The organism is Paenibacillus oenotherae (assembly GCF_019443105.1).
Classification (GTDB): Bacteria; Bacillota; Bacilli; order Paenibacillales; family Paenibacillaceae; genus Paenibacillus_Z; species Paenibacillus_Z oenotherae.
This window is the reverse complement of sequence record NZ_JAHZIJ010000028.1, coordinates 1-48,552: the sequence shown is the minus strand read 5'-3', so window position 1 is coordinate 48,552 and position 48,552 is coordinate 1. Positions and strand designations below refer to the sequence as shown.

Annotated in this window: 45 protein-coding genes; 18 read left to right on the top strand and 27 right to left on the bottom strand. The window is 50.9% G+C overall.

Features of this window, described 5'->3' with window-relative positions:
- Both K0T92_RS23355 and K0T92_RS23350 read right to left on the bottom strand, forming a co-directional pair.
- Positions 1-610 (bottom strand): DUF6531 domain-containing protein (locus K0T92_RS23355; RefSeq protein ID WP_219875042.1); only part of this gene is annotated, 610 nt, incomplete at its 3' end.
- A gap of 46 nt (positions 611-656) precedes the next feature.
- Positions 657-2,594, bottom strand: a complete 1,938-nt coding sequence (locus K0T92_RS23350; protein WP_219875038.1) for a DNRLRE domain-containing protein — start codon at positions 2,592-2,594, stop codon at positions 657-659.
- A gap of 1,086 nt (positions 2,595-3,680) precedes the next feature.
- Between K0T92_RS23350 and K0T92_RS23345 the strand changes: the two genes are divergently transcribed.
- The 4 genes from K0T92_RS23345 to K0T92_RS23330 are packed head-to-tail and all read left to right on the top strand — an operon-like array spanning position 3,681 to position 5,356.
- Complete coding sequence (locus K0T92_RS23345; protein WP_219875037.1) at positions 3,681-4,322, top strand: hypothetical protein; 642 nt, start codon at positions 3,681-3,683, stop codon at positions 4,320-4,322.
- On the top strand, positions 4,303-4,824 hold the full coding sequence (locus K0T92_RS23340; RefSeq protein WP_219875035.1) for an accessory gene regulator B family protein: 522 nt from the start codon (positions 4,303-4,305) through the stop codon (positions 4,822-4,824). Before K0T92_RS23345 ends, K0T92_RS23340 begins: the two co-directional genes overlap by 20 nt.
- Positions 4,824-4,958 carry a cyclic lactone autoinducer peptide gene (locus K0T92_RS25715; RefSeq protein ID WP_219875033.1) on the top strand — a complete coding sequence of 45 codons (135 nt, stop codon included), beginning with the start codon at positions 4,824-4,826 and terminating at the stop codon, positions 4,956-4,958. Before K0T92_RS23340 ends, K0T92_RS25715 begins: the two co-directional genes overlap by 1 nt.
- A gap of 17 nt (positions 4,959-4,975) precedes the next feature.
- The gene (locus K0T92_RS23330; protein WP_219875031.1) at positions 4,976-5,356 is read left to right on the top strand and encodes a LytTR family transcriptional regulator DNA-binding domain-containing protein; all 381 of its coding nucleotides are present in this window, start codon (positions 4,976-4,978) and stop codon (positions 5,354-5,356) included.
- Positions 5,357-5,730: 374 nt separating this feature from the next.
- Here the strand turns inward: K0T92_RS23330 and gntK are convergent, their stop codons facing one another.
- The 5 genes from gntK to pdxR form a co-directional block, all read right to left on the bottom strand.
- Positions 5,731-7,269: a gluconokinase gene (gene gntK / locus K0T92_RS23325; RefSeq protein WP_246628384.1), complete on the bottom strand. Its 1,539-nt coding sequence runs from the start codon at positions 7,267-7,269 to the stop codon at positions 5,731-5,733.
- Positions 7,270-7,457: 188 nt separating this feature from the next.
- Positions 7,458-8,876: a sensor histidine kinase gene (locus K0T92_RS23320; protein WP_219875029.1), complete on the bottom strand. Its 1,419-nt coding sequence runs from the start codon at positions 8,874-8,876 to the stop codon at positions 7,458-7,460.
- A gap of 138 nt (positions 8,877-9,014) precedes the next feature.
- Positions 9,015-9,812 (bottom strand): FkbM family methyltransferase, encoded by a 798-nt coding sequence (locus K0T92_RS23315; RefSeq protein ID WP_219875027.1) that lies wholly within the window; start codon positions 9,810-9,812, stop codon positions 9,015-9,017.
- Between the two features lie 165 nt (positions 9,813-9,977).
- Positions 9,978-10,601, bottom strand: coding sequence for a phosphoribosylglycinamide formyltransferase (gene purN / locus K0T92_RS23310; RefSeq protein WP_246628383.1), 624 nt, complete (start codon positions 10,599-10,601; stop codon positions 9,978-9,980).
- A gap of 142 nt (positions 10,602-10,743) precedes the next feature.
- Positions 10,744-12,273 carry a MocR-like pyridoxine biosynthesis transcription factor PdxR gene (gene pdxR / locus K0T92_RS23305; RefSeq protein ID WP_219875025.1) on the bottom strand — a complete coding sequence of 510 codons (1,530 nt, stop codon included), beginning with the start codon at positions 12,271-12,273 and terminating at the stop codon, positions 10,744-10,746.
- 139 nt (positions 12,274-12,412) lie between these two features.
- Between pdxR and purM the strand changes: the two genes are divergently transcribed.
- Both purM and K0T92_RS23295 read left to right on the top strand, forming a co-directional pair.
- Complete coding sequence (purM, locus tag K0T92_RS23300; RefSeq protein ID WP_219875023.1) at positions 12,413-13,459, top strand: phosphoribosylformylglycinamidine cyclo-ligase; 1,047 nt, start codon at positions 12,413-12,415, stop codon at positions 13,457-13,459.
- A 60-nt stretch (positions 13,460-13,519) separates the two neighbouring features.
- The gene (locus K0T92_RS23295; protein ID WP_219875021.1) at positions 13,520-14,641 is read left to right on the top strand and encodes a PQQ-dependent sugar dehydrogenase; all 1,122 of its coding nucleotides are present in this window, start codon (positions 13,520-13,522) and stop codon (positions 14,639-14,641) included.
- 84 nt (positions 14,642-14,725) lie between these two features.
- Here the strand turns inward: K0T92_RS23295 and K0T92_RS23290 are convergent, their stop codons facing one another.
- Complete coding sequence (locus K0T92_RS23290) at positions 14,726-14,926, bottom strand: cold-shock protein (protein ID WP_072330115.1); 201 nt, start codon at positions 14,924-14,926, stop codon at positions 14,726-14,728.
- 312 nt (positions 14,927-15,238) lie between these two features.
- Here K0T92_RS23290 and K0T92_RS23285 point away from each other — a divergent pair, with 312 nt between their 5' ends.
- The gene (locus tag K0T92_RS23285) at positions 15,239-16,264 is read left to right on the top strand and encodes a MerR family transcriptional regulator (protein ID WP_219875019.1); all 1,026 of its coding nucleotides are present in this window, start codon (positions 15,239-15,241) and stop codon (positions 16,262-16,264) included.
- Positions 16,265-16,324: 60 nt separating this feature from the next.
- Entirely contained in the window at positions 16,325-17,020 is a 696-nt protein-coding gene (locus K0T92_RS23280; protein WP_219875017.1) for a class I SAM-dependent methyltransferase, read from the top strand.
- Positions 17,021-17,537: 517 nt separating this feature from the next.
- On the opposite strand, the gene K0T92_RS23275 is transcribed toward K0T92_RS23280, so the two are convergent.
- Both K0T92_RS23275 and K0T92_RS23270 read right to left on the bottom strand, forming a co-directional pair.
- Positions 17,538-17,825, bottom strand: coding sequence for a hypothetical protein (locus tag K0T92_RS23275; RefSeq protein ID WP_219875015.1), 288 nt, complete (start codon positions 17,823-17,825; stop codon positions 17,538-17,540).
- Between the two features lie 82 nt (positions 17,826-17,907).
- Positions 17,908-18,978 carry a phosphotransferase family protein gene (locus K0T92_RS23270; RefSeq protein WP_219875013.1) on the bottom strand — a complete coding sequence of 357 codons (1,071 nt, stop codon included), beginning with the start codon at positions 18,976-18,978 and terminating at the stop codon, positions 17,908-17,910.
- Between the two features lie 120 nt (positions 18,979-19,098).
- Here K0T92_RS23270 and K0T92_RS23265 point away from each other — a divergent pair, with 120 nt between their 5' ends.
- A complete protein-coding gene (locus K0T92_RS23265; RefSeq protein ID WP_219875011.1) occupies positions 19,099-19,884 on the top strand; it encodes a DUF6492 family protein in 786 nt (261 codons plus the stop codon).
- A 147-nt stretch (positions 19,885-20,031) separates the two neighbouring features.
- Here the strand turns inward: K0T92_RS23265 and K0T92_RS23260 are convergent, their stop codons facing one another.
- From K0T92_RS23260 to K0T92_RS23230, 7 genes are all read right to left on the bottom strand, one after another.
- Positions 20,032-20,985, bottom strand: a complete 954-nt coding sequence (locus K0T92_RS23260; RefSeq protein WP_219875009.1) for an ABC transporter permease — start codon at positions 20,983-20,985, stop codon at positions 20,032-20,034.
- Between the two features lie 2 nt (positions 20,986-20,987).
- A complete protein-coding gene (locus tag K0T92_RS23255; protein ID WP_219875007.1) occupies positions 20,988-22,064 on the bottom strand; it encodes an ABC transporter permease in 1,077 nt (358 codons plus the stop codon).
- Complete coding sequence (locus K0T92_RS23250; RefSeq protein ID WP_219875005.1) at positions 22,061-23,590, bottom strand: ABC transporter ATP-binding protein; 1,530 nt, start codon at positions 23,588-23,590, stop codon at positions 22,061-22,063. The genes K0T92_RS23255 and K0T92_RS23250 overlap by 4 nt, the downstream gene beginning before the upstream one ends.
- A 66-nt stretch (positions 23,591-23,656) precedes the next feature.
- On the bottom strand, positions 23,657-24,757 hold the full coding sequence (locus tag K0T92_RS23245) for a BMP family lipoprotein (protein WP_219875003.1): 1,101 nt from the start codon (positions 24,755-24,757) through the stop codon (positions 23,657-23,659).
- Between the two features lie 237 nt (positions 24,758-24,994).
- Complete coding sequence (locus tag K0T92_RS23240; RefSeq protein ID WP_219874996.1) at positions 24,995-25,942, bottom strand: alpha/beta hydrolase; 948 nt, start codon at positions 25,940-25,942, stop codon at positions 24,995-24,997.
- A gap of 13 nt (positions 25,943-25,955) precedes the next feature.
- Positions 25,956-27,179, bottom strand: coding sequence for an outer membrane protein assembly factor BamB family protein (locus K0T92_RS23235; protein WP_219874994.1), 1,224 nt, complete (start codon positions 27,177-27,179; stop codon positions 25,956-25,958).
- Positions 27,180-27,277: 98 nt separating this feature from the next.
- The gene (locus K0T92_RS23230; RefSeq protein ID WP_219874992.1) at positions 27,278-28,060 is read right to left on the bottom strand and encodes a YheC/YheD family protein; all 783 of its coding nucleotides are present in this window, start codon (positions 28,058-28,060) and stop codon (positions 27,278-27,280) included.
- 427 nt (positions 28,061-28,487) lie between these two features.
- Here K0T92_RS23230 and K0T92_RS23225 point away from each other — a divergent pair, with 427 nt between their 5' ends.
- On the top strand, positions 28,488-28,907 hold the full coding sequence (locus tag K0T92_RS23225) for a hypothetical protein (protein ID WP_219874990.1): 420 nt from the start codon (positions 28,488-28,490) through the stop codon (positions 28,905-28,907).
- Positions 28,908-28,921: 14 nt separating this feature from the next.
- The gene (locus K0T92_RS23220; protein ID WP_219874988.1) at positions 28,922-29,266 is read left to right on the top strand and encodes a hypothetical protein; all 345 of its coding nucleotides are present in this window, start codon (positions 28,922-28,924) and stop codon (positions 29,264-29,266) included.
- A gap of 117 nt (positions 29,267-29,383) precedes the next feature.
- Here the strand turns inward: K0T92_RS23220 and K0T92_RS23215 are convergent, their stop codons facing one another.
- On the bottom strand, positions 29,384-29,941 hold the full coding sequence (locus tag K0T92_RS23215; RefSeq protein ID WP_246628382.1) for a GyrI-like domain-containing protein: 558 nt from the start codon (positions 29,939-29,941) through the stop codon (positions 29,384-29,386).
- Positions 29,942-30,059: 118 nt separating this feature from the next.
- Between K0T92_RS23215 and K0T92_RS23210 the strand changes: the two genes are divergently transcribed.
- Positions 30,060-30,260 carry a hypothetical protein gene (locus tag K0T92_RS23210; RefSeq protein WP_219874986.1) on the top strand — a complete coding sequence of 67 codons (201 nt, stop codon included), beginning with the start codon at positions 30,060-30,062 and terminating at the stop codon, positions 30,258-30,260.
- 772 nt (positions 30,261-31,032) lie between these two features.
- On the opposite strand, the gene K0T92_RS23205 is transcribed toward K0T92_RS23210, so the two are convergent.
- Entirely contained in the window at positions 31,033-31,623 is a 591-nt protein-coding gene (locus tag K0T92_RS23205; RefSeq protein WP_219874984.1) for a GNAT family N-acetyltransferase, read from the bottom strand.
- A 97-nt stretch (positions 31,624-31,720) separates the two neighbouring features.
- The gene (locus K0T92_RS23200; protein ID WP_219874982.1) at positions 31,721-32,335 is read right to left on the bottom strand and encodes a TetR/AcrR family transcriptional regulator; all 615 of its coding nucleotides are present in this window, start codon (positions 32,333-32,335) and stop codon (positions 31,721-31,723) included.
- Between the two features lie 87 nt (positions 32,336-32,422).
- On the opposite strand from K0T92_RS23200, the gene K0T92_RS23195 reads away from it, so the two are divergent.
- Positions 32,423-32,971 carry a hypothetical protein gene (locus K0T92_RS23195; RefSeq protein WP_219874980.1) on the top strand — a complete coding sequence of 183 codons (549 nt, stop codon included), beginning with the start codon at positions 32,423-32,425 and terminating at the stop codon, positions 32,969-32,971.
- Positions 32,972-33,011: 40 nt separating this feature from the next.
- On the opposite strand, the gene K0T92_RS23190 is transcribed toward K0T92_RS23195, so the two are convergent.
- Together K0T92_RS23190 and K0T92_RS23185 are read right to left on the bottom strand one after the other, a co-directional pair.
- On the bottom strand, positions 33,012-33,446 hold the full coding sequence (locus K0T92_RS23190; RefSeq protein ID WP_219875044.1) for a hypothetical protein: 435 nt from the start codon (positions 33,444-33,446) through the stop codon (positions 33,012-33,014).
- A gap of 12 nt (positions 33,447-33,458) precedes the next feature.
- Positions 33,459-33,809: an ASCH domain-containing protein gene (locus K0T92_RS23185; protein ID WP_219874979.1), complete on the bottom strand. Its 351-nt coding sequence runs from the start codon at positions 33,807-33,809 to the stop codon at positions 33,459-33,461.
- Between the two features lie 259 nt (positions 33,810-34,068).
- Between K0T92_RS23185 and K0T92_RS23180 the strand changes: the two genes are divergently transcribed.
- Positions 34,069-35,001, top strand: a complete 933-nt coding sequence (locus tag K0T92_RS23180) for a DMT family transporter (RefSeq protein ID WP_219874977.1) — start codon at positions 34,069-34,071, stop codon at positions 34,999-35,001.
- Positions 35,002-35,046: 45 nt separating this feature from the next.
- Here K0T92_RS23180 and K0T92_RS23175 read toward each other — a convergent pair whose 3' ends face one another.
- The 5 genes from K0T92_RS23175 to K0T92_RS23155 form a co-directional block, all read right to left on the bottom strand.
- Positions 35,047-36,225 (bottom strand): response regulator, encoded by a 1,179-nt coding sequence (locus K0T92_RS23175; RefSeq protein ID WP_219874975.1) that lies wholly within the window; start codon positions 36,223-36,225, stop codon positions 35,047-35,049.
- 4 nt (positions 36,226-36,229) lie between these two features.
- The gene (locus K0T92_RS23170; RefSeq protein WP_219874973.1) at positions 36,230-38,173 is read right to left on the bottom strand and encodes a sensor histidine kinase; all 1,944 of its coding nucleotides are present in this window, start codon (positions 38,171-38,173) and stop codon (positions 36,230-36,232) included.
- Between the two features lie 77 nt (positions 38,174-38,250).
- Positions 38,251-39,138 (bottom strand): carbohydrate ABC transporter permease, encoded by an 888-nt coding sequence (locus K0T92_RS23165; protein ID WP_219874971.1) that lies wholly within the window; start codon positions 39,136-39,138, stop codon positions 38,251-38,253.
- Between the two features lie 21 nt (positions 39,139-39,159).
- The gene (locus tag K0T92_RS23160; protein WP_219874969.1) at positions 39,160-40,050 is read right to left on the bottom strand and encodes a carbohydrate ABC transporter permease; all 891 of its coding nucleotides are present in this window, start codon (positions 40,048-40,050) and stop codon (positions 39,160-39,162) included.
- A 118-nt stretch (positions 40,051-40,168) separates the two neighbouring features.
- On the bottom strand, positions 40,169-41,503 hold the full coding sequence (locus K0T92_RS23155) for an extracellular solute-binding protein (RefSeq protein ID WP_219875043.1): 1,335 nt from the start codon (positions 41,501-41,503) through the stop codon (positions 40,169-40,171).
- Between the two features lie 270 nt (positions 41,504-41,773).
- Here K0T92_RS23155 and K0T92_RS23150 point away from each other — a divergent pair, with 270 nt between their 5' ends.
- The 4 genes from K0T92_RS23150 to K0T92_RS23135 all read left to right on the top strand — a co-directional run.
- Positions 41,774-43,168, top strand: coding sequence for a sensor histidine kinase (locus tag K0T92_RS23150; RefSeq protein WP_219874967.1), 1,395 nt, complete (start codon positions 41,774-41,776; stop codon positions 43,166-43,168).
- Between the two features lie 11 nt (positions 43,169-43,179).
- Positions 43,180-43,767: a response regulator gene (locus K0T92_RS23145; RefSeq protein ID WP_219874965.1), complete on the top strand. Its 588-nt coding sequence runs from the start codon at positions 43,180-43,182 to the stop codon at positions 43,765-43,767.
- A gap of 211 nt (positions 43,768-43,978) precedes the next feature.
- Positions 43,979-44,719 (top strand): response regulator transcription factor, encoded by a 741-nt coding sequence (locus K0T92_RS23140; RefSeq protein ID WP_219874963.1) that lies wholly within the window; start codon positions 43,979-43,981, stop codon positions 44,717-44,719.
- Positions 44,720-44,920: 201 nt separating this feature from the next.
- Positions 44,921-48,552 (top strand): alpha-amylase (locus K0T92_RS23135; RefSeq protein ID WP_219874961.1); only part of this gene is annotated, 3,632 nt, incomplete at its 3' end.

Below are 48,552 nucleotides of genomic sequence, written 5' to 3'. Positions count from 1 at the left end.
CTGTATTGTCGTTATATCTCTCTGTATAGCTGATCGCATCGTATTCAATGATACAGGAGCAAAATAAGCCGAAAGATACCTCTTTGTCGTAGACATTCGAGGAGGAAGAATCGTAGTAACGGCTCAAAGTAAAGGATAAGCCATTGCGCCCAGGCAGGGACAGATCCGCTTCCTGCAGCGATAAGCTGCCGCTTACCGGCGAGATGCTCTCCGCCCCTTTGTTGATTTGGAAGGGGGATTTCATGTTTTTGAGATTCAGATTGTTGATGGCAGATAGAATGCTCGGTGAAGGAGTTGGGTCGGACATAGCCGCCGTCATCATGCGAGCGCTTTTGCCATAGACGGAATCTGTTACCGTGCTTCGATATACCGCGTCCACAACCTGCGGAAGCTCGTTCAGCACAATACCATCCCCGCTTTTTGGCGGAAGTTGCTGATCGATTAGGATACGCTCATCTATCTCTTGCAGCGGCTCATTTTCAAAGGGGACGACTGGATAGGCCTTTGTCTTCTCTACGCCCGGCTGCACGGGATTCGATCGCGCACTGGCGATGTTCACGCTCGGCAACACTAGCGAGAGGATCAGAATCAGACTCAATAATTTTCTCATTTATGATTCTCCTTGTATGGTTGTTTAAAATAGCGTTCTCGCCTGTTTATGAAGTGATTGCCGAAGATGATGGGACTTTATTGATCAGATTGCCGTTATTGTCGTAATAATAGTAGATTGTATATCTGGTTAACCCTTTCTCGTAAATCATGCTTTGAAGTCGGCCAGCTTGGTCATAGTTATAGACTCTAGCATTGTCAGTGACTCGCAACGTATAGGGATTGCTTGTATCGTAGCTCCCATTCATGCCGTAGACACGAATATAATAAGTCTGGTCTTGGGTCAGTCGAATACTTATCTCCTCTTGCACACCTGTCGGCTGATTCCCGGTAGCTATAACCGTAGTTGAAGTGCCTGATTCCGACGCGATTTCAATATCATAGTTTTTTGAAGCAGGGGCTTTGAGGCTGAAATGATAGGTATCCGTCTTAGGAGCCTTGAACTTGTAATAATGAGTCTCGGCATTGTTTATATAGTCCTTATAGGTTTGCCACCGTTGCAATGTCCGGTTATAGGGGTCATGGAATATGACGAGATGAGGTCTATAATCAGGCCCTCCTGGATAAGTCGTGGATGCTTCACTACTAAAGTTCACATAACCACCAAGACCACTTTTATCTGCAGTATGCTGCATCATAAAACCATAGGGCTGATTCGTTATAATGGCATCTTTCACAATATTCAAAACATACCAATGCCACCATCCTGTAGAGGTGGAAGTAAACGTACGTTGACTTGCTGCGTTGTCAGTTGTATAGGAAGCTCTTGTGTTCCATGTCATGCCGTATGTACTCCAAGGTGAAGTTACACGATACGCAGCGATATTTAATTGGCCTGTTCCCGGGATTAAATTGATATTCTTGGCATATAGAAATAACATTGCATCCGTAATGACAGAAGCATTATTGAAGCCTGATAAATCAAAGTTATAGTAGCCATTATAAGACTCATAGGTCATTGATCCATTATAATAACCGCTTATATGACCGACTTTTATTTCGCTGAAAGGTCCATAGTTCATAGTGGGGAATTTTGAATCCACATAGGTATCACTTTTAACCATTCTAACGAAGCCAACACTCGGGTCTATCGTTATAGGAAACGTCATTCCGGTTGTATCCACTTCAATATGGAAAAATGTTTTATTGCCCACAGAAGTGATTGTTGGCGCAATATATTTGAAGGCTCCTTTGCTGTCCGCCATCCAAAGCGGGGCTATATACAATTGACCATGCTCCAGCTTGCTGGATAGCTTCGTGTTAAGCTCAAAGGAAAATTTCTTGGGAGCCTGTTGATCCAATAGATAAATAAACTCCTTAATCCCCTCATTTGTCACCGTGAGCTTCACATCCGTTTGCTGCCAAGCATTCTTATAGAGAACACTATTTCTTTCTTTCATATCCACAATGCCTACTGCTTTATTGGCGTTTAAAGGTACAAACCCCAGCTTGTCCGTTCCTTTGGAGATGGAGTAACCTTTCCTGTAATCCTTCGGAATCGTCACATTAAAAGGGACATGCAATGCCCGGAAATTAGTCTGGCTTCGGTCAATACTCTTTGCTTTTTTCGCTTTGTTCGTATTGGAGATCGCCTTGGCCTCGCTTGCAATTTCTTTGGAGACCTTCATCTTGCTGGTATCAATGTCCACCTCATCAATCAGTGTCGAATCGATATCTTCCCAATTGTTCAATGCATCCAGGTAATGAGCGTTGCCTTGATATACTTCTGCTTTCATAGTTCCGTCTTCCAACAAATAATGCTTTGTGTTATAGTCCCTTTTTTCTTTCAACTCTTTTACTACTTTTTTCTCAATACCTCTTTTAGAATCCGAGAGATCTGATTCAATATTCAATTTGCTGGTATCTGATTGAATTGCACCGGATTCCTCTGTGATATCTATAGGTTCTCCTAGAACAACACCAGGGAACACCAACATCAAGCTGATGACAATAAGTACGATTCGGATATACTTTTCTTTTCCCATGACCTGTCTCCCTATTGTTAATTTTGCGGTTTATCGACCTGCTGTGTTGCACCATTAAATTTAAAGCTTCGCGCAACTCCTTTCTGGCTCCCTGATCTAGTTCCACTATCGATAACATAAAACTTATATAGATTCGTGAACATTTTAATCCATACAATAATTATTATCTTTAGGAGTTATTGTCGGTTATTGCTGGTTGATATCGAATATTCATAATTTTATGAAATCTTTATCTGGCATTCGCATAACTTGGTTTTTTCGATACCCATTCGGGGATGCTTTTTTGTGAGCAGAAGAAAGAAATAGTCGCTAATCGCATGAGGCCAATACGGAGACATTCGCCTTCAAGGAAGGATGAACGTATAGGAATAATGGAGAAGTTGAGAATTGTGCGCCGGCATCGATATGAAAGTATAGAGGAGAACCAACGAAAGTACGATACCCTTGAGAACCGCGAGGCAAGGCTATGATGATTACAGACCTTCAGCCACAAGTTTGATGAATTTATAGGCTGGCAGTAGGAAATTTTCTTTTTATTCGTAAAAATTCGAGGGTTCCGCTTAGTTTTTAGCTGCAAAAGTTGAATACATAAGAATAATACGCAACAAACGGCATATTCTAAGATCACACACCACTTCTCACTACGTATATCCCGGGTTTGATTGTTACCTAGCCAACCCAATCTGTCGCCGTTTCAAACCACAAACTTGTAAACGCTTACTTAACAAGTTTATCTGCCCTTATTACATCTGACTCCAGTACCGCGAAAAAAGTCATAGTAGGTAATTGACGAGTTTATAGGGAAATGTTATGTTGAGGCTAATACGTGAAATTTCGCTAAATTAATAGCTAAAACAAAGTCGTAATAGGGAATAGTTGGATAAGATACCTTAATTTATTTTTTATTGCTTATCGACGCAGCTTAACGAAGATAATATCACGACTAAAAATATAAGAATAATTAAATATAAGGGGTTGGTAATCCCGTCGTGATTATTATCAAATCCAGTAGAGACAAACTCGCACTGGCATAAAGATACGCAGATAAAAGGGGCACTTTAACACAGTAAGGGGTGTGGTCAGGAAGTGGATTTTGTCTTATTTATGGTTTTTGCTTTAATCGAAAATCTCGGTTATTTCTCTTTGATATTTGCGCTTTACAGATTGGACCTAGAGAAATATTGGTTACCTGCACTTGTCATAAGCATCATTATGCATCTGGTAAACTTCTACATCAGAAATGAATTTCTTACAGTATACACACCAGCAATAGTATTAGCTTTTATTATCCTATTGTTAATAGCCGTAGTCCGGATACCTATATTTTGGGCGATAATAGTAGCAGTCACAGGATACCTTGCGTTTGTTTTGCTACAAGCATTTTTTCTAATCTTGTCAATCCAACTGCAATTCCTCCCTCCAGACCAAGTAGAGTTTTCCGGCTGGAAAACAAATGTAATTCAAGTGATTACAGGATTGGTATCATTCGTAATCGGTCGTTACCTGTACCGTCGCGGAATTGGATATGCTTTTCAATTCCAACGCCTTCAATTCCGTCTAGGTACAATTGGGCATGTTATTATGCTGACACTTATAGCTATTGTATCCGGTACGTTTCTTTACATTAATAATCTCTTTGTGGTTATGGGTATTCTAATGGTTGGTTTCGCCTTCCTGATTTATTTCGCCCACAGAAAGGAGAAACAGGATGCAGACGATAGCCTATAAACTTGCCTTGGGCTTAAAGAATCGTGTCCCTTCTCACCACGGCAGCGTTGCAGTCTTTCAGTTCGCATTTGAAGTTTTATTAAATATAATTGGTGCTCTAATGTTGACGTTGTTTATCAGTTTATTTACAGGGCAAATCCTTGCAACCTGTTTAGCCCTGACAGCATTGGCTGCTTTGCGAATGGTTTCAGGCGGAGCCCACTTTAAATATTCTTCGTTATGTACGCTAGTCACAGCGATCGTCGCAAATTTTGCAAGCCTTTCGGATTTTCCTGCAATATACGTTGTAGTAGCTACCAGTATTAGTGTTGTAATAGCCTTAATTTATGCTCCTTCCAGAATCGAAGAACAAACAAGAATTCCTAAGAAGTATTTCCCGGTATTGAAACTTATATCGGTGATACTTATAGCATCTAACTACTTGATCGGTTCATCTATTATTGCGGTAACATTTCTTATTCAAAGCCTAACGCTTATAAGAAAGAAGAGGAGGAAAGCATAATGAACCGTCTTAGTACCAAGTTACTCTACTTCGTCTGCTCCGTGTTGGTTTGGATTGGGGTATCCATTGTTTCCACTGCATGCTCAGCTTGGTTGTACCAACCAAAAGTGCCTTCAGAACTTCTGAAAAAGTAAAAACCGAGGAGTTGCCCATGGAATTAACGGTTACAGGCAGCAGAGACGGGAGCGGCGGCCTCCTTTCGATTGATGTGAGGGATATCATCTTTTTTGAATACATCGGCGGAAGTGAGGCGCAAATTCGAGTCCACAAACTGCATGAAACTTTTTATACCATGGGGACTCTAAGGTACTGGATTACCGCCCTACAAGAGAGTGGCTTCGAGTTTGCTTTGGTCGACCGTAACAACGCCGTCAATATCAGAAGCATTAAAAGACTAGACAGCCAATTCAAGAAAGCCTACTTCGAAGAAGAAATCACTCGTGATTCCAAGTACTGCACTCTCGCTTGGGAGAAATACAAAGCATTAGTGAAGAAACTCGAATCCATGAACCAACCGGTTATAATCACGTAGGCCTTCCCTTGCAGGGAGGGCCTTTTGCTTACCGTACATTCCTGCCGTCTTTGCATTGTATGTGTTTGACCTACTATTCTAGAACTAATAATTGAACAAGAAAAATTATATACAATAACATGTATTTGGAATGTCTTTTATTGACCTTGATGTAAGGGGGCCCACAATGAACAACAAACTCAACTGGATTCCAATCACTCTGAGTGTTTTATGTATCCCCACTGTTGTGGCAGGTTTTTGGCTGGAACAATATTTAAGCCCTCAATAATCATTCTGGTTCTCATCTTCATAATAGCCACTCAGCTTAGAACCAAATAAACACCCTCGACTTCCCGACTTTTCAGGTCCATGGGGTCTACTTCGTCAGCCCCCCATCAAACCCTCCGTCTTTGAAACTCCGCAATACTCGCATACTCCTCCGTCAACAGACGGGATAGCCTGACGTAGATCGGCACCAGTTCCCTGTACACTTCCACGTTCTCTTCATTCGGCACATGATGGTGGCTGCCGCCCACCATCTTGGACACCTCTTGCAGCGAATCGATCTCCCCGATACTGTACAAGCCGAGGACAGCTGCGCCGAGACAGGAGCTCTCCGCACTCTCCGGCACGAATACCTCCTGATCGAATATATCCGCCATAATCTGACGCCATAATGGGGAGCGCGCGAAGCCGCCCGTAGCTTGAATCTTGTTCGGCAGGCCGATCAGCTCTTCCAAAGCGAGGAACACGGTGTACAGGTTAAAAATAACGCCTTCCAGAGCAGCCCGTATCATATGCTCCCGCTTATGATGCAGTCCAAGGCCAAAGAAGGATCCTCTCGCATTAGCGTCCCATAACGGTGCCCGTTCACCCGCAAGATAAGGGTGGAACAGCAGCCCGTCCGAGCCCGCTTTCACTTTGCTCGCCATCTCTGTCAGCATCTCGTAGGAATCGGTACCGAGCCGCTCGGCGGCCTCGATCTCCAACGCCCCCAGCACATTGCGCGCCCATCGAAAGATCATGCCGCCATTGTTGACCGCCCCGCCGATGACCCAGTAATTCTCCGTCAAGGCATAACAGAACGTTCGTCCCTTGGGATCTGTGACAGGACGATCCACGACTGTCCGGATCGCACCGCTCGTACCAATCGTAACAGCAACGACACCCGGCTCTATTGCGTTCAAGCCAAGGTTCGACAATACACCGTCAATCGCACCGATGACAACAGGAGTGGACGGGGACAGCCCCATCTCATTCGCATAGGCTTCGTCCATCCCGCTCAACTGATGCGTTGTCGGAACCAGCTCTGACAGCTGCTCCTTGGACACTCCTGCCACCTGAAGCGCCTCTTCGTCCCAGGTCAGCGATTCCAGATGCAACAGGCCCGTTCCTGATGCAATCGAGTAATCAATCACATAGGTGTGAAACAGTTTAAAGAAGACATACTCTTTGATCGAAATAAACTTATAGCTTGCCGCAAAAATATCCGGCTGCTCATGCCGCAGCCACGTCAGCTTCGATAGCGGCGACATCGGATGGATAGGCAGCCCCGTGCGAAGATAGATGTCATGACCGTTCATCTCATTCTTAATCTTGTCCGTCCATGCTGCGCTGCGATTATCCGCCCATGTTATACAAGGGGTAATAGGCGTGCCTTCCTTGTCCACTGCAATGACGCTGTGGCCTGCCGAGCTGAAGGAAACGCATACAATGCTGCCGGGTGCTATCCCGCTTGTTCTAATGACATGCTCAACCGTGCTTATGACAGCTCGAAAAATCTCCTCGGGATCCTGCTCTGCCGTATCCGGCGTAGGCGAATGGAGCAGATATTCAATGCCATGTGTTGCTATAATTGCCCCGTCAAGGGTGAATAAGACCGATTTGGTGCTTGTTGTGCCGATATCGACGCCAATTACAAATTGTGAGCCCATGATGTACGTGTCCTCCTTCTATGAAGCAACATGCTCTATTCTGTAAACGATAGCTTATCAGCGGCATGAAAGCAATCCGAATTGGAGCGTATCCTCATCATTTCAGCCACCCTTGGCAGCGGACAAGGCCTGGCACTTCTCTGCCGAAGCAGCGCACATCCCGCATGCCGGGAGCCGCCAGCAATGCCTCATTTCGCCCTGTACCGGTTCGCTGGTTCACCTTTTGCCAACGATGCAGCTGCTTGTTTCTTCATGCGCTTCAATGAGAAGCACAGACTTACAACGGTCCCTTGTCCTGCCTTGCTGCAGAGGCGAAGCTCGCCACGGTGGCGCTCCATAACCTGAAAGCAATAAGATAGTCCCAGCCCGTAGTTGCCTGGATTCCTTTTCGTCGTATAGAATGGCTGCAATACCTTCGCCTGCTGGCTTGCATCCATTCCGTGGCCCGTATCCTCGAACGATAGGATCAGCCACTTGCCGGACTCGCAGATCCGTATAGTCAGGGTCCCCTTACCACCCATCGCTTCAGATGCGTTGATGATGATATTAGCGATTGTTTCCTTCAAATGTGTCGGATCACAATGAAGCAGCGGCTCAATTGTATAATCCCGAACGATATGAATGTCATCCCCCATCCCACTAAGAGTTGTTAAATTGTATTCAATTAATGACGCCAGATTGACCTGTTCCTCCTGAAGTATGATCTCTTGTGTCTGCGCATGAATACGGTCAGTCCACTGCGCCAGGTGATGACCTGTTTCAGCAATCAGCTCTGCTTGGTGGAGGAGTTGCTCTTTCGTCGGATTATCAGAAATCTGCTTGAGTCGATCCCCGAACAGGACGAGCAGGCTTGCTTGATTTTTGATAGCATGATTCAATTGCGACACACCCGTACCTAAGCCGCTAATGGCCGAGCTGTAGAGTTGCCTCTCAAGCCGCAGACGCAGTCCGAACAATCCGCGTTTAATAGCGAACACGATAAACCACATGAAAAAAAGGGTTATTAGCACCGTGTTCAGCAGAAACATATTTTTAAAACCGAATGCAGCGCCTACATAGCCAATAAACAGATTGATCATCATGAGCGGAACGAAGAGCAGCATAGCCTCCAAGCGATTCCTTCGTCTTACCGGGTTCCGCTCTCGTATATAACCAACAACAATAATAATAGAGGCTCCGATAACCAGCGTTGCGACCACTGCCAGATTCAGGCGTCTCTCAGCCAATGTCACAGGGACGAGGCGCCCGTGATAGGCCACTAATAATGCAGCCAGTACCCAGTGCAGTCTCAAGCCGATCTTGACCCACCACGATGCCGCCCTCACTCCCCAAGAGGCATACGCATAGTTCACGTAACAGCAGGGCAATGCATAGATGCCTATCGCAATGCCGATCTCGGAAGCGCCTACTAAATAAGGGATCATAGGGAGGGGTAATAATTCATGATCCACGACACTTTTTATAATGCCTCCTTCAAGGGCCCGTCCCAGACAACCTGCAGCTGCGGCAAACATCAGATAGGCCGCCCCCTTTGCGGTAGGCGTCCGATTGCCGGCAAACGTGATTACCAGCCCGATTGTAAGCGTTAGTATAAAAGCGTATAACAAAGAGAATCCCCCTTCCTTCTATCTGTATGCCTCTATTATATAACTGACGTTGCAAGAACAGATACTGTTTATCACGCCATAAAAAAATAAAATACCCTTTTTAGGGTATTTTGCTCTTCATTTTCTATCACAGATGGATTAACTCTCTGCCCTTGCCTTCATGAGGACAAAGGGCTGACTGCCTGACTCGATCAGATCGTCCGCCGTGGTCGGAACCGGAACCCCTTCTTCCGTCAGGAGTGAAAATTGTTTGCCGTAATCAGCCTCGTACTTTCGCAGCAATTCACAGAAAGGCATCCAGTCGTCCGCAAGCATAGTCCGGTTCACTTCGAAGATAAGATGTCGGATTCCGTTTCTGATCATGCCATCCATACCTAACAGAGCGCGGTATTCCCCGCCCTCAATATCCATTTTCATGTAATCGACGGTGCCGAGCTCATCTGCATTATCATCCAGGGCAACCGCTTCGACCGATAGCTCCACGATATGATCCCTGTAGTGCTTGTGGTAGGCATCACCATGCCGATGAACAGAGCTGTTGCCCATAAACCGCTGAGCCGCTTGAAAGACAAGGGAGCCGGCAGCCGAATATACAGCCAGCGGCCTAACCTCTGTCCGATCGTGCAAATAATTAATCGACAGATTATCCATCAGGAAGGGATACAGCTCAGGATGCGGCTCATAAGCCCATAGCTTCCCGCTTGGGCCAATAAGATAACCGCATAAGACGGCAAAATAGCCTACATTCGCGCCAATATCGACCACACGATGGCCCTGCTTCACTTCCCGAAGTAAAAACCGGGTCAGCGGCCACTCTATTCCTCCATTTATGACAATCTCCGGCGTAATACTGAGATCAGCAGACGGCAGAATGAGCTTATGTCCGCAGCCTGTCAGACTAAGAATTCTATTGCCGCCTATGTAGATGGAATTCAATATGCTCGCCTCCGGCACTGAGAGTATCTGTCCGAGTCCAGATACCCTTCATACTCATCATGGAAGGATTCATCCTAATCTAATGGTATGATGCCGTGTCGCTCCTCATGAATAGCGTCATGCTGCGGGAAACAATGATTAATGCTTCAGCCGTGTCACATCAGGTCAGGATTGACCCGGATTACCCAGATTCAGCTTCAATTCTCCCTGGGCGATCCGGTTAATCGTCTCCGCATAAGAGAGATGTTCTTGCTCCAGCACGCGCGCGGCGAGCGTATCCACATCATCCGATGGATGAACCGGAACCGGGAATTGGGCCAATATCGGACCCTGGTCGTACTCTTCGTTGACCAGATGAATGGTCACGCCTGTCGTAGTATCCCCGGATTCCAATACGGATGCATGAACAGCCTTCCCGAACATATTCTTGCCGCCATGCTTAGGCAGCAGCGATGGATGAATATTCAGGATGCGATTGCTGTACTCCCCTAACATCAGGGGCCCGATCTTCTTCATATATCCGGCGAGAATAACGATATTCACGCCATGCTTCAACAATGTGCCGAGAATGGCATGATCAAGATCACCCGGATCGGCATATTTGACAGAGCTAAGGTGGTAATGCGGGAGTCCTTCTTCCCTGGCATAGGCAAGAGCAGGAGAATTCGAATTATTGCTTATAACGACAGTCGGCTCAGCCAGCAGGCGTCCGGCTTTATAGGCCTCTATAATCGCCCTGGCGTTGCTTCCCCCATGTGAGGCAAGGAAGCCTAGCTTCATACCCTTCATGAAATCACTTCCATTAGTAAAATTTTGACTCACACATCATAGCATAGCTTCCGTATTCTTAACTACTCCGGGCCAGCTGTTTGCCGTATATAGCTAATGTAGGAAACCGGTTTCCTAAAATGCGGCCTGACTAACTATAGACTTAATCTAGCCATGCCCCCGCAAGCTTCCGAACCCCTTCCTCTATCTCACGGGGGGACAGCCCGCCGAATCCCATTACGAAGCTGGATGCCGCCATAGCTGCATCTACATCTTCTCCTCCCGCTATATGATATTTCGAGACAGGATCGAGAACTATTTTGCTCGCAGCGGCCCGACTGAGGAGCTCCTCAGTAGAATAAGCGCTATACACACTCAGGAGAAGATGCAGGCCGGAAGATGAGCCCGATATAATTCCTTTTCCGCAAAAATAGGACTCGACAGCAGCAATCAGCACTTGGCGGCTCTCGTTATATACCTTTCTCATCCTTCGGATATGCCGATCCAGATGTCCGCCTTCCATGAAAGCTTCCATCGTCTTCTGGGTCAAGCGGGAAGCCGTTTGGTCATAATGGCTGAATTCGCGCTCGAACCTCGCGAGCAGACGCGGCGGAAGGACAAGATAGCTCAGGCGGATCGCAGGCGCAAGCGCTTTGGAGAATGTTCCGAGATAGATGACGCTGCCCCTATGATCCATTCCTTGCAGTGCAGGCAGAGGGCGGCCCTCATAAATAAATTCGCTGTCATAATCATCCTCGATGATCCAGCCGTTCGTTCGATACGCCCATTGAAGGAGCGAGACCCGCTTCGCCGCCGGAAGAATCATCCCGTAAGGAAATTGATGCGAAGGGGTTACGTATACGCTGCTCAGCGCATCGCTGAGATTCTCCTCGTCACAGGATAAACCGTCCGCTTCCAGCGGAATGGGCACCGGCTGGAGAAGCTGCTGCTGGAAAATGCGATACATGCCAGGGTGCATCGCCTGCTCAACTCCCATCCCCCCCTTCTCGCTGCGAAGAAGCGCGCTAATAATTAGCGCAGATTGCTGCGTGCCAGAGGTGATGATGACTTGCGCAGGATCACATTGGACGCCGCGATTCCCCTTCAGATAATCCCCTATAAGGGATCGCAATCGCGGCTCCCCCTTCCGATCCCCATAGCTGAACAGACTTCGATCCCCTTCACTGCGGAGCACCTTCAAGGTAAGCTTCTTCCAGACAGCGAGCGGGAAGTGCTCCATATTCACCCCGTCATGGCCAAAATAAATCCCGTCAGCCGCGTGCTGAACTGCACGCGGTTCATCGGGGGCGTTCTGCGCCGCACGCGGTTCACCCGCGGCATTCTGTACCTCATGTGGCTCACCCGCGGCATTCTCCGCCGCATGCGGTTCACCGGGGGCATTCTGCACCGCATGCAGATCCCCGCGTGTGTTCAGCCCTTCCAACGGAGCTGCGTAATAGCCGCTTTTCTCCTTATTGATGATATATCCTTCCGCAACCAGATGGGCATAAGCCGTCTCCACCGGATTGCGGCTTATCCCCATATGCTGCGCAAGCGCGCGGATGGAGGGCAGCTTCGAATGCTGCGGGATGCTGCCCTGCAAAATATTTTCCCTATAATAGCGGTAGATCCGCATATATCCGGCTTCCTTGGATGTACCCTGCTGCTGCGGCAGTATCGGAGGCATGAACATGGCTCTCGTCTCCTTTAAGAGTGGTGAGTAGTATGATTGTCATCTGTCATTAATTATATAAATAATCTGTACATTTGAAAATGACATTTCATCGTTATAATCGAGCTATAATCCATCCACAAGAAAGAGGCGATTCATAATGGAAAAGAAGCGGACATATACGGATGCAGGCGTCGATATCCGGAATGCAGACCAAACGAAGGCCGAGCTCAAGCACGTGATGGCTACCGGGGATCCCCGCGTGATGAACAAGCCAGGCGCTTTCGCATCCTTGTTTGCAGCGGATTTCGCAGGCATTGACAATCCAGTGCTTGTGCTGAAAGCGGAGGAGCCGGGCTCCAAGCAGCTGCTGGCATTCCAGCACGGCCGGATAGAGCAGATTTGCCGCGATCTCATCCATCATCTGGTGAACGACATTATCGTTATGGGCGCCAAACCCGAGGTCGTGCTGGATACGATTCTGTGCGGCAAGCTGGAGAGGGAAACCGTCGTGGACATTGTGAAGCATCTGTCGCAGGCTTGCCGGGAGCAAGACTGCAGTCTGATCGGAGGAGAAACCTCAGAGCAGCCAGGACTATTAAGTGAGGGGCACTACATGCTCAATGCGAGCATTCTCGGTGTCGTTGACCGGAACAAAATCATTGACGGCAGCAGGATTCGGCAGGGTGACAAGGTGCTGGCCATCGCATCCAACGGCCCCCATACGAACGGATACTCGCTGGTCAGGAAGATCATGGAGGAATCGCCCGAGATCGTTGACCAGACGATTGACGGGGAGTCCTTTCTCGACGCGATATTGCGGCCGCACACATGCTATTACAGGCCATTGAAGGAGTTGTTCGAGATGCCGGAGCTTCATGGTCTGGCTCATATTACCGGAGGGGGGATTGCAGGCAATCTGAACCGGATTCTGCCCCAGGGGACAAACGCGCGGATCGATTGCAGCACAATAGACATCCTTCCGGTCTTCAACGCAATCTATACGTTCGGACAAGTTCCTCCAGAGGACATGCTGCAAACTTTCAATCTTGGCGTTGGTATGACGGTAGTTGCTGATCCCGCAGGCGTGCAATTGATAATTGAGCATCTGCGGAAGCATGGCTGTCCTGCTTATGAGATCGGGGAAATTGTGAAGGGTGATCAAGTCGTCGAGTTCATTGGGCAATTGCAATGGTATAATAGATAGGCCGGATAACCATGCCATAACTCAGGCAAAGATTGATCAGCAAATTGCGAGAGGAGTTGCATGATGAGAAGTGCTGCCATTCTACTTGTGTTAATAATGACCGTCGTTGCCACTGGCTGTGTGCGAAGTTCAGAGATAGCAGGTGAAGAAGAGGCCGGATTGTCTCAAGCAGATATTCCCTACACGATAGACGTTATCGCCTCAGAACTAGATGTGCCCTGGGAGATGGATATCGCCGATGACGGCAGAATCTTTTTCACCGAGAGATCGGGCGCGCTTCGCGTTATTGAGGATGGACAGCTGAATCCGGAGCCTGTCATTACCCTGGACACGCCCTTCATCAGCGATGGCGAGGGCGGATTATTAGGGCTGACGCTTGATCCGGGTTTCTCCGCCAACCATATTCTATACCTTTATCACACGTATGAAGAGAACGATGAGGTCAAGAATCGCGTTCTGCGGCTCGTCGAGAGCGGCAACAAGGCGCAGGTGGACAAAGTGCTGATTGATGACCTCCCGGGTTCATCCAACCATAACGGCGGCAGAATCAAGATCGGACCCGACGGGTATCTCTACATTACCTCCGGTGACCGGTACGAGCCGCCATTAGCGCAGGATCCCGGCAGCACCGGCGGCAAAATTTTGCGGATCGCCCTGGATGGCACAATACCTCCCGACAATCCATTCCCAAATTCACCTGTGTACAGCTGGGGACATCGTAATCCGCAAGGGCTCGCCTGGCATCCTGAGACAGGCAAGCTGTACAGCTCCGAGCACGGACAATCGGCGCATGATGAGATTAACGAAATCAAGCCTGGCGGCAATTACGGCTGGCCTCTCATTGAAGGGGATGAGTCCGTGGACGACAAGGACAACCCATTGTTAGCTCCGCTGCTGCATAGCGGCAATGAAACCTGGGCTCCATCCGGCATTACCTTCGTTAACGAAGGTCCGTGGAAAGGAAGTCTGTTGGTTGCCGCCTTGCGCGGTCAGCAGCTTATCCGTGTCACATTGGGAGATACCCCCTCCATACAATCTGTACTCTACCAGGAATTCGGGCGGCTGCGTAATGTATACAATGGAGCTGATGGCACGCTCTATCTCATGACCAACAATCGCGACGGCCGCGGCAGCCCCAGCCAAGAAGACGACCGAATTATTCGACTGACGCCGAAAAAATAATGATTTTGCGCGTGTAAACCGCATTAAAAAAAGCTGTCCCTTGTCATCAAAATGACCTGGGACAGCTTCTTATGTCTGATGTTCTTACAGTTTTACAACGTTCTCAGCTTGTGGTCCACGGTTGCCTTGAACAACGTTGAATTCAACGCGTTGTCCTTCGTCCAACGTTTTGAAGCCTTCGCCAGTGATTGCGCTGAAGTGTACGAATACATCGTTGCCGCCTTCAACTTCGATGAAGCCAAAGCCTTTCTCTGCGTTAAACCATTTAACTGTTCCTGTTTGCATGGGTGTTACCTCCAAAAGTAAATTAACATGTTTATTTATTCTTGTTACAAATAAAATTCACACATTGTAAAAGGTACCATCCAACACAATGACAACCCTTTACAATATGTGAATTAAGGTTCCGTCGATATGAGTGCTTTCATCTTACCATACTCCCACCATAAAAAGCAATTTTTCTTTCCCAAATTTCCAATTAAATTTCGCTGCATCCAAACCCTTCAAATAATGATTCGCAGCCGCTACAATAACCTCATCCCCTTTACATTCACGCAGCGTGAATGTTTATCATGAAGGGAGAAGGAGCGTGCCGCTATGAAGATCAAGGAACTCGCCGACAAGCTGAATATATCCGCGCGGGCGATCCGTTTTTATGAAGAGAAGGGGCTGCTGTCCCCTCATAAAGAGGAGCATAACCTGTACCGCACCTTCGAGGAGAAGGATATTTGGCGGCTGCAAACGATCATTTCGCTGCGTGAATCCGGAATGAAGCTGTCCAATATCAAGCAAGCGCTTCAGGAAATTGACGCGAAGGGCCATGGAGAGCTGCGGTATTATCTGGAGCTCCAACGCTCTGTCATGATGAAGCAGTGGCTGGAGATCAAGCAGGTTATTGAGACGACCGATCATATGATTTCCCTGCTGCAAGACAATCATACCCTGCCGCTGGAAGATATATATAAGCTCGCTGCCGACTCCAAGCAGATCAGGGAGCAGCGTGAGAATTGGAAGGACAAATGGGATTTCGACGAATTGGCCGAGACTCACGACAGACGGGTAACAGGCAATTCCGGCATGTATATGGACTACGAACATGCGCTGGATGAGATCGTGAATTGGATATCGCCAGCACAGGGGGAAGAGGGTCTCGACATCGGCACAGGGACAGGCAATCTGGCTGGCATGCTTATCAGCAAGGGGGCTCACATGTCAGGTGTCGATCAATCCAAGGAAATGCTGCGGCTCTGCCAATCCAAGTACCCCGCGATGGAAACCAGACTGGGCAACTTTCTGGCGCTCCCTTATATAGGCGGTCAATTTCATTTTGTCGTAAGCAGCTTTGCCTTTCATCACCTGACAGGCGAGCAGCAGACTCTGGCATTGGAGGAGATGCGAAGAGTGTCCAGACCGCACGGTCGGATATGCATTGCGGACCTGATGGTTGCAGGCTCTGCTGCCGCTGACCAACCTATCGACAGAGGTCATTCGGAGGAGAGCATTAAGCTGCCGTCACTGCTGCAATGGTTCGAGGACAACGGGTATGTCACGAAGCACAAGCAGTTGAATGATCGGCTGCATCTTGTATACGCCATTCCGATCCGTGGAGATTCGTTCTACTAACGCTTGACCTTCACGCTGCGTCAACATGTACGATGCAGGAAACGAAGGAGGTTATTACAAATGCCTAATCATGATCTAATCTATGAGCAAGAAGCACACAAGTATCACCAACTGATCTCCAAACAGCACGAACTGCACACTTATGTCGATGAAATAAGGAGCTATCAAGGCTTGGACATCGTCGATATCGGAGCCGGCACAGGCAGGCTTGCCGTCGCTCTGGCCCCCAAGGCGCGCTCGATTACTGCGCTGGATGGCGCAGAAGCTATGCTTGCTGTTGCGGCAAGCAGGCTCAGCCAGACTGCCGGACATGACAATTGGCGAACGGCGGTCGCCGACAACCGCAGTCTCCCCCTTGCCGATGAGAGCGCTGATCTGATCGTTGCAGGCTGGAGCATCTGCTATCTGGGCAGCACCAATGTCCCCCATTGGCAGTCGAACATCCGTGAAGTCATGAACGAAATTGAGCGCGTTCTTCGGCCTGGCGGCACCGTTATTATTTTCGAAACGATGGGAACAGCCGCAGCAACTCCCTCGGCTCCTGACTTCCTTCAGAGCTACTATGACACGCTCGTGCAGGAGTATGGCTTCTCCCACCGGTCTATCCGAACCGACTATGTCTTTGACGACCTGGGGCAGGCGGAAGAGCTGACGCGCTTCTTCTTCGGCGACATCATAGCAGACCAGGTGGTGGCCAACAACTGGACTACACTGCCGGAATGCGCGGGCATCTGGTGGAGACACGCGAAGCCGTAACGGCTATTGGGCTCCGGTCTGGCACAGCAAGGAGCTGTCCCGAAAGTCCTTTTGGAAAATCTCAGCTCCCACTTTAAGAAGCTATACGATGTGGCATCCCTGCGATCATGGGACTGCTGACGTACTCCTCGCCAGAGGACGATCCGTACTCCGGCACCTCGCGCAGCTCCCCGCGCGAGGTGCGACTTCAAATCGCCACCGGGTGGAGCACGCGGTACGAAAAAAAGAGACAAGCGAGATGCCAGCCAGGCGAAACCTGCCAAACGGCATGTATTTGCTCGTTTCTGGCCCCATGAAGGTGAAATGCCTGCCAGCGTGCAGGTATTTCACCTTCATTTCTCCTTAAACGGCCGATTTTCCCCAAAATTCATGCATGATCGCAGAAATTTAACCATTATGGCATCTTGTAACCGAAATTCATGCACATTCGCAGGCTTCTTACTCCGTCACGCTGCCTTCAAACCACGCTTGGAGAAGGGGTTGTCCAGAAGTGGTTTGATGCGCTCCTTGCTGCGCTTCAGTCTTCCTTCTCCGGCTCATGGCCGACGCCATTGAGCAGATCAGTGCCGTGAAAGCCGTCTTCTGGCGCCGCCGGATCAACGGGGCTGTCATCCCCCTTGTCCTCCGCTTCCGACACTCTGTCTTCGTCCACCCTAAGTACCTCATCATACGGATAGATTTCCAGCAGCTCCTCTTCAGCACCCGGAATGACATCCTCATCTACCTCATCAACAAACAAACCATAATCGGGATCGATATCCCTTTGAGTAGCGAGATCCTTCATTTCTTGATCCTTCATCGCCATTCATGCCGCCTCCTTAACTGAATTTGAGAATGGTATCTATTACCCCATTCCCGAATTCTGAAAGCAGCCGCATAGTGCGGCATTACAGCATCTCGGCACACTGGCGCAAGCTCGCTATCGTCTCCTGCAGCTGTCTCTCCAGCTGCTCCCTCGGCCACTTGGTCTCTCCCCCCGCCGCCAGATCCCCTGCTATGAGCCCCAGCATCCAGAGCGAGAACGCACAGGCGAACAGAGCATATTCCCGCAGAAACTCCGGCTCCTTGAGGCCGCCGCCCCTTCGTTCCCCATAAGCTTGCAGAATGAGAAGCCTGGCGCTGCTAGTGATGCTCTTGGGAAAGGAAGGATGGGACATATCGATAATGTGATACAGATCCCAGAAGGGTGAGTTCAGATGGGCATGCTCCCAGTCCAGGACGACGATCCGGCCGCTAACCTGCGCGTAATTTCCCAGATGAAGATCACCGTGGGAGAGCACCCGTTCTGCCGGGAACAGCCCCCGCTTCAGCGCAGCATATACATGCTCCTGCATATCCTCGGGAAGCGAAATATCCGCCAGCATCTTCCTTACTCCCGCTTCATTGCCGAGCAGTTCCGCAACCATTTGCTCCATCGGCGGCTTGGGTCCCTTCAGCGGAATATGAACCAGCCTGTCTACGGGCTGCGAATGCCACCATGATACATGTCTGGCCAGCTCAGCCGCAGCAGACGCGCTGAATTCATGGCGCAGCTTGCCCATGTCCTCGAATATCATCCAGTGCAGCCCCGTGCTCCGGTCAGCCGAAGCAGCCAGCAGCTGCGGGTATAACGGCGGGAAGGATGGCAGCACATGCTCGTACACCCACTTCTCTTGTCCCCACTGCCCGCTATTCGTTAGCGGCTTGTAAATATAGCTCAGCGGCCCATCCATATAGAATCGCTCGACCGCTTGTCCATTCATGCCCCGGTACAGAATCTCTCTTCCCCTGGCCCATCTGCCGTTCAATGATCCATCCGGAAGTACAAGGTCAGCGGGAAAGGCGCTACTCGCCCCTCGCTCACTGATCTCATCCAGCCCGCGTGGCTCATCTGGCTCATCCAGCCCGTGCGGCTCATCTGGCTCATCCAGCCCGCGCAGCTCATTCAGTCCGTTTCTGTTAGCCCCCGACTCCTTCAAGCCTGCTCCCCCTTTCCCTGCATATACTGATCCCAATATCAACATTGAACCTTCTGCCGGAGCGCTACATATTCTGTGCACAGAGCATCCAATCCAAATCCATATGGAGTTGACAAGAACATGGGACTTCCCACAATCGATATTCTGATTCCAGCTATAGAGAAGGACTTGAAGACACTTCCCTACGTGATCGACAGCGTAAGAACAATGGTTAAGCATCCTATCGGCAAAATTCTGATCATCTCGCCGGACACGGAGAGGATGAAGCAGCTGTGCAGCCGCAAAGGCTGTACATTCATCAATGAGAAGCGCGTTCTGCCTATTACGAAGAGCAGCATCAACTACAGCTCGAAGCGCTGGGACCGTTCAGGCTGGCTGTACCAGCAGCTGTTGAAGCTCAGCGGCGACCAACTGACCAAGCAGCGCTACTATCTGGTGATCGATGCCGATACCGTGCTCATTCGGCCGCATACTTTCACAGCCTCAGACAAGGAACAATCGATTTTCTACTATCGCAAATGGAGCCAGCCGGAATATTTTCGCACCTACAAAAGACTGATGGGGCACAAGGCGGCCTCGCCTGTCTCCTTCGTTACCCACTATATGCTGTTCCAGCGCTCCAAGGTGACGAAGCTGAAGCAGGATATTGAAGCCAGGCACGGCACCAGCTGGTACAAGGCGATCCTCCGCAGCATGAACAAGAATCGCCAATTCGCCTTCTCCGAGTTCGAGACGTACGGGAACTACTTCAGGTCCCGCCATTCCGGCAAGTACAAGCTGAGGCCAGCACTCAACAAGAGCTTGACGATGAATGCCGCCCAGCTGACAAGCGCCAAGCGCAAGCAGCTGGCGCTGCGCTACAGATCCGTGTCCTTCCATGAGCGCAAGGCCTACTCGCGACGGTAAAGCGGCCATTGCTCCGGCTGGCCCGGGCGGCCCGGCCAGCCCCGCCATGCCAGGTATGCATCACCTTATCCGCTTCAAGTCACCCCACACCACTCACGCACGCCGCACAGCCGCAACGCCGTGCCGCGAGCCGCGGCCAGGCAGCCTTTACCGCTTGCCGGAATCGAACGGCTCCCCCGCCGCTTGCGGCGCCCGAGATGACTTAGAGAAGACGATAAGCGCAAGCAATGTCACAACATACGGGAATACCTTCAGGATGACTGGCGGGATTACGGCAAGCGACGGGATCACCTGCGATACGTTGGCCACAGTGCTGGCGAAGCCGAAGAATAGTGTCGCCGCAAGAATGCCCATCGGCTTCCATTGCCCGAAGATCAGAGATGCAAGCGCCAGGAATCCGAGTCCGGACACACTTCCCGTAAATTCGCCTGCGAAGGTTACAATAATAATCGCTCCGCCAAGACCGGAGAAGGCGCCGGAGATCATAACACCCATGTAGCGCATCTTCCTGACATTGATGCCCGCCGCTTCCGCCGCATGCGGATGCTCTCCGCAAGCTCTGAGGCGAAGCCCGAACGGTGTCTTGTACAGTACGAAAGTGCTTGCCGCCACAATAAGGAGAATCAACCAGGTCGTATCATAGGTGTTGGTGAACAGCAGCTTGCCGATGACCGGAATATCCGACAGCAGCGGAACATCGTATCGGCTAAACCCGCTTGTAATCCGAATGTTCCCGCTCCCTGTCATATTTCTGGCAAGGAATACCGTAATCGCTCCAGCGATCATATTAATCGCTGTACCGCTTATAATCTGATTGGCGCTTAGATTAATGCTCGCAAAGGCGTGAAGGAGCGAGAACAGAATGCCCGCGATCATCGCCACCAGCAGACCCATCCACAGTGCTGCGGCATTGTTCGGCCATAACGCCTGGAATTTGAATATGACGAAGGCGCCCGCGAACGCGCCAACTACCATCAGACCTTCCAGACCAATATTGACGATACCGCTCCGCTCGCTGAACAGGGCGCCAAGCGCCGTAATAAGTAGTGGAATGGTGAACACGATCGCATAAGGCATAATTTGCACAAGGGTTGTCCACATCGTCATTCCACCTTCCTTTCGGCTGACGGCCCGGATTCGCTGCCCGCCGCCCGTCGTCTCACGAGCCACCGCACCAGACGTTCAATCAGAATGCTGGCAGCTGCGAAATAGATGATAATGGCAATAATCGAGTTCGCAATCTCCGGCGGAATCTCAGTCATCGCATTCATAAAGCCTCTGCCCGAATACAATAAACCGAAGAACAGCGCAGACAACAATACGCCGACAGGCGTATTCGCGCCTAACAAGGCGACAGCAATACCATCGAACCCTTGTGACGGCAAAATGCCGATCTGGATATTCGCGGCATTGCCCGCATACTCCGCCACGCCTCCAAGCCCCGCCAAGCCGCCCGCAATGATCATCGACAGCACGATGCTGCGATTGACGGCAATACCCGCATATTCAGCAGCCTGACGGTTCAGGCCCACCGCCTTCAATTCATAGCCCAGCGTGGTCCGGTTAATAATGAAGGCGAAGACAATGACGGCAATCACCGCCAGGAACAACCCCAGATTAATATAGGAGCCGCCGAACAGGTCCGTTAAGAAAGGGATCTTCAATGTTGCGGCATCCGGCAGCAACTTCGACTCCGTCTCCAGAAACTCCCCTTTGAAATAGGCCGGAACAGCATAATATACCGTCCAGTAAGCAATCCAGTTCATCATAATCGTGGAGACGACCTCGTGCACATTGTACCTGGCCTTCAGAATGCCTGGAATGACAGCCCACAGCGCCCCGCCCACGAATCCGGCAATAACCATGACGAGCAGCAGAAGCGGCTTGGGAAGATCGAAGCTAAGCCCGGCTGCCGAGGCAAGAAAGCCGCCGAACAGCATCTGGCCCGCTGCGCCGATATTGAACAGCCCTGTGCGGAAAGCGAAGGCAACCGACAGGCCCGTGAATATAAGCGGTGTCGCCGTTGCAAGGGTATTCCCGATTCGCTCCGGGTTCTTCAGCCCTCCCTCGAACAGATACGTGTAGCCCGCAAGCGGACTGTGGCCCGTGACCGCCATTAATACAGCCCCTGCCAGCAGCCCGAAGAGAACAGCGATTAAAGAGATAATCCCGCTTCTCATGCGCCTTCCCCTCCTTCTGCCTTCACGCCAGCCATCAGCATCCCGATCTCGTTCTCGTCTGTCTCGGAAGCCTCGACAATTCCGACTCGCTCCCCCTGGTTCACAACAGCGATCCGGTCGGACAGATTCAAGATCTCATCCAGCTCCAACGAAATGAGCAGAACCGCCTTCCCCTTGTCGCGCTGCTCGATCAGCCGTTTATGGATATACTCAATCGACCCGACGTCCAGTCCCCTTGTAGGCTGTACGGCGATAAGCAGATCGGGATTAAGCTCTATCTCGCGGCCGATAATCGCCTTCTGCTGGTTGCCGCCGGACAGCGAACGGACGATCGACGCAGCACCTTGCCCGGATCTGACGTCGAAACTCGCAATAATCCGTTCCGCGTATTGCTTGATCGCCAACTTATTCAGAATGCCTCTTCTGGAGTGCGGCTCGCGGTGATAGACCTCCAGCACCATATTCTCCGCTATCGAATAATCCAGCACGAGTCCCCGTTTCTGCCGGTCCTCAGGGATATGCCCGATTCCCCGCTGAATTCTGCCCCTGACAGACATCGCCGTGATCTCCTCACCCTTCAAACGCACCGTTCCCGATTCCGGCTTGCGCAGGCCTGCAATCGCTTCCACCAGTTCCGACTGTCCATTCCCGTCCACGCCGGCAATACCGACAATTTCGCCAGCTCTTACCTGAAGGGAAAAGTCGCTGAGCGCCAGGCATTTCTTGTTGTTCTTGACTGACAGCGAATCCACCTCCAGCACGACTGCTCCCGGGACGGCAGGCTTCTTGTCCACCTTGAAGGTGACCTGACGGCCCACCATCATCTCAGCCATAGCCAGCTCGCTGGTCGCCGCCACATCCACCGTACCGATCGTCCTGCCACGGCGAATCACCGTGCAGCGGTGCGCGTTAGCCTTGATTTCCTTGAGCTTATGTGTAATTAGAATGATGGACTTGCCCTCTTGAATGAGATTCCTCATAATAACGCCGAGATCCAGAATTTCCTGAGGGGTCAGCACGGCCGTCGGTTCATCCAGTATGAGCACTTCCGCATCCCGATAGAGCATCTTCAAAATTTCCACTCTCTGCTGCATGCCTACCGAGATATCCTCGATCTTCGCATAGGGATCAACATTCAAGCCGTATCGCTGAGACAGCTCCTCAATCCTCCGGCTGGCTGTCTTCACATCCAGCACAAAGCCCTTGCGTGTCTCGCTGCCCAGAATAATATTCTCCGTCACCGTAAACGTACTTACCAGCTTGAAATGCTGGTGCACCATCCCGATGCCAAGCTTCGTCGCCACGTTGGGATTGCCGATGCGCACCTCCTTGCCGTTCACCTTGACGAGACCGCGATCAGCCTGGTACATGCCGAACAGAATACCCATCAGCGTTGACTTTCCCGCTCCATTCTCGCCCAGCAGAGCATGAACTTCACCGCGCTTCAGACACAGCGTAATATCGTCATTGGCGACGATGCCCGGAAATTCCTTTCTTATGCCCAGCATCTCAACCGCATAATCCATGGACCGCCCCTCCTTTATGGCCTCAAAATCAAAAAGAGACGGTAGCCCGTCTCTTCCATTATTCAATTATTTGATCAGACCGCCTTGTTCCCCCGCGACAGTAATTTCACCCGCTTTGAGCTTCTTGAATAGTTCGTCCACCTGCGTCGTCGTCTCGCTGCTCAAATTCGGATTCTCTGTCGGTATGCCTATGCCGTCATTCTTGGCATCGAACACCAGCGTCTGACCGCCCGGGAACTTGCCTTCCTTCTCTGCCTGAATCATATCGTATGCAGCATGATCGATCTTCTTCATCGCAGACGTCAGAATGATCGACTTGCCATCCTTATACACGCCATCCGCATACTGGTCCACGTCTACGCCAACGATCCATGCTTCTGCCCCGCCAGCACCGCGAGTCTTCGCTTCATTAATAGCACCTACGCCAACTCCGCCTGCTGCGCAGAAAATAACGTCCACACCGCGGTCGAACATTTGCGCTGCGAGTTGTCCGCCTCCTGCCACATTGTCGAAGCTGCCTTCGTAGATAACATTCTCCTGCTTGATGGAGATCTTCGTGCCAAGGTTTTCATTCGCGTACTTGACGCCCTGCTGGAAGCCCCAGTTGTATTTCTGCACGGGAGGGATCTCCATGCCGCCAATGAAGCCCGCTTCGCCTTCCTTCAGCTGCAGTGCAGTTGCGACACCTGCGATGAACCCGGATTCATGCTCCGCGAAGAAGATCGATACCGTATTCTCCTTCACCGCTGCCTTGCCGTCTCCGCTATGCGGCGCGCCATCGATCAGTACGAACTTGGCATCCTTATATTTGTCCTGAGACTTGAAGATAGCTGTCTCGAATTTGAAGCCAGGCGTTACAATGAATTTGAATCCGGCATCGAAGAGATTGCCGATTTCCTTCGTATATTCAGCCTCTGTCGTTCCATTAGGCTTCAAGTACTTGCTGTCGAGCTTGAATTCCTCTGCCGCTTTCTTAATCCCTTCCCAGGTGCCCTGATTGAAGGATTTATCATCTATTGTACCCGCATCCGTCACCATGCCGACCTTGAAGCTTGCAGACCCGGAGTCTCCGGTTCCATCAGAGCCTCCATTCTCTTTGTTGCCGCACCCGGCAAGCAAGCTTAGCACCAGCGCACAAACAGCCAACAAGACGATCCCTTTTTTCATTGATGATCGCACCTCCGTTTATGTTATGTTTAATGACATGAATCTTCTTCTTATCCTTAGTATAAACCACTTCTAACTATTTGTAGACATTATTTTTAGGCCTAAGAAGAGGAAGGTTCCGCATTCAACATTTCAGCTGGCTTTCGGGCCATTATACAAACGCTTCCAATAATATAAAAAAGGAATAGAATAACATAATATCGTATATTCATGTGAGATTAGTCACAGCATCCGTTACTACTTTGCATAGAACAGCAAATAATCCTCCACATGCTTGCTCCAATAGGCGCCGCTATGCCCACCCTCTTGAATGTGCAGCTCTGTAGATACTTGCCGTTCGCTCAGCCGCTCATACAGCTTGACCGAACGCGGGGCGAATGCATCATAATTGCCGCAATCCAGATAGACTTCCATAGCGCCCAGATCCGCATATTCGGCCAGCTCCAACGGATCACGGGCCCGCTTCGTAATCTGGTCTCCGAATACCCATGCCTTCTGATCACTGAAATCATTGGAGTCCTCCAGCCAAAGCGATGCACTGTGACCCCCGACCCGGCTGTACAGCTCCGGATTGCGGAACGCGATATGCAGCGCCGCGAAGCCGCCCATCGAGATGCCCCCGATATATCTGCTGCTCGAGCTCCGATCCGCCGCATAGTTCTTCTCGATATAGTTGCGGAGGTCTTGAGCGATATAATCCTCATACAGACCCTCGCTTACCCCAATCGCATTCACCTCAGCCGGACCACTGGAGGAATTGATGCCGAAGCTCGTATCGATCTGCGGGCTGACGACGATAAGCGGCTTGACCTTGCCGCTCCGTATCAGCTTGTCCGCAACGCCCGGAAGTCCGCTGTGCGGGATCCAATCCTGATAATTACCGCCAAAGCCATGAAGAAGATACAGCACCGGATAGCTCTCGGAGGCTGAATAGCCCGGCGGAAGATACACATGGACATCCATCTCCTTCTGCAGCGATTCGCTATAGAATACTTCCCTGTTCCATACGGGCCCATTGCCCGACGTCTTCTTCTTCACCGGATCGGGCTTGGCTTGAGCCGGGGCTGCCGCGATCGGTGAAGGCGACGCGCCGCTATTATTGTCCTCGGGCTGGGCGCAGCCCGCAGCCCCAACCAGAACGAAACTGGCCATAATGGTACAACATAACCATTTGCGCATATTCATCTCCCTGCTCCTCCTAGTCATTCCCGTTCATTCGCACAGCATGAAGCGCCCCGTCGAATCCCGTGTAATAGACCTTGTCTCCTTGCACCGCTGGTGTTGTTTGCATTTTGCCTGTTGCGTGCTTCCACTTCAGCTCTCCCGTTGAGAACTCCACTCCGTACAGATACTCATCCCTGGTTCCCGTTTCATAAGCGAAGCCCGAGCCGAAATAGACAACCCCATCCGCAACGGCCGGTGCTGCCAGCACATTGCTGTCCAGCATAAACTTCCACTGCATCTCACCTGTCTCCGGCTCGACAGCCTCCATGAAGGTGCCGTTGGAATTGCCTGCGAGAACCTTGCCGTCTGCATAGACGGGCGAGGCAACCCAAGCCGGCTCATGACGCTCCCAGAGGACGGTTCCCTCCGCTGCATGAAGCGCATAGAAGGAGAAATTCCTGCCCCCCAGATAGACGGTGCCATCCTCCACCCAAGGTGTTGATTGAATCGCCTTATGATGGAGATTCGGCTTCGTCTGATATTCCCAGCTTAGCTTGCCGGTCTTATTGTCCAGCGCATACAGCTTGCCGTTCCAGTCCCCCACGTAGACACGCTCTTCATCATGGGCCGCGGTTGCCTTGATCGGCGCCCCTGCCTTGAACTGCCAGAGCAGCGCGCCCGTACTGCTCTGCAAAGCGGCCATCATGCCGTTGGCGCTGCCTATGTAGATCCTGTCACCGTCCACAGATGCCGAAGCATCGTAATAGTCCCATTCGTCCATCTGCGCCTCTCCCTGCACCTTATGCCCGGAATACTCCCAAGCGACCGCCCCGCTCTTGGCGTCCAGCGCATAGACGATTCCCCCATGGTTCTGGAAGACTACGGTGCCGAGCTCCGTAAGCTTAGGACTGGAACGGATCATGCCGCCGGCATCGAAGCTCCACAGCTCCTTGCCATCCTGTGCCGAAACGGCATACAGCTTGCCGTCATCACTGCCGAAGTAGACAGCGTTTTCATAAACAAGCGGCGAAGACGTAATTCGTCCCTGCGTCCCGAACCTCCATGCCTCCTGCGTCCGGTCTTCCTGAGAAGCCTTATCGATCACTGTCTCCTGCGGCTCCTCTTTCTTAACCTCCTGTACCTCAACTGTATCCTTGACCGCCGGTTTATTGTCTGCCGCGCAGCCTGACAGGAAGATGAGCAGCAGCCCGAGCAGCCAGCACGCAGGCCGCGGGCTTCGCATCAACCCTTTCATCATTTCACACCCTTTGCCTGTTCATTGGATTTGCCACTACACTTAGCTTAATCCATTATCTGGATGGATGTAAAGGTGAATTAGAAAAGGCCGCCAGCAGCTTACTTGCTGCTGTACCGGCCATAGCTTTTCGCGAAGGACAGCATTCTGGAATATGCCGTGCGGTCTATATTTTTTAGCGGATGGAATTGCGGGTGATTGGAGTTTACCTCCAGAATCCACAGACGGCCATTCTTATCGTATGCAAAATCGATCCCCATCTCGCGCATGCCGGATCGTTTGCTGCTGAGAGTTCTGCACACCGCAATTGCCTTATTGGACAGCCAACGTATCCGGGAAGCGCGCTCCCCAGCCGATAATCCCTTCCTCTTCAGAAGCTTCTGGATTGTCTCGATCGCCCCTCCTTGGGAATAGTTCGTCACAATATGGTTCGGCGTGGCTCCTATCTTGACCAGATAGCCTGTGCATGTCCATGCTCCACCCGGCCTTCTCTGAACCATTGCCCTAATGTCATAGGGGCGGTTGTTTACTCGATCAAGTGCAACCGTCGTTTGAATAATCATTCTGTTCCCATGCCTGGCTTTAATATGATTGTACACGGCTGACACCGTACCGAAATGCTGCCGATGCTGCCTGCGTTTAAAGGTCGAATAGAGCTCGAAGCCGTCCGAGACATGATTCAGCTTATAAACACCTATGCCCATAGAGCCAATATCGGGCTTAATATAGACCGATTTATAGGATAGAGACATAGACTTGAGATTGTTCTCAGTGAACAGAACCGTATGGGGAACATGGCGTTTGAGCCCATTGCTGGCGGTCAAATAATTGCACACACGAAGCTTGCCTCTAATAGGCCTGCTGTTGTACCTGCGCGATTTCAATATCAGTCACCTCTTGATACTATATGAGAGGCTCACGCAGAGAGATTGTGCAATCGTGTAGTATAGGGAAAATAGATACCCGTTTACCGGCAATTGACCGCTGTTGGCCCGTAATCAGAACCCTCATACTGACGGCCTTTGGGCCACTATCCCCTTCGTTCAGATGGCCGCGGAATGAACGGGTGCCCGTCATTTTATCCGGGATGAGCCCATTGTTGTCTGATTGAAAATTGTTGTCTGAGTGAAAGGGATAGTGGCCAAAAGAACACCGGCGCGACAGTTGATGATTAACAGGAATAAATTGTTATTTGACTCTGATTCACGCGAAAAATTTGGGATATTTACCTAGTTTTGATTGTGGAGTAACGGGTTCTCCCTTATAATCAAGATGACTCACTAATTTGTAAACAAACTGGAGGAGAAGTCAATGTTCGTAGGAAAAAGCGCAGTCCGTGAAATGGCGAATGATATCGATAAAGTAATAAGAGAAATTGATCAAATTACACAGTCAAAAATTGACCGCGTAGCCGATAAAATTGACTCCGAGCTCAACTCTTGCGGCCGTGAATTAACGAATGCTGCAACTACATTGACTCAAATCAAGCCGCTTATTGACAGACTGGTTGCGCAAGTTGGACAGAACGCTCCTGATCATGTGCAGGTTCTTGTAACCTCCATCGCACAGGAGGTCATGTCCAAAGTTATTGCTGCGGGCGGAAATATTGACGAAGTTCAACGGAACATCAAGGATGTAGACAAATTAACGAATGAAATTGACAGTTTGACAGACGAGATTGACAAGCTGACCGATAAAATCGATGAAATCACCGATAAATACCAGAAATAAGGAGGCTTTATTCTATGAGTGATTACACACCGCCTGTAGGTCAACCTAACTACATTTCCGGCTGGGGAAACAATCAAGCTAAAGAAACGGCCTTAAGAATTGATCACATTGCTGATAAAGCAAAGTTTGGCATCGAAATGCTTGGCACAGGCTTGATCGGGATTGATGCCATTGAGAAAGAGTTAATTGAACTCTCCAATGCGCCGCAACCCCCTAGCCAGGCACAAATGAGATCGATCGCCCATCGTCTTGATTCTCATCAAAAGCAGCTTCAACAAGCTTTGGACCGGATCAAAGATATGATGAACGATATCGACAGGGAAACGGATTCCATCCAAAGACCACGGTCAAGCTGGTAACGATTTCGAAAGTAACGCAGCACTAATAGCATATTGAGCATCTTCTAAAATAGCCGGCACCCATGTCTCTCATGGCTGCCGGCTATTTCATTTCGCGAACGAAGCTTCCCAGTTGTGCTATTGGATCGCCAAATAGATTTCCACCACAGCCTGCTCGGGATTGAAGCCAGCCATGTCGTAACGCTCAAAGTCTCCCGAATACGTTCGAACATGCGGGGAGGATTCGAACCATGCCCAAATGTATTGCCATGCCTCAATAACGACCTGCTGCACAGGGCCCCCCGATGCCTTGAAAACAATATACCGGGATTCCGGCAGAGCAGCCGTTGTCCAGCCAACCTTGTCTACCACCGGCGGCTCGCCCTCCCATTCATGCCCGATAAGAACAGTGTACGCTCCGTTCACGTCACTCTCATAGTCTGTATATAGGACGTATGTATATCGCGGCTCTTGTGTACCCGGCAGCTGAGACAAGCCCGCCTCCATAAAACGCTGCCATAGCTCGGGAATGCAGCCCTCCGGCCCCGCCTCACATTGATTATCCGTCCTTGCGCCTACACCGGCTAATGTCATGCTTGCCAGCTGTACTGGCTCATCCGTAATTTCCATAGTACTGCACCATCCTCTTCCTATCGTTATCGTCCAGCCCGCAACAGCATCATTGTACGATAACAAAGTGGACACCATCCTGTCATCGTTTCATGCGCCTTCCCCAAATCATGTGTTTAATTTCGCAGATCCGGGTATGTATGTATCATGAACGACAACCACTAGTCGAAAGGGGAACTGCGACATGGAAAGGAAAAACACGTTCAAACGCTGGTCCACACTGCTTCTTACCGCAGTCTTGAGCATTACTCTTCTGATGAGTGCATCAGCATGTATGAATGACAGCAACAGCAATGGGAACAACAACGGTGAGGTGGATAATACCGCCCCCATTGTCACCCCTGCTGAACCGGACGTCAACATCAACACGGACAGCACACAATAATAACTGAACGACAACCGTTCAGCTCCCGGCTGGAGCATTGCTCTTAGCCGCTTTTCCTTTGGGCTGGCCCACTGCGGATTGAGCCAATTGAATGATACGCTCCAGCTCGTGGCGGGACGGATGCCACCACATGATCTTCGCTCAGCTCGTGGCGGGGCGGGTGCCACCACATGATCTTCGCTCAGCGCGCGGCGGGACGGATGCCACCACATGATCTTCGCTCAGCGCGCGGCGGGACGGATGCTACCACATGATCTACGTTCAGGCCGCGGCAGGACGGGGGCTACCACATGATCTACGTTCAACACGTGGCGGGACGGATGCTACCACATGATCTACGTTCAACACGCGGCGGGACGGGGCTACCACATGTTCTTCGCTCAGCGCGCGTCATGACGTTGCACGACGATTGTCGCCCACAGCATGGAAGTAAGCCTGCGTAAGTGCAGGAATTGTAGTTAAAAGAAGCCGTGAGAGGCAGAAAGCCTGCGATAAAGCAGGAATAGCGAGCAGCAAGGGGCCGAGAGAGGCAAATATGATGAAATGGCTGCACTTTGGCAGGCATTTCGTCTTTAGCGGGCCGAAAACGCGAAAAAACCTGCTTTTAAGCAGGCAATGTTCGCCGTTTATGAAATCCCCGGCCGGAGGGATTCCCCAAACGGCCTGGACAGCTCCCAACGCAGCTCCGCACGAGCCGCACGCAACGCAAGCCAGCAACGGGCCAGCAACGCAAGCCAGCAACGCAAGCCAGCAACGGGCCGCAGACGGCCCGTCAGCTTCCTTTCACGCTGCCGCCGCTATGATCAATCCGCTTCACCATATGATCATAGATATGGCCGCACAGCTCAAGTTGGCCATCCGGCTCGTAGCCTTTCTTGATATAGAGCGCCTTGGCCTTATCATTGCCCCGGATCACGATCAGTGCCAGCCGGTCAAAGCCACGGGCTCTGCCTGCGGCCTCGAATGCCGCGATGAGCGCTCCGCCGATTCCCCGCCCCTGATATCGGTCATCCACCGCAAGGGAATCGAGATAGAATTCATCCTCCTGCGCCTCTCTGGTGAAAGAGACATCAGGGTTGTTCGTCAGCATCGCTACCCGGTTCAACAGCGGCCGATCCAAGTCGCCGATAGCGCTGCCATGATAGAACAACACGCAGCCCACCGGGTGCCCGTCCGCCTCCGCAACGACCACGTTCTCATAGCTGAGCCTGTTGCCCTGTTGCCCGAAGAAATCCAGCATGACTTCCATCGCCCGCTGCGCCTCCCGCTCGCCGGTCAGCATCGCCGCAATGTCACTGCCAATCGCTGCATATAGAAGCGGAACAACATACTGCCCTTCATCGGGCCGGGATAATCGAATCAAGCGCATCCCCCTCTTCATGATGATCGTTTACTTTACTCCGCTTAGCGCCGGAGCGTGTGTGCAGAGAGGACGGAACATACACCCGACTTCTTCGATTTCAGCCGCCTGCCGCCGGATCGTTCCTGCAGATGCTGTTAATATGCTGCTTGATGACTGATTTCATTACACCGGCATCTACCTCAGCCGGCTTCATGATGCTATGGATCGCCAGACCGTCCAGCAGCGCATACAGCCGCTCCGCCTCAAGCGCCCGCTCCTCTTTTGAGGCCGTGCTGTGGTATCGGTTGAACAGCTCTTCAATGACAGAGACCATGCCCAGCTTCATCTCGGCATAGATCTCATCCTTCAATGGCTGGAGCAACGGATCTGACAGCGCTTTGGCCGTAAATGCCAGCCAGACCGCCATCTCCGCTCTTCTCTCCTCGTCAATCGGCAGCAGCTCCCACAGCAGCAGCTGTGCATCGGCAATCGGCTCGCCGGTAAAGGGCAACCCTCTGATCCGCTCCTTGACTCGTACAGAGACCATCTCCATGGAGAAGGCCAGCAGCTCTGATTGCGTCGAGAAATAATGCCGGAGAGAGCCTGCCGACAAGCCCGCTTCCTCAGCTATATTGCGGACAGAAGCACGCTCCATCCCCTCGCGGAGAATGACTCTCCACGCCGCTTCCGCCAGCTTTTCTTTTTGTTTGTGATGATCGACTATTTTTGGCATGGCTACATTATATCATCAGTTGATGTTTTAATACAGTTGTGCTAAATTAAATTAATACAACTGTATTGCAAAAGGAGTGGAGCAACCATGATCGGTTGGCTTATTGTCGCGGGAGAAGCAGCCTTCTGGCTGTTCGTGATAGGGGGCTTGTTCGCAAGGTATGTACTGCGCAAAGAAAAGCTAGGCGCTCTGCTGCTTCTTGGGACTCCTGTCATTGACATTTTATTGATCTTATTTACCGTCATCGATCTTCGCAACGGAGCTGCAGCGAGCGTATTCCATGGCTTGGCCGCCATTTATGTCGGCGTTACCGTGGCCTTCGGGCGCGGCATGATCGCGTGGGCTGACGCCCGTTTCCTGTACATGTTCGCAGGCGGCCCGAAGCCGGCAGGCAAGCCCAGGTACGGGAAGGAACGCGCCAAGCGCGAACGGACCGGATGGTATAAGCATCTTCTCGCATGGGCTCTAGGCTCTGCACTGCTGCTTGGCATGATTGTTCTCGTCAATCATCCCGAGCAGACCGGGCCGCTTCAGCAAATGTCGCTTCTATGGGCCGGCATCCTGCTGATTGATTTCGCGATTAGCTTCAGCTACACGCTCTGGCCCAAACAAGCGAAAGACGCGGCCGGCGAATAAATTCGCCATGCCGCGTCTGTACCATGCACACAATCTGCCTTCACCACAGGGTAGGCTTCGCCACCATGAACCATAACATGATCAGCAGCAGAGCCAAGTAGATATAGACAGCCCGTGTAAGTTTATTCATCGCTTGCTCCCGGTTTGACTCGGGCTGGGCAAGCTTCCGTATCGAGGGCGAGAAAGCCCGTGCCAGGAAAAATAATGAGCTTAACAAGATCAGAACGGTCACGACAATCCACGAGGTTGTCCATGACCAAGAGCCTTCCATAACGAGCAATATTCCTGATACAACCAACACATGCCCTGCATGCTTAGCCAATCGGACAGCCGACTTGAAGGTATCCAGATAAGCATGCTGCACATGCAGCTCCGAGGCCCGTAATTTGCTCAGCAATGGGATGAGGATGAAGAACGGGCCAATGGACATTATCGCGCTGACAATATGGGTGTACAGGTACAACCTATGCAGCAGATCCAAGAATTGCTATTCCTGAACCGGGCTGAATTCATGAACCCATACTTTCATGTGCGGCAGCCAAGGCATTCCGGGATGGAATGACAGGATCGCTTGCTTGTAGTCCTCTACGCTGTCATAGCCTTCTTGGCGCGCATGCTCGTCCGTCAGCTCTCCCAATGATTGAGCATATACCCGGTCAACGACAAAATTACGGCCTTCAAGGGTCATAATTTCACCGATATCCGCATATCTTCCGTTGCGGCGGGTTGCAGTCTTCTGCCCTGCAATAACTTTGTCCACATCTCCTTGAACCGTAACCAGACGGTCAATCGTACACGTTTTTGGCGGCAATGCCGCGTTCTCTTGCTCGATACTCATTACAATACTGCCTCCTCGAATTTTTTCTACCCGTGCTGCGCCTAGTCCTGACATTCGATTGTCATTCCACTACCATATCACAGTTCGTCTGCCAATTTCACCTTTTCCACTGTCATAAACACTAATCCGCAGCCGTTTCGTTATCATTTCTACAAAGTAAGGCTATCCGCATTGATTCCCTTCCCTATGCCCTCTACTATTAAAAATAACCGCTGGTGCCGAGCACCGCAAACGGCAAACGCGCATGGAGGTAGCAACGATGAACAGCAGCCCAAGCCGCGCGTATGCAGCCGCAATACTTACCGCCATTATTATTGGCTTCTCTTTCATATTCGTGAAGCTCGCTCTCACGGAATCGAATCCGGCAGATCTTCTCGCGCACCGTTTCACCATCTCCTTCATCGCTATCCTTGTTTGCGCTGCAATCGGCCGGCTCCGATTCGCGATGAAGCTGAAGGATGTGCTGCTCCTTCTGCCTCTGGCTGCCCTGTCCCCGACCTTATTCTTCGCCCTTCAAGCCTTCGGCTTGCTGCATATCTCCTCCTCGGAGGCCGGCATTGTCCAGGCAGCAATACCCGTGTTCACGATGATGCTTGCTGGCGCCTTCCTGAAGGAGCGCACAAGCATGCGGCAGAAGCTCTCCATTCTGCTGTCCATGGCGGGAATGGGATATATTCTGGCGATGAAGGGAATACGGTTCGAAGCCTCGGATACGATCGGCTTTCTGCTTATCCTCTTGTCCACCTTGTCCGTCGCAGCTTACAATGTGCTGGCGCGCAAGCTGATCGGCCCTTACAAGATTACAGATATCACCTTCGTCATGATTGCGATCGGCTTTCTATCCTTCAATATAATGGCTGTTCTCGAGCATACTTCCGAAGGAACACTGGAAAATTACTTCCAGTCCTTTTCCAGCCCGATGTTCGTCCTGTCCATCGTCTATTTGGGCGTATTATCTTCGCTTGTCACGACCTTCTTGTCCAACTACGCCCTATCCCGGCTGGAAGCTTCGCGGGTCAGCGTGTTCAACAATCTGTCCACGCTGCTGACGATGTTCGCCGGAACGCTCCTCTTGAAGGAGCAGCTCCTATACTACCATTACATAGGAGCAATCCTCATCATTCTAGGAATCGTCGGCACGAATTATTCTCAGCACAGGAAGAGGGCGTCCATTCCGTCAACAACGGATTGAGCGCCCTCTTCCTGTATCGCACTTCCTCGCACTTCCCGGATTCTGCTATTCCGTAACGTCAGCCAGAGAAGCCTGGCGGTATTCAGAGGGTGTTGCGTCATACTTCTTGCGGAATACTTGCGAGAAATGCCGAATGTCGTTATACCCTACCCGCTGGGCGATATCGGCGATTTTCAGCTGTGGATTCAGCAGCATGCCCTTGGCCTGCTCCAGCCGCAGATGGATGACATATTCCTTGAAGCCCTTGCCGGTCTTCTGCTTGAACAGCTGGCTGAAATATACAGGATTCAAGTAAACGACAGAGGCCACCTTCTCCAGCGACAGCTCCTCATTGTACTGCGTCTTAATATACTGCAGAGCCACCTCGACCGCCCGGTCGCCGCCGCTGGCATAATGCTCGTATACTTGTGTGGTGGAAGCCTTGCGCATCCGCTGCACCTCCGCAGGAACGACATTGAAGTGGTCGAGCTGCTCGGAATGCATAATCTGGAACGGCACGCGCAAATATGTAATGAGATGGGTTCGCAGCTCCTCCAGCAGTGCAGGCAGCTTAACTCCTTCATGCAGCATGACAAGCCCGAGCAGACTTTTGCTGTCATGAATGGTCACAAACCCGCTCCCGCTTCGTTCAATCAGCTCGCCCAGCACATTCTCGATCATAAAATGCTCCAGATGAACGACTTTGTCGCTCTCCATCTTAACCATAATGAGATGAAAATGCGGGTAGCTCTCCATGAAGGAGCTGAGATCGATCCGTCCGATATCCAGGCCCGCCGCCCAACGCTGGAAGACCGCTTCCCGCAAGTACTTGCGGTTCACCTTCAGAATCTCCGCCTCCTGCATTAGCGCTGCATCCCGCATAATCTCCTCGCTCAGCTTCTCGACCATCCCGATCAGCACTTCCTTGCCGATGGGCTTGAGCAAATAATCCTTGGCGCCCAGCCGCACCGCTTCCTGCGCATAGGCGAATTCCGAATAAGCCGAGATGACCACCCACTTCACATCAGGGTGGCGCCCGCGGGAGATGCTCATCAGCTCCAGACCCGTCATGCCCGGCATCAGAATGTCGGTCAGCACCAGATGGATGCGGTGCCTGCGAAGCAGCACGACCGCCTCCTCCGGATTGGAGGCCAAGTAGATGCGGTAGTCCGGAAACCGGTTGTTCAATGTCCGCTTGATCCCTTCGCGTATGACCATCTCGTCGTCCACTATGAGAATGTCCATTGCCCTAGCCACCTTTCGTCGGAAGCGGTATCGCGATGATAACCGTCGTCCCTTCACCTTGCCTGCTCTCAATGCGAAGCCCGTAGGCTTCCCCGAACATGAGCGAAATGCGGCGATGGACATTAGGCAATCCGATCCCCCGCCTTAATCCGCCGCTGCGCGATTGTGCGGAACCGCCAGCTGCGGATCCATTGCCTTGGGGGCTTGCCGGAACGCCCGTACCGGGCCCGTTGTCGCGAAATCCTTCGGGCCCGCCCGCAGTACCCTTGCTACGAGAGCCCGCCGGGCCCGCAGCGCCCCAAGAGCCCGCTGCCCCCGCATCGCTGCGCGAAGGATAGCGCTCCCGCAGCGATTCCCGCAGCTGTTCCAGCGTCTCCTCCGCAATGCCGATTCCGTTGTCTGCAATGACAATATGCAGCTCCTGATCCTTCGCCTCCGTGTAGAGGCGAAGCACTCCTGGATGATCAAGCGGCTCCAGCCCGCTCTTCACTGCGTTCTCGATAATGGGCTGGATCGTCATCTTGGGCAGCGGAATATCGAGCCATTGGCTGTCAACACGAATGTCCGCGCTCACCCGGCCCTCCAGACGGCTCTCAATGATCGTCATGTAATGCCGCATCTGATCAAGCTCCTGCCGCAGCGTCGTCTTCGACGCCTCTTCCCAGTCGCTGCTGTAGCGGAACATATGCGAGAGCGCCAGAATGACCCGGCCCAGCCTGTCATTCTCCCGCTCATCCAGCATCCAATAGATCATGTCCAGCGTGTTGTATAGAAAATGAGGATTGACCTGCGACTGGAGCGCCTGCAGCTGCGCGTTCTTCTCACTGATCGATGACAACGTGATGCCCTCAATCAGCTCATCCATCCGATACACCATCCGGTTGAAGGAGGCGACGAGACTGTTGATCTCCTCGAAGGATTTGACATTGACCGAGCCTCTGAAGTTCCCCATCTCGACCTGCTTCATTTCACGAATGAGCAGCTTGAGAGGAGATGCGATATTCCTTGATATCAGTGTAGCCAGCGCCGCCGACAGAATGACCAGTGCAATAATGACGAAGAACACATACTGCCGGGTCTCGTCGATCTCCGAGCTGATATCTGCCTTGGGCGTCAGTCCCAGCACCGTCCAATCGGCCATGGCTGCCTTGCCTGCGACAATAAGCTCATCTGTCCGGTCATCGACCAGGATCTCGTCCCCCTCGGGCCGCGGCAAATCATTGAACAAGGGGAGCAGCCCGCCCTCCTTCTCCGTAGATGCGACAATCCGATCCTCTTTGTCAGCAATGTAGACCCGGCTGTTGGGGCTGATCGTTACATTGGAGAGCGCAGCCAGAATCGGCGCCGGATCCGTCTCGATGAACATAATGCCGATTGGCTTGTGCGTAGACAGATTATAGAGCTGCCTTCCGAAGACGAATACGGATTCCTTCTGCATATGGTTGATGACTGATCCCTGATGCAAGCCGAGCCATACCATCTCTCCGGTAGATTGCCTCAGCTTGCTGTACCAGTCGGTCGAGGCGTAATTCATATCGATCACGCCTGCGAAATGCTTCTCGTAATTATAGATTTTCCCCGCATTCGTAATGATATGAATGCCGACGATATCATCCCGGGAATAAAAAACAGCACCCATTATATTCGTAATGGTGCGCTCATGAATGCCGCTGATCGTCGGCTCGGCGGGCCGCTCCCTGGCTTCGAGCAGCCGCAGCAGCTCGAAGTTGCTGTTCAGCGACTTGGTAATGCTGTCATAGCCCTCCAGCAGCAGGTCGAACAGCCCGACGGTTTGCGAAATATTTTTCTCCGCCATATCGCTGATCTTGGCATGAATAATGCTCGTTGTCTTCTGATAATAGAGAAAGCCGCCGATGATCAGAAGGGCCATCATACAGGAGAGAAACAGCAGGAACAAGCGATTATGGATCGTATGCATGCTTCGCATGGGCGGCCCCCTCCTCCTGCTTATCTTTCCCCCATATTAGCACAGGTCATTACGGAAGAGGGAGAGGGGGAGCCCCGCTACCCTTTCACCGCCCCCGCTACCATCCCTTTCGTAATTTTGTCGGCCAGCAGGAAGTAGATAATGACAACCGGCAGCGCGCCCAGCACGAGGAATGCGCCGATTGCCCCGTAATTAACGGAATATTGGCTGACGAAGCTGTATACCCCGAACGGAAGCGTCTTGAGCCCCTCGGAGGAAATGAAGGTGGATGCCATAATGTACTCATTCCAAATATTGATAAACGTAAGAATACATACCGTCATCATCGGCGGCACAGACACTGGAAGAATGATGCTCCGGAAAATCCGGAATACGCCCGCTCCATCCACGATAGCCGATTCTTCAATCTCATGGGGAATGGATCTCATGAACCCGCTTAGAATAAACACCGCAATCGGCGTTTGGAAAGCGATATAGGGCAATATGATCGACAGATGCGTGTTCAGAATATCGATATTCTTGAAAATAATCATGAGCGGCAGCAGCGTCGCCTGCATCGGGATCATCATCCCCACCAGGAACAGAACCATCACAGCCCCGCCGTACCGCCACTTGAACCGGCTGATCGCGAAGGATGCGAGCGCGCTGAGCAGAAGGACGCCCAGCATCGTTACGGTGGTGACGAGCAGACTGTTGGCGAGATACTTGAAGTAATTGCCGGATGCGATTGCATCGGTGAAATTATTCCATTGCGGAGATGCCGGCAGGGAGAAGAAGCTCCCCGACAGAATCTCCTCATTATTTTTCAGTGAATAGATGAGCAGCCACAGGAGCGGATACAGCTGCGTGACGAACAAGACAGAGAGAATGACGAAGACCGCCGCCTTGAAGATCCGCGAGCGCAGAGCTCCTGTCCGGACTATGGGCTTGGCGCTAGGGGCAGCCACACCGATCATTTGACTCATGATGCCGCAGCCTCCTTCCTTTTACGTAAATTTTCGCTCCAGCCGGTTGAAGACCAGATTCACGAGCAATGTTGCAGCCAGGCAGAGAACAACAAGAAATGCCGCGATTGCGCTGCCGTACCCATATTTCATGGACAGGAACGACATGTTGTACATATGGGTGGAGATGACGTCCGTCGCATGCGCCGGGCCGCCCCCTGTCATAACCATGATCATGTCAAAAGCCTGCAACGAGCCGATAAAGGAAAGGACGATCGATATTTTGAAAATCGGAATATTCATAGGAAGTGTGATATGCCAGTCGGCCTTCAGGCCTTCTGCGCCATCGATTCGGGCTGCTTCATAAATATCCGAAGGGATATTCTGAATGCCCGTGAATTGAATCAGTGTATGATAGCCGAGATATTGCCATAATGCTACGAAATACAGCGCATACATAGCGACATTGGGATCTGTCAGCCATGCTCTTGTCCAATCGCCTAAACCTATCGTTTCCAATACTTGATTCAGCATGCCGCCCATGGAGGCCGGATTATAGATCGTCTTCCACAATTGACCGATGATTACAACGGATAAGATAACGGGAAGAAAATAGCTCGATACGAGAAAATTCGGCTTCTTCACAAATCTGCTCAGCAGAATGGCGACGAACAGAGCCACCGGAATCTCGGCCATCGAGAATACCGCGAACATAAGAGTCCGCTTCACAGAAGGCCAGAATACCGCATCTTCAAACAACAGCTTCTGGAAATTCGCAAGCCCGACAAACTTCGATTCGCCAATCCCGTTCCAATCCAGCAAGCCGCTATAGAATGAAACGAGAATAGGCACAAACACAAGGCAGAAGTAGAGCAGCAAACACGGCAGCACAAATGCGGCTATCGTCCATTTGGAGACTCTTAACACATTCATCTTCATCGCCTCCTCAAGTAATGTTTCTTATGCTCTGCCTTCTACTAAATGGGAGAAGGGGCTCGATTCCGATTCGAACCCCTTATCTCTCCAGCGGTCATGCTGCCGCGCACGGCTGCTACTCTTTGTTGCTCGTATATGCGGTCTGATGATCCTTCCCGATCTCCTTGGAATCACGCTTCTGTCCGAACAGATCTTGAATGCTCGTCAGATGCGCCTGCGACGTTCCCGGATTCATCGTATTGTCGAACGAGAGATCGCCGCCCTGTACTTCCTTGAACAGATCGAGAATTTCCATCGCCATCTCGGAGTAGCCCTGTGCCTTGAAATCCCCCTCTACCTTCTGGGCAATGCCGATCGCGCCCTTAGCTTCGAACATCACTTTCGGGAAGTTCAGCATGAAATAGTTCAAGAAATCCTTCGTTTCCTGCAGATGCTTGCTGTTGGCTGAGATAGCGAATCCGCTGCCCGGCGCTAACATGAATTCGTTCGGGTTGCCCTTGCCTTTGACCGTAGGGAACTTGAATACGCCTACTTTGCCGTTAACCGAGGAGGTCTCTATGCCGCCCGTTGCCCAGCTTCCCATATAGTACATCGCGCTCTTGCCTGTCTTGAACAGGTTCTCTCCCGCATTGTAGTCGAAGGAAGTTGCGCCTTCCTGGAACGCTCCTGCTTGCACGAGATCCTGGAAGCTGTCAACGGCATCTACGAAGGCCTGATCCTCGAATGTCTTCTTGCCATCCTGCACATCCTGAAGGAATCCAGGGCCGCCATTGGTGCGGAGCAGAACGTTCATGAACAGGAAGGAACCCGTCCATGTATCCTTCTCCCCGATCGCAATCGGCGTAATCCCTTTCGATTTAAGCGTTTTCACAACTTCGATCATCTCTTCGAACGTAGCAGGAACCTTCACGCCTCCCTGCTCGAACAGCTCTTTATTGTAATAGACAACACCGATATTGTTCCCATCCGGCAATGCATACAGGTTGTTATCGAAGGAATACCAGTCGAGAATTCCCTCCTGGAACGTGGCCTTCAGCCCATTCTGCTCCACCATATCATTCAACGGGGCGAACAGGCCTGCTTCAACGAAAGGCTTCATCTGTGCAGAGGGATTAACGACCGTAATATCCGGCACTTCCTTGGACGCAGCCTGCGTCTTGAGCTTCAGCTTCTGCTGATCTGTATTGAGCGAGTCCAGCTCAATCTTGATATTGCTGTGCTCCGCTTCGTACTGCTCCACGATCTTCTTGACAGCGCCATGCTTTGGATCTGTCGGGTCGGGATATATATTCTGGAATGTAATTGTGATCTTCTCCTGATTCGTCGCCTTGCTCCCGTTAGCTGCCCCTTTGTTGTCATTGCCGCCAGTTGCCGAGTTGTTGTTCGTCCCGCATGCCGCCAGGCTAAGAGCAAGCGCACCCGCCATAACCGCCTTCACACCTTTGGACATTGTCGCCACCTTGTTTCCCCCTCTTCAAGTTATAAGCCTATTATGGCTCGCTGCCGAACTCCCTACAATGCAGGAACTTAGGATATGAGGGTTGCTTTCTTTAGATTCTTCCACAAGCCGAAAGTCATTCATTCGTACTGAAATAGTTACAAAGGCGCACTTTTTTAGGCATAAATTCGACTCTATTAATTGTGATTTTATGGTATAGTAACTATTTGATGGGTCATATAGCGCATTTATTAAGACTTATTGATTGCGGGGTAACCATGTATGCTAGTTGTATTCTTCATCAGCTTATTATTTGCAATCATCCTGTACGTCAGCCAGCCCAAAGAAAATATAGCTAACCGCTGGATGATTACATTCTGTATGTCCGCTTCGATCGGCGGTCTGTCAGAGGCATTGCTAACCGACATCATACCTGAGCTGGAATTAGTGGGCGCTGGGGCCGACGTGTCCGCGCTGCTGTTCGAGGCTCATATCTATTTTCAGTTTCTGGCACAGGTGGTCTCGCCTTATGCCGTTCTTATGTATGCCATTGTCTATTCCGAGATCGTGCAGCCCGGTACCCGCAAGAAGCTCGCTATTCTGCTTGCCTTACCGATGGCTGCCATGATCCCCTTCACCGATTTCCATCCTGACATCGCCATTAACTTTCAGGCGCTGCTGGCCTGGGTGGCTCCCTATCTGTTGTCAGCAAGCTGGATCCTGTTCTACACATGGCGCAATGAGAGCAATATGTACCGGAAGAGGGATCGGCAGCGGGTGTTTGTCGTCCTCGTTCCGGTCTGGCTCGGTGTCTTCATCTTTAACTACGTGGGCAGAGCCATTAACCCTGATACGGAGATTTTCCGCCTGGTGCCGATCTTCTTCGGCCTTGCCTTTATGCTGTTTATCGGCTATATCTTCCTGACAGGCGCGTTCGGAATCAAGATCAAGGTCGAGCAGCAGGTGCTGGACAAGTCGATCCAGATCATCAGCAGCGGAACAGCGATTCTGAACCACACCGTCAAGAATGAAATTGAGAAAATCAAATTTTTCTTCAACCTGGCTCAAGCCTCGATTGACAAAAAGGATCTGGAGGAGGCGAAGTCCTCCATCGAATCGGTATTCTCCGCTATAGAAAGCATCGACAACATGGTCGACCGGATTCGGTCCAAGACAGAAGAAATTGCTCTTACAGCAACTGATGTCGAGCTTGTGCAATTGCTCCACCAGGCCATCGACGCCACCAGCCCCCTTTGCCGCGCGAGAGGAATTGAGATCAGGACAGAATGGGAGATGGACTGTACCGTACGATGCGATGGCGTTCTGCTCGCCGAAGTGATGAAGAATCTGCTTCATAATGCGATGGAGGCCATCACGGCCCCTCAGGGGGTCATACATGTTCATTTGTTTCATAAGAGGGGCGGTGTCAGCGTGGCGGTCAGCGACAATGGCGAAGGCATTCCCAAGGAAGAGCTGCCGCGTATTATGGAGCCATTCTTTTCTACGAAGAGGAATATTAAGAATCACGGCTTGGGGCTGAGCTTCTGCTATATGGCTGTCAGAGCGCATGATGGTGAAATAGTCGTACATAGCGAGGTGAACAAGGGGACTTCGGTCATTGTTCATCTTCCGAAATCCCGGATTGTTGCACAAAAATCGCAAATAGGTTTGGAGTAGGATGCGGACAAATGATGGAACGGACAATAAAAGTACTGCTTGTTGAAGACGATCCTTTCTGGCAGGACAATATATCCAAATATATTGAGCGGGAAGGACATAATATCGAGGTCGCCTTTGTTACAGGTTCCAAGGAAGAGGCGCTCAGGTTCGCAGAAGAGAATGAGGCGATAGATGTCGTGCTGCTGGATCTCAACCTGTCACGCGCCGCTCTGGACGGGATCGAGCTGATCGAGCAATTAAGCAGGCTCGGCTCTAAGGTCATCGCTCTCACAGCAATCATGGATGAGCATGTCATCGTAAGCTCCTTTGAGTCGGGGGCTGTCAATTATATGAACAAATCCAGCATTTACGACATTATAGCAGCAATAAAGGATGCCGCTGAAGGCAAGACAGCCATCCATCACGATGCCTCTCCCGCGCTGATCGCCAGAATAAAAGAAGAAAAGAAAGTACGGATTCTCACCCCTTCCGAGCAGGAAATCTATTACCTCCAGCAAAAAGGCCTCAGCAAAAAAGCAATTGCCGACACGCTGCTCAAATCCACAGACACCGTCAAAAAGCATATGCAGTCGATCAAGAAGAAGCTCAACCTGTAAGCCCCTCCCTTTGAGCCAGAGGCCAGTCCTGCGGCAGAGACAAGCAGCCCCCATTCACTGCCCAGGGGTCTTGGGTTGTTAGCAGCTATTCCCCCTTCTTTCGAACTAATTCGCCTAAATTATTAGTAATACAATTGACAAAATGCAGCATTCTGTAAATGATATAATCAAGAGTAAGCGCTTGCACTTCTGATAAGGGGAGAGATATAGTATGCGAGATAAAATTATCATCGTTGATGATGATGAAGACAGCCGCAAGCTTCTGGTTCAATACTTAACCAAACACGGACTCGAAGTCATCAGCTGTTCATACAACAACCACGACCACGACACACTCGAAATGTTCTATTCTCACGACCCTGATCTTATTATTCTCGATTTATCGACTCCCCGCCTGGCAGGACTGGAACTGTGCGCGGAAGTTCGTAAGGTCAGCGATGTTCCAATTCTGTTCATGAGCTACCATTCCGATGATTATATCAAAATATCGGCATTCAATCTGGGTGGAGACGATTATATCTCCAAGCCGCTTAGCTATGATGTGTTTCATGCTCGGATCAAAGCGTTAATTCGCAGGAATAGGCGGGCTTTCCCCGTTAACCAGCGGCATCTGCTGCACTTTCCCGGTCTTGAGGTGAATCTCTCGACTCACTGTGTTATTTCGTATGGAAAAGAAGCGATTCTATCTACGAAAGAGTTCCAGCTATTAGTAATCCTCGCCAAAAATCCCAACCGCGTCTTTCATACCGAAGCCCTGTATGACCTTGTGTGGAGGGACAATAAGCTGGGTGATGTCCGTACCGTGATGGTCCATATCTATAATTTGCGGCAGAAGATTGAGCTTCGTCCGAATAAGCCTCTCTACATCCATACCGTAAGGGGGGCCGGCTACAAATTCAACGGTGCTGTTTCCCTTGGAGCCATTGAAACACAATCGGAAACGTTTTCGTAAATGACTAAAAATGTGAATTTTTTCATTATTCATCCTTAAAACTTTAACTAGGCTTTAAACTGAATTGTTAAAATTAGGAACATGAATGAAAACGTTTGCACATATACAAGGAGGCGATGTAATCAAAAAAAATTAACATGATAACTGGGCAAACTGCCCCGCACTATTGTTTTTAGAATAATTTTAGGAGGAAATTGGTAAATGTTAAAGAAGAGCACCAAAGTACTTTTAAGCCTGACCATTGCCTGCTCAATGCTATGGAGTGGTCTTATAGGCGCTCCTGTGAACAGAGCAGAAGCGGCTTCGGGCGAAGTTCCTGCCGCTGCACCTGCTGCAGTTCCGGTTAACGGAACGATGATGCAGTATTTTGAATGGAATACACCGAATGACGGCGAGCACTGGAACAGACTCGCTGCAGATGCCCCGCATCTGAGCGATATTGGTATTACTTCGATCTGGCTGCCCCCTGCATACAAAGGGCATGTCGGAACGAATGACGTCGGATACGGCGTCTATGACTTCTACGATCTGGGCGAATTCAACCAGAAGGGTACTGTTCGTACTAAATACGGTACGAAAGCCCAGTTGAAAAGTGCAGTTGACGCGCTTCATAGCAACAATATTCAAGCTTACGCGGATATCGTTGTCAACCATATGATGGGCGGCGACTCCAGCCAAAGCGTGCCTGTAACGGAAGTAGCAGGCAACAACCGGAACAACACCATCTCCGGCGAGTTCAATAAGAATGTGTTTACGACTTACAACTTTGCTGGCCGCAATAATGCGTACTCCTCGTTCAAATGGAACTGGACGCATTTCAACGGCGTTGACGACTTCGGTAAAATCTACCGTTTCCAAGGCAAGAGCTGGGATTGGGAAGTAAGTGGCGAGAACGGCAACTATGACTATCTCATGGGTACCGATATCGATTACGACAATCCGGCAGTTGCTGACGAGATCAAGAAGTGGGGCGTATGGTATGTGAACGAAATCGGTCTGGATGGTTACAGACTTGACGCTGTTAAGCATATTAAATACAGCTTCATGAAGGAATTCGTAGATAACGCACGCGCGCAAACAGGCAAAAACCTGTTCGCTGTCGGTGAGTTTATCGGTTCTTTGGGTGATCTGGACAACTACTTGAACAAAGTCGGACAAAATATGTCGCTGTTCGATTTCCCGCTTCGCGGCAACCTTGCATCAGCTTCCAACTCCAACGGCGGCTACAGCATGCGCAACCTTGCAAGCGGAACTTTGATGGGTTCCAATCCTGTTAAAGCAATGACTTTCATCGAGAACCATGATACACAGCCTGACCGCGGCAATGACGCTCATGGAGCGCCAATTCTCTCCTGGTTCAAGCCATTGGCTTACGCTTTTATCCTGACGCGTGAGCAAGGCTACCCGACTGTATTCTATGGCGACTACTATGGCACGGGCAAAATCCCTGCACTGAAAGACAAGCTTGATCCGATTCTGAAAGCGCGTAAGGATTATGCTTACGGCAAACAGAACGATTACCTGGATAGCGATGATATGATCGGTTGGACACGTGAAGGCCTTGCTGCCAAGCCTGGTTCCGGTCTGGCTACAGTGATGACGGACCGCACGGGCGGAACGAAAACAATGTACGTCGGAACAAGCCATGCTGGTGAGCAATGGAAAGATATCACTGGCAACTTCACGGACAAAGTAACAATCGGCTCCAACGGTAATGGTAACTTCAAGGTTAAGGACGGCTCTGTATCCATCTGGGTTCCGGATGTAGCTACACCAGTCGATCAGGCTCCTACTGCTCCTACGAATCTGCAAGGCGCAGCTTCAGGAACAACCGCTGTTAACCTGACCTGGAATGCTTCTACTGATGATAAAGGCGTAGTGAAATACGAGATCTACCGTGACAACGTGCTGAAAGGCGAGTCCACGACTACCAATTACACGGACACCACAGTAGCAGCGAACAACACCTACTCCTACACGGTCAAGGCTGTTGATACGATTGCGCAGAAATCTGCAGCAAGCATCGCAAAAAGTGTAACCGTAGGCGGCAGCGGAACAGATCAGCCTCCTACAACTCCAACAAATTTACAGGCCACAGTAGTTGGCACAACATCCGTCAACCTGACCTGGACTGCTTCCACAGATGACAAGGGTGTTGCGAAATATGAAGTATACCGCGATGGCGCACTTATCGGCCAGCCGACTGGAACTTCCTATTCCGATACAACCGTCGCGAACAACAATACCTACTCGTACACGGTCAAAGCAGTCGATACGATCGGACAGAAATCAGTATCCAGCCCGCCGGCTACGGCCAAGATCGGCAACGGCGGCAATCAGCAACCGACAGGCAGCCCATTCAGTTGGGATAATGCCAACGTCTACTTCGTTATGACCGACCGTTTCAACAACGGCAATACGAGCAATGACGGTGCATACGGAAGACCAAAAACCGATGCATGGGGCAAAAACATCGCTACCTTCCACGGCGGCGATATTAAAGGTTTGACGCAGAAGCTCCAAGACGGCTACTTTACTGATCTTGGAACCAATGCAATCTGGATCTCGGCTCCTTGGGAGCAAATGCACGGCTGGGTAGGCGGTAAAGAGGGCGACTTCGCTCACTACGGCTACCACGGCTACTATGCCCTTGACTTCACGGCAATGGACAAGAGCTACGGAACAATTGACGAAATGCGTGAATTCGTTGATCTCGCGCACTCGAAAGGAATCCGTATCATTCTTGACGTTGTTATGAACCATGTTGCCTACCCTACGCTTGTAGATATGGCAGAATACAACTATGGCGACCGCGGCGGACTTGCCGGCAACTGGACGCCAAGTCAATCGCAAGGCCAGAACTGGCACACGCACAACAACATCATGAATACACAAAATGCATCTGCCTGGTCCACATGGTGGGGCACAAACTGGATCCGCCCGAATGGCATCGCAGGCTACGACCAATGTAGCGGCGGCGACTTCACTTCTTGCGTCGGCTTCTTGCCTGACATCAAGACGGATTCCACCAGCCCGACTACATTGCCGCCAATTCTGAAAACGAAGTTCGCTAAAGAAGCGAGCGGCTTTGACAACTGGATCGTTCCAGCTGCCAAGAAATACCGTACAGACCTGAACGTAGCTCCTAAAGACTACATGATCAAATGGTTGTCCTCATGGGTTGAAGAGTTTGGTATCGACGGATTCCGTGCGGATACGGCGAAACACGTTCAATATGACAGATGGGGTGCACTGAAGACAGAAGCAAGCAGCGCCCTTGCCAAATGGAGACAGAACAACCCGACGAAACCAGGAGCAGATTGGACCGATAACTTCTGGATGACAGGTGAAGTATACGATAAAGGTCTCGGCAGAGACGGCAATTATTTCAATAATGGTTTTGACTCCCTGATCAACTTCGCGTTCCAAGGAGAGAACTTCTCTAATTTGGAGAAAATCTTCTCTCAGTATGCAACCGAGTTTAACGGCAGTGCAGCAAACTACAGTATGCTAAGCTACATCTCATCACATGATAAGAGGCTGTATGACCGTGGTAATCTAATCCAGGCAGGAACAGCTTTGCTGCTTGCTCCTGGTGCAGTACAAACGTTCTACGGTGATGAAACAGCTAGACCAGTAGGCGAGAATGGCTCTGACCCGGATATGGGTTCACGTTCCTTCATGAACTGGGGCAGCATTAATACCTCTGTTCAAAGCCACTGGCAGAAGATTGGCCAATTCAGAAACAATCACATCGCAATCGGTGCAGGTCAACATGCCAAAATCGCAGACGCTCCGTACACGTTCTCCCGTACGTATGAGCAAGGCGATAT

Excerpts from the sequence above, each read along its gene's own strand:
- K0T92_RS23275 (WP_219875015.1), bottom strand. The coding sequence starts at position 17,825 with ATGGCGATGAAGGATCAAGAAATGAAGGATCTCGCTACTCAAAGGGAT.
- K0T92_RS23195 (WP_219874980.1), top strand. The coding sequence starts at position 32,423 with ATGATCGGTTGGCTTATTGTCGCGGGAGAAGCAGCCTTCTGGCTGTTC.
- K0T92_RS23225 (WP_219874990.1), top strand. The coding sequence starts at position 28,488 with ATGTTCGTAGGAAAAAGCGCAGTCCGTGAAATGGCGAATGATATCGAT.
- gntK (WP_246628384.1), bottom strand. The coding sequence starts at position 7,269 with ATGGGCTCACAATTTGTAATTGGCGTCGATATCGGCACAACAAGCACC.
- K0T92_RS23260 (WP_219875009.1), bottom strand. The coding sequence starts at position 20,985 with ATGTGGACAACCCTTGTGCAAATTATGCCTTATGCGATCGTGTTCACC.
- K0T92_RS23200 (WP_219874982.1), bottom strand. The coding sequence starts at position 32,335 with ATGCCAAAAATAGTCGATCATCACAAACAAAAAGAAAAGCTGGCGGAA.
- K0T92_RS23245 (WP_219875003.1), bottom strand. The coding sequence starts at position 24,757 with ATGAAAAAAGGGATCGTCTTGTTGGCTGTTTGTGCGCTGGTGCTAAGC.
- K0T92_RS23165 (WP_219874971.1), bottom strand. The coding sequence starts at position 39,138 with ATGAGTCAAATGATCGGTGTGGCTGCCCCTAGCGCCAAGCCCATAGTC.
- K0T92_RS23295 (WP_219875021.1), top strand. The coding sequence starts at position 13,520 with ATGATGAGAAGTGCTGCCATTCTACTTGTGTTAATAATGACCGTCGTT.
- K0T92_RS23350 (WP_219875038.1), bottom strand. The coding sequence starts at position 2,594 with ATGGGAAAAGAAAAGTATATCCGAATCGTACTTATTGTCATCAGCTTG.
- K0T92_RS23185 (WP_219874979.1), bottom strand. The coding sequence starts at position 33,809 with ATGAGTATCGAGCAAGAGAACGCGGCATTGCCGCCAAAAACGTGTACG.
- K0T92_RS25715 (WP_219875033.1), top strand. The coding sequence starts at position 4,824 with ATGAACCGTCTTAGTACCAAGTTACTCTACTTCGTCTGCTCCGTGTTG.
- K0T92_RS23330 (WP_219875031.1), top strand. The coding sequence starts at position 4,976 with ATGGAATTAACGGTTACAGGCAGCAGAGACGGGAGCGGCGGCCTCCTT.
- K0T92_RS23340 (WP_219875035.1), top strand. The coding sequence starts at position 4,303 with ATGCAGACGATAGCCTATAAACTTGCCTTGGGCTTAAAGAATCGTGTC.
- K0T92_RS23240 (WP_219874996.1), bottom strand. The coding sequence starts at position 25,942 with ATGAATATGCGCAAATGGTTATGTTGTACCATTATGGCCAGTTTCGTT.
- K0T92_RS23160 (WP_219874969.1), bottom strand. The coding sequence starts at position 40,050 with ATGAATGTGTTAAGAGTCTCCAAATGGACGATAGCCGCATTTGTGCTG.
- K0T92_RS23280 (WP_219875017.1), top strand. The coding sequence starts at position 16,325 with ATGCCTAATCATGATCTAATCTATGAGCAAGAAGCACACAAGTATCAC.
- K0T92_RS23140 (WP_219874963.1), top strand. The coding sequence starts at position 43,979 with ATGCGAGATAAAATTATCATCGTTGATGATGATGAAGACAGCCGCAAG.
- K0T92_RS23220 (WP_219874988.1), top strand. The coding sequence starts at position 28,922 with ATGAGTGATTACACACCGCCTGTAGGTCAACCTAACTACATTTCCGGC.
- K0T92_RS23265 (WP_219875011.1), top strand. The coding sequence starts at position 19,099 with ATGGGACTTCCCACAATCGATATTCTGATTCCAGCTATAGAGAAGGAC.
- K0T92_RS23155 (WP_219875043.1), bottom strand. The coding sequence starts at position 41,503 with ATGTCCAAAGGTGTGAAGGCGGTTATGGCGGGTGCGCTTGCTCTTAGC.
- K0T92_RS23285 (WP_219875019.1), top strand. The coding sequence starts at position 15,239 with ATGAAGATCAAGGAACTCGCCGACAAGCTGAATATATCCGCGCGGGCG.
- K0T92_RS23145 (WP_219874965.1), top strand. The coding sequence starts at position 43,180 with ATGATGGAACGGACAATAAAAGTACTGCTTGTTGAAGACGATCCTTTC.
- K0T92_RS23150 (WP_219874967.1), top strand. The coding sequence starts at position 41,774 with ATGCTAGTTGTATTCTTCATCAGCTTATTATTTGCAATCATCCTGTAC.
- K0T92_RS23175 (WP_219874975.1), bottom strand. The coding sequence starts at position 36,225 with ATGGACATTCTCATAGTGGACGACGAGATGGTCATACGCGAAGGGATC.
- pdxR (WP_219875025.1), bottom strand. The coding sequence starts at position 12,273 with ATGTTCATGCCTCCGATACTGCCGCAGCAGCAGGGTACATCCAAGGAA.
- K0T92_RS23255 (WP_219875007.1), bottom strand. The coding sequence starts at position 22,064 with ATGAGAAGCGGGATTATCTCTTTAATCGCTGTTCTCTTCGGGCTGCTG.
- K0T92_RS23170 (WP_219874973.1), bottom strand. The coding sequence starts at position 38,173 with ATGCGAAGCATGCATACGATCCATAATCGCTTGTTCCTGCTGTTTCTC.
- K0T92_RS23235 (WP_219874994.1), bottom strand. The coding sequence starts at position 27,179 with ATGATGAAAGGGTTGATGCGAAGCCCGCGGCCTGCGTGCTGGCTGCTC.
- purN (WP_246628383.1), bottom strand. The coding sequence starts at position 10,601 with ATGAAGGGTATGAAGCTAGGCTTCCTTGCCTCACATGGGGGAAGCAAC.
- K0T92_RS23290 (WP_072330115.1), bottom strand. The coding sequence starts at position 14,926 with ATGCAAACAGGAACAGTTAAATGGTTTAACGCAGAGAAAGGCTTTGGC.
- purM (WP_219875023.1), top strand. The coding sequence starts at position 12,413 with ATGGAAAAGAAGCGGACATATACGGATGCAGGCGTCGATATCCGGAAT.
- K0T92_RS23180 (WP_219874977.1), top strand. The coding sequence starts at position 34,069 with ATGAACAGCAGCCCAAGCCGCGCGTATGCAGCCGCAATACTTACCGCC.
- K0T92_RS23250 (WP_219875005.1), bottom strand. The coding sequence starts at position 23,590 with ATGGATTATGCGGTTGAGATGCTGGGCATAAGAAAGGAATTTCCGGGC.
- K0T92_RS23210 (WP_219874986.1), top strand. The coding sequence starts at position 30,060 with ATGGAAAGGAAAAACACGTTCAAACGCTGGTCCACACTGCTTCTTACC.